Source organism: Natrinema salifodinae (assembly GCF_900110455.1).
GTDB classification, from domain to species: domain Archaea; phylum Halobacteriota; class Halobacteria; order Halobacteriales; family Natrialbaceae; genus Natrinema; species Natrinema salifodinae.
On sequence record NZ_FOIS01000005.1, the window covers coordinates 1 to 57,671 of the forward strand.

Below are 57,671 nucleotides of genomic sequence, written 5' to 3' on the forward strand. Positions count from 1 at the left end.
GTGTACGCACCAAGGCAACGAGGTGTTGAGCCCGCGAGCACTAACTGATCGAGCCACACACTCATACACTACATCGCATTGGATCTGGTACCCGGAAACGGGTCCAGGCGCGAACTGGACTACACGTACACTACGGTCTTTGACACACCACCGATTATGGTCTACTCACGGTTCGATTCCGTGAATCGGCATTGAGGCGGCCACAGCGGCGGGGTTCCTCCCGTACCCATCCCGAACACGGACGATAAGCCCGCCTGCGTATCGGCCAGTACTGGAGTGCGCGAGCCTCTGGAAACTCCGATTCGCCGCCATCCACTCATACTCTCCATCCATTCCCCCTCGCCAGCCACCGCTCCGGTGGCCGTGAGGGGTTTTTGCATATTTGCAATATTATTTTACTGTCTTGGGAAGATCCTGGTAGCAGTACACGTTGCGCTCGTGCAGCCGACGGCGAACTGCTGCCTGATCTCTCTGCTTTACATACCTTCCAATGTAATAATATATTACTAGATAACATCAAATTTGCCACCAAGGTAAAATAATAATAATTGACGGGATTACAGTCGGAACGTAATCTGGCTAAATCACAATCACCGGAATACGCCCTACTGAAAGTGGTAATTTATTGCTCTTGAATGGATCACGTCCTGCCAGCGATGCTGTACGAATACGAAGCCACAACAGACCGTTCTCACGAAGACACACAGTGTTTTAACACGTGGTACGAAATACCGTATCTATGGGGTGTAATAACGAGGACTTCCTCTGGAGAGAAAGCGCTTCGGAACAGGTCTTGGACCTTCGATACACGTTCCTTTCGTCGCTCGAATCCGAGTCGGTTTCCATCGATTCGATTTCCGGACGAGTCATAGCTGAACCGATCGTTGCTGCCCGTGACGTTCCCGAGCACGATTTTGCGACGATGGACGGATTCGCGTTCGATGTCACCGACGCGTATCCCTTGACCCTTGGTAGCCGTGAGGTCTATCCGGAAGACGAACCACCCTCCCTACAATCGGGGGAAGCGATCCGGGTCGCAACGGGAGCACCGATCCCCGAAGAAGCGAATGCAGTGTTAAAACGCGAAGACGCGTCCATCGACGACGGAGTAGTACGAGGACCGGACATCGAACCTGGGACGTACACGTACGAACGCGGAAGTAATATTAGCGAAGGTGACGTTCTTTTCGAATTCGGTGATCGGCTCTCGGCCAAGGACGCAATTCTCTTGAGCGATTTGGGACACGAGCGTATCGATGTCGTCGAACGATTTTCGACCGGCGTTCTCGCGACGGGAACGGAAATACATGAGGGAAAATCGCGGGATCTCGATTCACCCATGCTCGCCGGACTCGTCCGTTCGTGGGGCCACGAAGCGACTTACGAGGGGTCCGTTCCCAACGAGTACGATCGCGTCAAGTCGGCGATCGATCGCCTGGCGAGCGAATACGACGTGGTCGTGACGACCGGGGGGACAAGTGTCGGCCACAAAGATCACGTCGTTCGAGCAGTGGCCGATCTCGGTTCGGTTCTGTTTCACCGCGTTCGCATCCGCCCCGGGAAGCCGATCGCGGTTGCTCGCCTTCCAGACCACGAAGCGGTCGTCTTCGCCATTCCCGGAAAACCGATCGGCGCTCACACGGTCGCCAGTCTCGTGATGCGGCCGTTTTTCACCGGTGACTCGAAAGCCCCGACGGTGAAGGCGACGCTCGAACGCGCGGTCTCTCTCGGTCCTGACGGATTCGAGTACGCGGTTCCCGTAACGGTGACCGACGAAAACGGGGACCGACGCGCAATGCCGCTCGGGCACGTCGACTCGCCGCTTCGGATCTACGAGGAGCAGTTCGATCCGAGCGTCCTGTCCTCGAGTACGCGTGCGAGTCGGGCGGATGGGATCGTGATCACGCGGGCGTCACTCGCAGCGGATGAGCGTGTAGATGTCGTCCCCTATTCTGCGATCGAATGATGTTCGAGGAGCCCCCCATCGTCGATGTGCCGTCCGTCGAAGAGGGGACAAACGAATCGACCGCAATCCACGGTGTCGTTCTGGCAGCGGGGACGAGCAGCCGGTACGGAAGGTCGAACAAACTCCTGGAATTGATCGACGGCGACCCGTTGGTCTGTCATGCAGTGGCATCGTTCGTCGAGTCCCGACTCGCGAACGTGACCGTCGTACTCGGACACGACCGCGAACGCGTTCGAGCGGCGCTTCGGGAGTACGACGTCGCGTTTCGATACAACAGATCCTACAAGCAGGGACAGAGCGCGTCGGTACGAGAAGGAATCGAAGCCGCTCGCGAGGCGAGCGCCGACGCCGTCATCTTCGGTCTCGGAGACATGCCGAACGTCTCACCCACAACGGTCGATGCGCTCGTCGAGAGCTACGAACGGGGGGACGGGTCCGCGCTTGCGGCCGGGTATGATGGGTCCCGAGGAAACCCGGTGTTGTTCGACTCGCAGCACTTCGATGCGCTCGGTTCCGTAACGGGGGATATCGGCGGACGGGATATCCTTCGGAACGCCCCCGATGCCGCGATCGTCGACACGGCCGATCCCGGCGTTCTCCGCGATATTGATCGGCCGACGGACCTGAAAAACGGAGAGTACGATGCTGACTGATCGATAGTCGAAGACGGTCGGAGACCATCTCTCGACCCGGTATCGGCTTCGCTTCCGCTCTCTACGGTAGAGCGGGAATTCCCCTTGCCGAGCGCCGCGCTATGGCTCGGGTTCGTCCTCGTCGATGTACAGACTTCGCCGGAAGAGAAGCGGCATGAGCGATTCTTTCCCCAAAATCTCCGTTTCCGGGCTCTCCACGTCGCTCTTGTACCGCCGAATCCTGTACGAATCGAGTTCGTTTCGATTCTCGGTGACACGCTCGAGGACCTCGAGGACGTCTCCACTCACTTCGTCACGATACGTTTTCCCGACCTCGATCCCGATGACTGGGACGTCGGTCGGCCAGTCCCAGTCGAACGTGTGGACGTACTGACCGAATTGCCAAACGAGGTGGTCGAGATCGATATCGTCATCGGTGACCTCCGTCGCCAGCTGTTCGAGCTTCCGATCCCAGTAATTGATCACGCACGCTTTGAGATCATCCTGTAGCGTGTCGTCGACGAGTCGCTGTTCGATCGGGTACCCGATCTCGATCCCGACGATCGCGTACTGATCGAGACGCGTAAGGCAGCGCTGGCACTCCATCTCGTAGACCGGTATTCCGACCGGATTTTCGACCGAGAGATGTGCGATCTCTTTGCCGCAGTTCGGACACCAAAGAAACAGCACTCCGTTGTCAACGTTCGTCAGCTCATCGAATACGGTTAAATCGTCGAATTGCTTTTCTTCGGGTAACTGGTCGGCATCTTCCGGCTGTTGGCTCGATGTGGCAGCGTTCGCAAACTGTGCCAATTCGTGATCTTTCAGCAATGATTTAATAACCGAATCGTGAGAAGAATGCGATTCCTCTTCCTGAAGCTCCTCCAATCGTTGTTTCGTCCAGTCCCGTATTCGGATCGTAGCCATTGCGTATATGCTCTGTGTTATCACGCATAATTGTTACTCCGCCACCACGTCCCTGATCTGCCAAATCGCTGTGAACCTGGCTGATTCCGTTCCCTTTCCCATCCAAAGCCGGCGCCAGGCGTATCAATCGTTCGTGTATCGTCGCGTGACATATCCTGCGATACGGTTCCGTACCCGCTTTGATTCGACGTGAGTCAATTTCTCGACTTTCGTTTTGTTCTCTTCGAAGTCGGCTGAAAACGCATCGGGATACCGATCGAGGAGCGTATCGCCGATTGTAATGATGGTCTCTGAGTCGTCGGACATCTTGGTGTGATAACTCATGCCAAACACAATAATGTTTGCCGCGCGAGACGCAACTACGATTCCCGTTCTCGATCGTTGGAGTAAACGCTTCGTATACGAACTGAATACAGTTCTCGACGACGTGCTCGCGGTCTGTTCGCAGACGCTGTCGTACACCGAAGGATCCGCTAGGGGGTTACCGCTACCGATATTTTGATTAGAACAGGGAGGAACCAATGGAATGGTATAGTCTGTCATGCCCTTGCGAGTCACTGTTTCCCCGATCGAATCGATTTCGTCGAGGACCACCGTTTGCCACGTCGACGAACTGTCCGAGGAGGCGAAATCGTATTTCTTTCGAATCGTTCGCGAAGATGTCCCGGTCGCTGTAGAGTCTCACGTTGCGACCGAGTTCTCCCGGTGGGACGTCGTCAAGTTCACCGATTACTACCGCGTTTCGGTAACGAATTCCAGAACGAGCGATCACGTCACTGCGTGAAGGGGACTGCCGACTCGCGGGCCGCGGAAAACGCGAACGCCAAAGCCGCCTCTGTATTCGATGAGTTATGAAGACCCAGATTCAGTTAGCCGTCGGATCCGCGTCATGGATTCGTTGCACTACCGCCTCGAGGGTGATTTCGCCACGCTGATCGGTGATCCTTCCGGTGACGAGATCTATGACTCCGAGTTCGGCTAGCAACCGCCGAGTCTGATCGTGATCGAGACCGAGTGCGGTTTTGACTTCGGAGACCGTCCTCGACTGATCGAGCACCGCCGTTAGCTCGGCGACGGTCAGCCCCTGCGGAACGCCGAGGCCGTCAGCGACGAGGGAGTCGTTCTCGTCGAGATCGACGCTTGCCAGAAGGTCCGCTACGCGCTGATCCCCGAAATCCGATTTCTTCGCTTCTTCGTCCGGTTTCGCGTCCGGTTCCCTCGTCATCACCGAAGCCTCATCTGCGGAGTTCGCGGCATTCGATGCTGTTCCCTCCTCGGTGTCGTCCGATTGGCTGTCTCTTTCGCCCGCCGTTTCTTCCGGATCGTGTATGCCGTGTTTGATCATGTACCGCCGGACCGTTTCGGACGTGACGTCGACGTCGAGTGCCGCGGTCATCGCCGTGAACGTGTCGTATTCTTGGTATACCGCTTCGAGCGCTTTCGGATCCTTGTACGGAGGAGTTCCGGCCGCCGATGTGACGGTCCCTTTTCCACCGCTCGCGTTCCCCCCGAACGAGTAGGTATCCAGCGAACCGTTATCGCGAGTCGGTATCGAAAATTCGAGAGTAACGTCGACGTGTCCGTCGGTCAGGTCCGCGTTCGCGGCGTCGATGGTAATATCATCGTTGACGTGGCCCTCGTCTAGTATCGGCACGCCGACGTTCACTCGGGCAGTAACGGCCTCCGTTCCCACCTCCGTCTCTGCGAGAGCCACGCTTCGGATTTCTTTCTCCGTTCGCTCGAGACCTGCCAGAATCTCGGCTAATTCCCCGATCGCGGCGCTGATCGACATATGGGTTTGTTACACAACCACACACTATGGTGTGGTCGAATGGGTGATATTTGCCTCTTGTTTTCGCGCTCCGAGCCGTCGTTCGTCGTAGTCGTGAGATGGCGTCGAGCAACGGGAGCGGACCGGCAGACGTCAAGCGTTCTCGCGAGGAATCTCTCCGATCGCCGCGTTAGGACGAGCGCTTTCGACGAGTGATGTATCCGGCGATACGGTTTCGGAGGCGGGTCGAACCGACATACGTCATCTTTTGTACAATTTCCTTGTTCGTATCGAACTCGGTCGTGAACGCCTCGGGGTATTGCGTGAGAAGCCGATTGCCGATGTCCATCACGTCTTCCGGATCGGACGCCATTAGCGTGACTACATACCATCGAAAATTGCATAAATACTTTGTTTGCGGTCCGACAGCGGATCAAAAACGAAGCCGGAATCGGGGGACAGTATCACGATCGATTCCGCGCTGTGCCACGCGACGTGTCGTCCGGCCTCCGATTCGATCCGCCGAACATCGAGAACTGAAGTCGAATTCGATCGATTCCGGAGGATTACTCCGCGTCGGCCGTCTCTCGGCTCGCAACCGACCACTCCGTCGGATCGATCGTCTGTCCGTCGATCGTCGAGTGTTCGGGATACGTGGTGAACACGAGGTATTCGGTCCGCTCGTCCAGGTACTCGACGAGCGTGTGGAGGTTCTCGTCCGCGAGACTTCCAACGCCGTCTACGAGCATGAGGGGGACCGTCTCGTCGACGTCGAACGACTCGTATCCGGCGAGCGCTGCGATGAATCCGATCAACTCGAGTTCTCCCTCGCTCAGCGCGTCGAGGCTCGCCTCGCGACCGTCCCGAGCCACCACGAGATCGAAATCCCCAGTCAGGTGGGCCGACTCGAATCCGGTTTCGAAGCGCTCGCCGATCTCCTGGATCGACTCGGTGAACTCCTCTCGCGCTTGGTTTTTGATTTCCTGCTTTCGGGACCTGAGATCCTCGATTTCTCGCCGAATCTCGTTGCGCTCGTCCTTGAGGAGTTCGATCTGTTCAGCGCGCGATTCGAGCTCTTCGAGTTCCGACCGCGCGTCTTCTAGTTCCGCCTCCCGATATTTAATTTCGCTTTCGACGTCGGTAATCTGATCGACCGCTTCGTCGACCGACTCGCTAAGCGCTTCGACGCGTTCGTCCGCCCGATCGAAGCGTTCCCGGGCCTCTTCGAGGCTCTGTTTTCGATCGGCGAGTTTCTCTTCGAGATCCTCGATTTCGGTCTCCACGTCCCGCTTTCGGCGCCGTGCTTGCGCGCGCTCCTCTCGCCGCGCCTCGAGTTCTTCGACGCGGTCACGACGGGATTCGAGCTGCGCCCGCCGCTCGCTGATTTTCTCTCGAAGGGCGTCGAGGCGTTCCTCGAGTGCCTCGCGATCCGCATCCGAACCGCACGTCCAGCAGACGACGGTATCGCCGGTCAGCTCCCGATTGACGTCGGTGATGAGGTCGAGCTTGTCCTCCTGGAGAATCATCTCGTTAGCCGAGTAGACGTTTTGCAACACGTCGATAGCCTGCTTTACCTCCCGGAGTTCCTCGCGAGCGGTTTCCAGTTCAGCCTCGACGGAGTCGTCTTCGTCGATCACGATTTCGTCGAGTTCCGACCGCCGCTCCGCTAGCCGAGTTTCGATTCGCTCGATCGCTTGCGTGAGCCGTTCGATTTGGCTTTCCGCCTGGCTGCGCTCCGCCTGTGCCTGGCTGAGTTCGCCCTGCACCGAATCCGAGCGGTCCTCGTCGTCGGTCGTTGCTGCTGAGAGGTCCGTCCGTCGTTCGCGGAGCTCTTCTACTTCGGTTTCGAGCTGCGTGACCCGCTCTTGGATCGACGGGAGTCGCTTGCTCGCCTCGTTCGCCTGCGCCAGTTCGGAATCGATCTGGTCCCGCTCTCTCTTCAGCGCCGCGATCTGCGCATCGATATCCTGGAAATCGAGCGGGCGGAGAAGAACGTCTTCGAGGTTTGCTCCTTCTCGAACCGCCTGGCGAACCTCGTTTCGCTCGCCGAGACACGCGAACAGTGAGGCTCGAACGACGTCGTACTCGCTCTCGAGGTACGGCGTTCCCTCGGTGCTCACGCTGCCGTTCGCGCTGCGGAGCGCTACCTCGACGTCCTTCTCGGGGGTTCGAAGATGAACGTGTCCGGACGCTTCCCCTTCCGTCAGCGTCGCCGCCGTGCCGAGACCCGTTTTGATCGCTTCGATGAAACTCGATTTGCCCTGCCAATTCGATCCTTTGACCGCGTTGAGGCCCGTCTCGAGCCGTGCGCTCCCGTCGTAAATGCCCGCGATGTTCTCGATATCGATTTTCCACGTCATGACTGTTCGTTCGTGCTCTCGGTCGTCTCGCCCTCGCGATCGCTGTGACGCTCACAGACGTAACCCCGCTCCACGGCGACGGTAAGCGGGACCCGCGTCGGACACTCGTCGCAGTGTAAGTGAAGCTGTACTTCGACCGACGAGGAGGAGACGCCGTCGAGTTCCCCTTTGGTCGCGAGCGAACTGAGTGCTTCGTCGACCTTCTCGATGACGACCTCCTGTGCGACGGCGATGCTGTTGCGTTCCCAGTCCGTGCGCGCGGTCGCCCGCTCTTTAGTCCCGTTCAGACATTCCGTGAGGTGTTTTTTCATCGTTCCCCAGGAAACCATGTCGCCGTGTACCTGCTCGCCGTCGATTCCGACCGCAGATAGCCGTTCGATCGTTTCCTCGCGTACCAGTTCGTCGTCAGCGGTCAGCGCCTGGTAGTCGCCGTCGAGCTGCGATTCGATCGATTCGCGACCCTGCTCGTCGTAAACGCGCTTGAGGAGTCGTTTGTTGAACCACTCGGTTATCGTTCGATAACCGACTTCGGAGTGGCCGTCCGTTCCTCGCCAGCGCGCGAGAAGGCCGGCATTCAGCGACTCGTGGCGCGGATCGGCTGACTCGAGACCGTATCGATCGATCGTCGCGTCGACCTTGCAGCCCGGATCGGGAGACATGTATCAAAAATAATGCAAGGCGCTACATAAAACTGACTGTGCGTGTACGAACCGTAGCGAATACGGCTCCCTGGGGCGTCGAGACTGCGTAATTCCGGTCGAAATCGAACCGCAACCGGAATATACGCCCTAAGGGTGTAAATGATGCGTGCTCATTCGCTGGTCACCGAGCCAGAACTTCACTCAAATACACACCCTAAGGGTATACATCAAACGGGATGCCGGCCGAGACGTGGCGGAAAACGACCCGCACCCTCTCTCGAGACGAACCGCCGACTCCGAACGTCGTACTGGGTAGCTTCCCGAACGAGTCCGGAACGGTCGCGTCCGGGGATTCATGTCGCGTACCCGCTCCGCGATGTAACGCCGCTAGATCCGCTCCCAGAGGTCGGCGCTTGCCGCCCCGACCGCATTCAACTCCGCATCGTCTACGGCGTGTACACCCTCACTGCGTTCGTAGACGATGTCTCCGTCGATGATCGTCCGGGAAACGTCGGCGCGACTCGCCGCGCTGACGACGTAGTACGGTGCGCTCTCCGGCCGAACCGGGTTCGGTCCGAGATCGAGCGTTACGAAGTCACCTCGCTTCCCCGCTTCGATGCTGCCGATGCGATCGTCCATCCCCATCACGGTCGCGCTGCCGATCGTCGCCCACTCCAGCGCGGTCGCCATGTCGAATCCGCTCGGATCGTTCTTCTTCAACTTGTGAATACCGACGGCGGTCCGCATCGTTTCGAACATGTCCGGGTCCCACCCGTCGTCCCCGATTCCGATCGGTATTCCCTCCTCTCGCATCTTCTCGACGTTTGCGATCCCGACCGCGTTGTTCGTATTCGAGTACGGATTGTGCGCCACGGCGACGTCGTTCTCACCGAGCACCTCGATCTCCTCGTCGGTCGCGTGAACGCAGTGTGCGGCGATGACGTCCGCGTCGAAGAACCCCATCGATTCGAGCGCGTGAACGGGGCGCTCGCCGTACTCCCTGATCGATTCGTGGACGTCCACCAACCCCTCTTCGAGGTGTATCTGGATCGGCCGGTCGTCGTCGGTTGCGCGAGCGACGCACTCTCGCACGACCTCGTCGGGGTTCGTAAATAGCGTGTGAAGGCAGTAGTGGCCGGTCACGCGGTCGTATTCGTTTTCCCGGTCGCGAACGAACCGCTGGTTTTCCTCGATTCCGTCGAACGCCTCGTCCGGCGAGTTTCGCGCGGTCGTCTCGAACGCGATCAGACCGCGAATCGGCGTCTCGGCGACGCCCTCCGCCACGGCGTCTAGCGCTCCCGGGAGGGTGTTCGGTCCGGAGTAGTTGTCGCAGAACGCGGTAACTCCACCCTCGAGCATTTCCTTGCACGATCCGAGCGCCGAGAGGCGGGCGTCCTCCGTCGTGAACGCCTCGTCTACTTTCCACCAGATGTCGACCAGCGCTTCGTAGAAGCTTCGCGGCGACGCCGAGATCGGAGCGCCGCGGAGCGGGAGCGCGTACATGTGCGTGTGGCAGTTGACTAGCCCGGGGATCACGACGTCGTCTCTGGCGTCCACGGCGTCCGGATCCGAGGCGTACCCGTCCGCGATCTCGACGATTTCGCCGTTCTCCACCGTGACCTGTACCTCCTCTCTGACCTCGCGCTCGTCGTTCATCGTGACGAGCGTCCCGGCATTGAGTATCACACAGTGTGACTCACTGCCAATTCACAAAAACCTGTCTCCGATCGACGGCGGCCGGACCATCGTCTCTCGCTCTACCGGTCCGTTGCGGGGCGTACGCACCTGAACTGTTATGGGAGTGCCGCGTGAGAATGTGACCCATGACCGATTGTCTCGTCGAAAACGCACGCCTCGTTACGAACGCGGGTCTCAGGCCCGGTTCGATCGCGATCGAAAACGGAGCGATCGCGGAAATCGGCCCCGCGCTTTCGGTGTCGAGTGCCGATGCGGAGACGGTCGTGCAGGCCGACGGAATGGTCGCACTCCCCGGCGCGGTCGACGTTCACACCCACATGCACGATCCGGAACTGTTTCCGGACGACATCGATTTCGCCACGCAGACCGAGAGCGCCGCGGCGGGCGGCGTAACGACGGTCGTCGAATTACCGACGCAGTCACCGGTCACGACTCCGGCCGACCTCGGTGCCAAACGGGACGTCTGCGAGGACCTCGCGCACGTTGATTTCGGCCTGGTCGCGGGGAACTTCGAGGACTTCGAGGAGAGCGAAGTCGACGTCGATGGCTTCATCGATGCCGGCGTTCCCGACTTCAAGACATTTACCGCGGACCCGTACCGCGCCGACGACGGGACGATCCTCGACCTCATGAGTGCGGTCGGAGACGCCGGCGGAACGGTTCGGGTCCACTGCGAGACGCAAGCGATCCTCGATCGCGCCCGAGACGATCTCGAGGGGACGGATCCGGAGCTGTACCCCCGATCTAGGCCGCTCGAGGCGGAACTCGAGGCAATCGGTCGCGTCGGGTGGTTCGCGGAGCGCACCGGCTGTCCGCTCCACGTCGTTCACGTTACGAGCGGGAGCGGCGCTGCGATCGGCGACCGGTTCAAGTCCCGCGCACGCGTGCCGGTCACGCTCGAAACCTGCCCGCAGTATCTCGCGTTTTCGCGCGAGGACGTGTCGTCGCTCGGCCCCTTCCTGAAGGTCAACCCGAGCCTGAAGTCCCCGACGGAGGTCGATCGGCTCTGGCAGGCGGTACGCGACGGGACCATCGATCTCGTGGCGACGGACCACTTCCCGACCCACCGAGCCGACCGCGAGCGAGGATGGGACGACATCTGGGAGCCGTACGCCGGGTTGCCCGGCGTCGAGACGATGCTCGAATTCCTCGTCAGCGAGGGCATTCACGAGGGGCGAATCTCGTGGCCGCGGTTGCTCGAACTCGTCTGCGCGCGACCGGCTCGGGAGGCCGGACTCTATCCCCGAAAGGGTTCGCTCGCGGTGGGGACGGACGCCGATATCGTCCTCGTTCGGGACCGAACGTACGAGGTTTCGGCGGACGAGCTCGCGTACAACGGCGACTGGACGCCGTACGAGGGCCGGACCTGGAGCGCGCGCGTCGACACCGTCATCGCCGGCGGTGAGCTCGTCGCGCGCGATCACGACGTCGTGGCAGAATCAGGCGACGGGTCGTTCCTCCCGCGAGGGCCAGGCGCGGCGGCCGAGTGAGGGGAGGTAAGCGGCGGGCCAGGCGTCCGGTTCGGAACCCGATCAGTCGGTGGCGCCCGTCGTCGCGGTTCGAAGCGCGTCGGCGTCGCTCAGGTGAGAGAGCAGCGTTTCGTGTAGCGGTCCGTTCGATCCGATCAGTTCGTTTCTCGCGTCGAGCTCGGCGGTCGGGTCGTAGGGCTGTCCGTCGGCGTTCGTCACGGTCGCGCCGGCCGCGCGGGCGATGACGAGGCCGCCGGCCACGTCCCAGGGGTACGTGTCGTACTCCCAGACGGCGTCGACCGTTCCGGCCGCCAGGTAACAGAGATTGAGCGCGGCCGAGCCGAGTCGACGGACCCCTCGCGCTTCGTGATAGGTGTGCGAGAGGAACGTGCCGTCGGGATCGTACCCCGAGAGCAGCATGCACTCGTCGAGTGCGGTCCGATCGGTCGTCGAGAGCGGGTTGCCGTTGAGGGTCGCGCCGTCGCCCGCGATCGCGCTGAACAGCTCGTCGGTTTCGGGCGCGTAAACGACGCCCACGACGGGGTCGTCGTTTTCGAGTAACGCGATCGAGATCGAGTAGTTGGGGTTGCCGTGAGCGAAGTTCCCGGTGCCGTCCAGCGGATCGATCAACCAGGTGTGCTCGCACTCGCCGTCACTCGGCCGTTGGACGGACTCTTCGGAGCGGATTCCGTGGTCGGGAAACTCGCTTTCGATGACCGTCGTGATGATGTTCTCGGCTTTGTAGTCGGCTTCGGTAACGATATCGGACTTGTCAGTCTTGTACTCTATCGATTCCGTCTGCCCGTGTAGTTCGCGAAGCGGTTGCCCGGCCGCGCGGGCGGCCTCTTTCGCGACGTGTCGCGCGCTGGAACGCACGTCTTCGTGCGGAGGCTCGCGTGTTTGGGTTCGGGTTCGGACCCGCTTCGAGCCGACGTCCGCGTTGCCGTCGCGAACGCCCCAGCCCAACTTCTCGGAGACGGACGTGAAGAAGTCGTCGTCGTAACTCGTGGTAACGACGAACGCGGGCGTTTCGGCACCTTCGATCGTAACCGTCGCGTCTTCTTCGAGGGTCGCCTGTGCGCGCCCGCCGTCGACGAGCAGGTTCGCCGGTCCCGCGGAAACGACTCTGATCGTCGTTTCGGCGTCGACGACGAGCGGTCGGACGCCGAGCCGGTGCGTGTGCAGCGGTACGATCTGGAGCGATTCGTTGTTCCGCGGGTAGTGGATCGGCCCGCCGGCCGACAGGGAGATGCCGGTCGATCCGGTCGGCGTCGAAACGGCGAGTCCGCTCCCCTCGTATTGGCCGATGAACTCCTCGTCGGCGAACACCTCGAGCCTCGTTATCTTGCGGTCGACCGGGTTTTCCGGCGGGACGTGTTCGATCATCACGTCGTTGATCCCGGTGCAATCGACGTCGGCGGCGTCGACGTGTAACTGCTGTCGCTGATCGATCCGGGCCGTTCCGCGGACTGCCTCCTCGAGCGCATCGGTGAGGTCCCCCGGCGAGACACTCGCGAGAAACGCGAGCGTGCCGGCGTTCACGCCGAGAATGGGGATTTGCTTGGGGCTGAACTGGCGCACTCCTTCGAGGTACGTTCCATCGCCGCCGAGCGTGACGCCGAGGTACTCCGTTCCGGGATCGTAGACCGGATCGATGTCCTCGCCGACGCCGACGGCGTGGACGGGAACGTCGTGCGACCGCCCCCACTGTTCGACAGTTCGCAGTTCCTCGTCGCTGTCCGGACTGACGAGGACGAGTATCTCTTCCGTCGTGGCTAACCGTCTTCCGATCATAGCTGGATCCGATGCTAACCGTTGTTCCGGTCCGCCTGGCTATCGGCGTCGGCGGACGCGCTTGCGTATAGTTAGCACCTGACCAACCCGATGCCGTCTTCTCTTATAAAAATTGGGCGGTGTGGGACTCGTTGCGGCCGATGTGGCGTCTCCCGTGTCGTCTTCCACGAAATGTGCCCCGTTTCCAAACGCGACGACCGTTCGGTAGGACCAGATCCGCGATCGGGCTCGGAGTGCGTCTGCGCGGGAACGGAGCGGTACGCGTCGCTGCGTCCGCGTCCCGGCCGAGAACGATTCGGCAATGCATCGTCCGTTCGATGCACGCAGCGTATACGCGAGCACAAGTCAGGGTGTGAGGGATGTTTTCACGGGGCGAGTATTTATGTGAGATCCCGACTTTGTACGCTCTATGGCGATGGAGCACGTTACCACGCTCGAGTGTACCATTTGCGAGAGAGAGTACGATCCGGACCAAATCATCTACACGTGTCCGGAACACGAGGGGGTCAAAGGGATCCTCGAGGTGACGTACGATTACGACGTCATCCACGACAACTTCGACGCCGACCTCGACGGCCGCATTTCCAGCCAGTGGAAGTACGAAGCGTTCCTCCCGGTCGACGACGACGCCGACGTCGTGACGCTCAACGAGGGCGGGACTGATCTCTTCGACGCGCCGAACCTCAGCGAGGAACTGGGCGTCGAGACGCTCGTCAAAGACGACGGCCGGAATCCGACCGGGTGCTTCAAAGACCGCGCGAGTTCCATCGCGGTAACGAAGGCGAAACACGCCGGACGAGACATCATCACGTGCGCCTCGACCGGAAACGCGGCGGCCTCGTTATCGGGCTACGCCGCCCGAGGCGGCCTCGACTGTCGAATTTTCGTCCCCGGCGACGCCCCCTCGGGAAAGCTCGCACAGCCGTTGGTCTACGGCGCCGACGTGCTCGCCGTCAACGGCTCGTACGACGAAGCGTACGATCTGAGCGTCGAGGTCACCGACGAGTACGGCTGGTACAACCGCAACGCGGCGATCAATCCGTTCCAGGTCGAAGGGAAACGTACAGTCGGCCACGAACTCGCCGAACAGTCGTCGGTTCGCGGGGAGGTCCCCGACTGGGTCGTATTCTCGATGGGGGACGGTTGTACGATCGCCGGCGCCTGGAAAGGATTCCGCGAGTTTTACGACCTGGATTACGTCGAGGACACGCCGAAAATGCTCGGCGTCCAGGCGGAAGGCGCGTCCGCGATCCACGACGCGTTCCATAACCACGACGACGTCGACGAGATCGCCACCACGCTGGCCGACAGTATCGCAGTCGGCCGACCGCGGAACACGATCAAAGCCTGTCGGGCGCTCGAGGAGAGCGGCGGCACGTCGCTGCTCGTCACCGACGAGGAGATTCTCGAGGCCGAGAAACTGTTGGGAAGCACCGAGGGAATTTACACCGAACCGGCCGGCGCAACGCCGCTCGCCGGGGTCAAGCGCGCCCTCGAGGAGGGTGTCATCGACGCCGACGAGACGGTGGTCGTCAACTCGACCGGGTTCGGACTGAAAGACACCGAGAGCGCGAAACGCGCCACCGGTGACGTCGTGCGGATCGATCCCGAGATCGCGGAAGTGGAGCAGCGGTACGACGCGGCGGAGCCCGCTGCGGCCGACGACTGAGCGCCGCGAGGAAAGCGTCAGTGCGCTCCTTCGCCGTTTTCCGGCCGACGGAGTCGTCTCGGCAGCCATTCTTTCCGCGATCAGCGGCCGAATCGCGATTCGACCGCGGGACCGGTTCGAAGCGGAGGCCGAACCGAAAACAAGGAGCGAGTACCCGAACTGCGCGTCAGGCAGCGCTCAGCGGTATCCGTCGGCAAACTCGTCGATCATGAGCTTCGGATCGTCACCGAGCGGATACAGGATCGGACAGAGACAGCCGTTCTCGGCGTACTCTCGGACTTTCTCGCGACACTGCTCCGGTCGGCCGCTCGCGGTCAGTTTGTGGACGACTTCGTCCGGGATTAGCTCCATTCCCTCCTGAATATCATCCTTGTCCGCCGGCCAGCCGCCGATCGCCTCGCCGACCTCGTCGATGAGGTCCTGACTCACGCCGCTCGCCTTCATGATGTGCGGTTGCTGTCCGAGGTACTGGGTGATCAGCTCTCGCGCGTTGTCCAGCGCCTTCTCCTCGTCGTGGTCCATCGAACAGACGACGAGTTGCGGTCGATCGATGTCCTCGAGGGACCGGTCCGACCGATCCAGTCCGGTCTGGAGCGCATCGAGCGCCTTCTGGTTGTACTCGGGGCTGACGAGATAGTTCAGGAGAGCGCCGTCGGCGAAGTGCCCGGTCAGTTCTAGCATCTTGAAGCCGGTGGCCCCGACGAAGACGGGGACGGTCCGCGGTCCGGAGTCGCCGTGGACGACGTCGAGTTCGATGTCACGGACGTTGACGTGTTCGCCGTCGTAGGTCACGTTTTCCATGTCGAGAAGCTGCTTCGTGACCTCGACGCACTCGCGCATCGCCCGAAGGGAGTTCGATCGATCGACCCCGACCTTTTCGGCCAGCGGATCCCACCAGGCGCCGATTCCGCACATGATCCGATCCGGACCCGCCAGCTCCTCGAGCGTGCTCATCGTCTGCGCGATGAGGGCGGTATTTCTCGTCCAGTTGTTGATGACGCCGGACCCGATCTTGATGTCGTCGGTGACGGCGGCGTACGCGGCCATCGGGGTGATGGCGTCGCGCGCGAGCCGAGATTCGGCCTGCCAGACCTCGTCGAACCCTCGCTCTTCGGCGTACTGGACCAGCTCCATGTTCTCCCGAATCGAGTGTTTATCCTGAAGGTACAGGCCGACTCTGTCGCTCCCATCGCTTGCCACGTGACTGTAGCTCATGGAATCGACCACAAATAGCATTTCAAGTGATAAATAATTGTGGGGAATGGTGGCATACAACTCACTTCGGCGTTCGAACGCTCTCTCTGGAGTCTCTCGGGCAGCTATCGAACGCCGGTGCGTGGAGACTGATCGACGCCGATCTCCGAATGTAAATGTGCCACACGCCTGTCGGCCGTGATCCTGAACTTCAGAACGCGCGGCGGGAACGAGGGGGTCGCGCCGGGCCGTCCCACTCGTCGACCGAGCGGAGCACGGCGCCGTTTCGAACGCCCGTCGGTTCGCCGCTCTCGACGGCGATCCGGCCGCCGACCAGCACGTACTCGAAGTCCTCCGTCAACCGGTACGGTGATTCGTACGTCGGTCGCTCGACGATGTCGTCCAGGTCGAACGCCACTAAATCCGCGACGTAGCCCTCTTTGACGTAACCGCGATCGGGAAGACCCAGGAGATCTGCAGGGCGCCCCGCCGCTTTGTACGCCGCGAGTTCGGGCGACAGCACCTCTCGTTCCCGGACGTACCGTTCCAGAATCCGCGGGAACGTGCCGATCGCACGCGGATGCGGTTTTCCGCCGAAAATACCGTCGCTGCAGAACGTCCCCCGCGGATCGGCGAGGAACCGCTCGATGTCGTCCTCGGACATGATGAAGTCGGCCATCGTCACGTCGAGTTGCTCTTCGACGAGGAGGTCACACATCGCGTCCACGGGCTCGCGGTCGCGGTCGGCCGCGATCTCCGCGATCGTCTCGCCCTGGTGCGTCCCGCTCGCCGTTCGCGTAACCAAGATGTTCTCCCACGTGCCGGCCGCCCGGGCGAGATTTTCCCAGTCGCCTGGTTCGTCGATGTCCGCGGCGATGCGGGTCCGCGTCGCATCGTCGGCGAGCCGATCGAGTATCGCTTCCGTCTCGCCTCGGCGCGCCCACGGCGGTAACAGCGCCGTGAGCATCGTCGATCCCGCCGTGTAGGGATACTGATCGAAGGAGACACGCTGGCCGCGCGCCTCGGCGTCGTCGAACAGGGAGCGGACCGCTTCGGAGTCGCCCCAGTTTTGCTCTCCCCCGACTTTGAGGTGCGAGACGTGAGCGTCGCACCCGCCGCGGTAACAGATATCGAGGAACCGCTCGACGGATTCGACGACGTAATCGGTTTCGTTCCAGACGTGCGAAATCATAAACGAGTCATACTCGCCGAGCGTCTCCGCGAGCGCTTCGAATTCGGTATCGCGACCGTAGGAGCTCGGGGGGTAGATCATTCCCTTCGACAGTCCGAACGCGCCCGCTTCCACAGCCGCCGCGAGTTCGTCCCGGAGCGTCTCGAGTTCGTCGCCGTCGAGCGGGCGATCGTCGAACCCGGCCAGCAGCGACCGCAGGTTGCCGTGCGGGGCGTAGAAGGCGCAGTTGACGGCCGGGTCGGCGTCCGCTAACTCGTCGAGGTACCCCTCGACGGTCGTCCACGGCCAGGGCTCGTCGATCGTCCCGTCGAGCGACTGAATCCGGCTCGCCCACTCCCCCGTGAGGGCCGCCGGAACCGGCGCGACGCTGACCCCGTCTTGTCCGAGCACCTCCGTCGTTACGCCCTGCGTCACCTTTTCGGCCGCGTCGGGCTTGTCGAAGAGGCGGAGCTCGGAGTGAGCGTGCATGTCTATGAACCCGGGAGCCAGGTACGCCCCGTCGAGGTCGACTTCGCGGTCGGCGCCGGCGGGCTCCGGAGCGATGCGACGGATTCGTCCGTCGGCGACGAGGACGTGGGCGGTGAACGCATCGCCGCCGCTCCCGTCGAGGACCCGGGCGTTGCGGAACTCTAGCGATCCCGTGCTAACAGACGGCATACCGATCGTATCGTGTAATGGAGATTTGATTCTTTTGGTCGTCTCACTCCCGCATATCCCGCGATCGATCAGTCGTCCCGACTGACGCCGGAATGTTAAAGACTGTCGATCCGGTGTGTGGTGCCATGGCAGACGTGACGATCGACGAGCAGCGGTTTCGACAGCGGTTCGACGAATTCAACGAGATCGGAGCGACCGACGCCGGCGGCGTCGACCGACCGACCCTCTCCGACGAAAACAAAGCGGCACGGGATACGCTGGTCGAGTGGTTTCGCGAGGCGGAACTCGACGTGCGCATCGACGAGATGGGCAATATTTTCGGCCGGCGCGAGGGACGCGACCCGGACGCGTCGACCGTCCTCTTCGGCTCGCACGTCGACAGCCAGTACAACGGCGGCCGATACGACGGCGTCGTCGGCGTCCTCGGCGCGCTCGAAGCGATCGAAGCGTTGACCGACGCCGGGATCGAGACGGACCGGCCGCTCGAGATCGTCGCGTGGAGCAACGAGGAGGGCGTTCGCTTTCAGCCGGACATGCTCGGGAGCGGCGTCTACACCGGCGTCTTCGATCTCGAGTACGCCTACCGGCGCGAGGACAAGGACGGGAAGCGATTCGGCGACGAACTCGAACGCATCGGATACAAGGGTGAGGATCCCTGTGAGCCGGGCGACCTCCACTGCTACTTCGAACTGCACGTCGAGCAGGGGCCGTTCCTCGAGCAAGCCGACCTGAGCGTCGGCGTCGTCGAAGGCGTCTTTGGGTTTTCGTGGATGAACGTCGCGTTCGAAGGCCAGGCGAACCACGCCGGTCCGACGCCGATGACCATGCGCCGCGACGCGTTCGTCGCCACGGCGGACGTGACGAAGGCCGTCCGCGAGATCACGGCCACCGAAGGAACGGATCTCGTCGGGACGGTCGGCAGCGTCGACGTCTGGCCGAATTCGATCAACGTTATTCCCGAACGCGTCGAGTTCACCATCGACTGCCGCTCCTACGACAACGCGGTCGTCGACGCAGCCGTCGAACGCGTTCAGGACGAAATCGCGTGGGCCGCCGAACGGGAGGGACTCGAGTACGAGTTCGAAGAGATCATGCGCGTCGACGCGGATCCGTTCGACGACGAATGCATCGAGACCGTAGCGGAAGCGGCCGACGAAGCCGGCTGCGAGTACACGCGGCTCGTTAGCGGTGCGGGTCACGACGCTAATTACCTCAACAAGATCGCACCCACGAGCATGATTTTCGTCCCGAGCGTCGACGGCATTAGCCATCGAGAGAGCGAGTATACCGAATGGGAGGACGTCGTCACTGGTGCGGAGGTCCTCCTTCGTGCCGTGCGAAAGCAAGCCACCGCCTGAGTCGCATCCTCGATCGGCGCGGCGAGTCCGTCGTCAACAGTAGCAATCATTTTAATTCCGACCGTGATTAGAGGACGTATGATACTATCCGGAACGGTAATCGCGGACTCCGACAACGTCATCGACGACGGAAGCGTCGTCGTCGAGGGGTCCCGAATCGAAGCGGTCGGGCGACGCGACGAGCTCGTCTCCGCGTATCCGAATCACGAGGAACGGACGTACGATATCCTCCTTCCCGGACTCGTCGGCGGTCACATCCATTCGGTTCAGAGCCTCGGCCGCGGGATCGCAGACGATTCGGAACTGCTCGACTGGCTCTTCGACTACATCCTTCCGATGGAAGCGTCGCTCTCGGCCGAGGAGATGGAAGTCGCGGCGAAGCTAGGATACCTGGAACTCATCGAGAGCGGAACGACGACGTGTATCGACCACCTGTCGGTGAACCACGCGGACCGCGCGTTCGAGGCCGCCGGCGAAATCGGGATCCGCGGCCTCCTCGGGAAAGTCTTGATGGACAGGCGGTCACCGAACGGGCTCGCCGAGGAGACTGACGACGCGCTCGCCGAAACGGAACGGCTCATTCGGAAGTACCACGGATCGTTCGACGACCGCATCCGGTACGCGGTGACGCCCCGCTTTGCCGTCTCGTGCTCCGAGGAGTGTCTCCGCGGCGCCCGAGAGCTCGCGGACGCGTACGACGGCGTTCGAATTCACACACACGCGAGCGAGAATCGCAGCGAGATCGAGACGGTCGAAGACGACACCGGGATGCGGAACATCCACTGGTTGGACGAAGTCGGACTGACCGGGGACGACGTCGTGCTCGCTCACTGCGTCTGGACCGACGAGAGCGAACGCGAGGTGCTGGCCGAGACGGGAACGCACGTGACCCACTGCCCCTCGTCGAACATGAAACTGGCGAGCGGTATCGCCCCCGTCGTGGACTACCTCGACCGGGGGATAAACGTCGCACTCGGGAGCGACGGCCCGCCGTGTAACAACACGCTCGATCCGTTCACGGAGATGCGCCAGGGGAGTCTCCTCCAAAAGGTCGATCGGCTCGACCCGGTCGCCGCACCGGCGAAGGTGCTGTTCGATATGGCGACGATCAACGGCGCGAACGCCGCCGGTTTCGACGACCTCGGCGCCCTCCGGGAGGGGTGGCGCGCGGATATCATCGGCATCGACACCGGGGTGACGCGCGCGACTCCGCTTCACGATCCGCTATCTCACCTCGTTTTCGGGGCTCACGGCGACGACGTCGTCTTCACGATGGTCGACGGTACCGTCCTGATGGACGACGGCGAAGTGACGACCGTCGATGCCGATGCTGTCCGCGAACGGGCCGCCGACGTCGGCCTCTCTCTCGAGGAGTACCGGCAGGAAGCGCGCAAGGTGAAGCCTAACCCGTAACGGCCGCCGACCGCCGACCAAGAATTAAGACGCTCTCCGTGCTATCCTCTCTCGTGCACGTCGACGTCAGCGGCACGGTCTGTCCGCTCCCGGTACGCATCGTTCGCCGCTGTCTCGAGGAACTCGAGACGGGCGAGGAGCTCGTCGTCACCGGCGATTATCCGCCGGCCGAGCGGAGCATCCGCCGCACGTGTCACAGACACGGCTACGCGGTCGCCGCTGCCGACGACGGAACGAGTGACGACGCGGAGACGTTTTCGCTCCGCATTCGAGTGACCGAGCAAGCAACGCTGTCCCCGGACGGATCGGTATCGAACCGGTAGCCGCTCGGCCGGTGACCGCCGCGACGTCGTTTCAGCCGACGCCGATCCTCCCGTCGTCCGATCCGTCGTCGCGTCATTCTTCTCGGCGCTCTCGACGTTCGATCGCGTCCCGGACGTCGGCCGGAGTGATCGGTAACTCGGTCAGCCGCACGCCGACCGCGTCGCGGATGGCGTTGCTCAGCGCCGGCGGAACGCCGTTCGTCGGTAACTCGCCGATGGACTTCGCGCCGAACGGGCCGGTCGGCTCGTGGGTCTCGACCAGGATCGTTTCCATCGGCGGGTGATCCGTCGTCCGAGGCATGCCGTACTGACGGAATCCCTTGGTCTGCGGCGTGCCGTCCTCGTCGAACGCCAGGCCGCCGCTCGTCGCGTATTCGAGACTCATGTGTTGCCCGCCCTCGACCTGTCCCTCCGCAAGGGCCGGATTGATCGCGACGCCGCAATCGGCGGCGTAGGCCAGCTTATTGATGTCGAACTCGCCGGTTTCCCCGTTCACGGTGACGTCCACGAACTGCGCGCCGAACGGCGGGGGACTCTCGTCCGTCGAATGGTGGCCGTCGCCCATGATCTGTTCGCGCTCGTCGTGGCCGTACGTCGCCTCGTACCCGAGCTCCTCGAGCCCGACGCTCGCTCCCGTCTCCTCGCTGTACACTTCGCCGTCGCCGGTTTCGAGGTTCGCTTCCGGTTCCTCGAGGAGTTTCGAGCCCCAGTAGAGGATGCGCTCTTTGGCGTCCTCGGCTGCCTTCTTGACGGCCGTCCCGCTGATGTACGTCGTCGAGGAGGCGTACGAGCCGTAGTCGAACGGCGTAATATCGGTGTCCGACGACGTGACGACGATTTCGTCCGGGCGACAGCCGAGTACTTCGGCCGCGATTTGGGTGAACATGGTGTCGTTGCCGGTCCCGGTGTCGACGCCGCCGACGTGGAGGTGAAACGAGCCGTCCTCGTTCATCTTGAGCTTAGCCGCGCCCAGTTCTCTGCCGGCGACGCCGCTGCCCTGCGCACACATCGCCATGCCGACGCCGCGATAGAGGTGAGCCGCGTCGGGTTGCTCGAGATCGTCCCAGCCGATCGCCTCCTTCCCGCGTTCGATGCACTCCTCGAGGCCGCACGAGCGAATCCGTCGAGCGAAGCGGTCGTCGTCCTTGAGAATGACTGACGCGGTGTCGAGATTGCCCTCCCGAATCGCGTGTCGACGCTTGAAGTCGACGGGATCGAATCCGAGGTCGCGGGCGACCTCGTCTACGTGCGCCTCGACGGCGAAGTGGCCTTGCGGGGCGCCGTACCCCCGCATCGCGGCACCCATCGGGAGGTTCGTGTGGACGACGTCGCCCTCGAACCGGAGGTTCGCCACGCGCGGGTACAGGGGGAGGGCCTTGGTTCCGACGTTCGAGGCGACGGTCATCCCGTGAGTGCCGTAGGCTCCGGAGTTCGAGCGCGCGTAGAGGTCCATCGCGACGAGATCGCCCTCGTCGGTTACCGCCGTCCTGATGCGCATTCGCATCGGATGGCGCGACCGGAGCGCGGAGAACTCCTCCTGCCTCGTCATCTCGAGCTTGACCGGCCGCTCGGCTTCGAGGTGGAGCGCGAACGTGATCGGCTCGATCGCCATCTCCTGTTTCGACCCGAACCCGGCGCCGACGCGCGGCTTCTCCACGCGAACGTCGCGGATCGGCACGTCGAAGACGTGCGACAGCTGGCGCCGCGTGTGATTCGGGACCTGCGTCGCCGTGATAAACGTGTAGCGCCCGTCCTCGTCGGTGTACGCGATCGTCGTGTGCGGTTCGGGGACGCAGTGCGATTGATACGGCGTCTCCAGTTCGGTTTCGTGAACGTGGACGTCGTCGCGCTCGAACGCGGCCTCGACGTCGCCGATCTCTCCATCGAAGCGTGACTCGACGTTTCGCTCGTACTCCGCCCCGCTCTGTGCGTTTTCGACTTCGTCGTCGTCGAAGAGCCGCGGCGCGTCCGGGTCCGTCGCCGCTTCGACGTCGAAGACGGGCTCGCGTTCGTCGTACTCGACGTCGATCGCTCGAGCGGCCCGGTCCGCGAGTTCGCCGGTCTCGGCCGCGACGGCCGCGATCGGATCCCCGACGAACCGGACGTGCCGTCTGAGGACCCGCATGTCCCACGGGCTCGGTTCCGGATAGGACTGCCCGGAACTCGAGTACAACGTGTCGGGGACGATGTCGTCCCAGGGCGTGACGACCGCGTAGACGCCGTCCATCGCTTCGGCCTCGCTCGTATCGATCCCCGTCACATAGCCGTGGGCGATCTCGCTGCGGACGACTTTACCGTGCGCGAGGTCGGGGAACCGGCGGGCATAATCGGCTGTGTATCGTGCGGCTCCCGTGACGATCTTCCGAGCGTCGTCCTTTTCGACGTCCTTCGAGAGGTTCACCCGCTCGTCTCCGCTCGTCCGGTCGTTCTCCGGTTCGTCACGGTCTCCCGGGTACTGCTCGGGGTCGGCGCTCCGTGCGGCGGCCGCTTCGACGTCGCGTTCCTCGGACTGCCGCGGCTCGTCCGGCGTACTCATCGGCGCCGATCACCCTTCGATGCGGCTTCCGTCGGGTTCGCTCCGCAGTCGCCTGCGTAGCCGCCGTCTGCGGTACCGCTTTGCGACCGCATGCGATCCGACGCCTCCAACACCGCTTCGACGATTTTCTTGTAGCCGGTGCACCGACAGAGATTGTCCGAGAGCGCCTCCCTCACTTCGGCCTCGTTCGGCGAGGGGTTCTCCTCGAGGAGCGCTTTCGATCGCATGATCATTCCGGGAATGCAAAACCCACATTGCAGCGCCGAGTTATCGACGAACGCCCGTTGGATCGGGTGCAGGTCGTCCTGCGTGCCGAGCCCCTCGATCGTCTCGACGGCCGCTCCGTCGGCCCTCGCGACCGGCGTCACGCACGCCATCGCCGGTTCGCCGTCGACCTGAACCGTACACATTCCGCACGCACCGGTGTCACAGCCTCGCTTCGCACCGGTGTACCCGTTTCGACGCAGCACGTCCAGGAGGAGGTCGGACTTCGATGCTTCGAACCGCCGCTCGGAACCGTTGATCGTACAGTCTATGTGCATGGCATTCACTCTCGAGAGGGTCGCTAACGCTAGTCTATCACATGGTGTCGCCTAAATAACTGTCGAGGTTTTTGCTCTGCACCGGTCCGTAAAAAATAGCTTGCTGACGGTTGGCAACCGGTTGTGGACGGTCCGAGAAAACGAAGCGGCGATGCCACACCGCATCCGCGAGGCCGGTTCAGCCGTCGTCTTCGAGGGCGGTTCTGATTTTCTCCGCGGTAATCGGCATGTCGGTGATTCGGACGCCGACCGCCTGGCGGATGGCGTTGCTCAGCGCCGGCGGGACCGTGTTGGTCGGCACCTCTGCGACGGACTTCGCGCCGAACGGACCGGTCGGCTCGTGCGTTTCGACCAGGATCGACTCGATCGTCGGCGTCTCCGCGGCCGTCGGCCAGTCGTACTCGTCGAAGCTCGTTACGTTCGCCTGGCCGTCGTCGTCGAACGTGATGCCCTCGCAGACGGCCATCTCGTAGCTCATGTGGTTCGCCCCTTCGGCCTGGCCTTCCGCCATTCCCGGGTTGATCGCGACCCCGCAGTCGACCGCGACGACGAGTTTGTTCACGTCGAATTCGCCGGTCGCCTCGTTTACGGTGACGTCCGCGAACTGTGCGGCGAACGGCGGTGGGCTCTCTTCCGTACAGTGGGTCCCCTTGCCGAGGATGTGCTCGCGCTCGTCGTGACCGTAGGCGGCTTCGTAGCCGATTTCCTCGAGTTCGACGCTCGCATCCGTCTCCTCGCTGTAAACCTCGCCGTCGCCGGTTTCGAGGTTCGCTGCCGGCTCCTCGAGGAGCTTCGAGCCCCAGTGGAGGATCCGCTCTTTGGCGTCCTCGGCGGCCTTCTTGACCGCCATGCCGCTGATGTACGTCGTCGAGGAGGCGTACGCCCCGTAGTCGAAGGGCGTAATGTCGGTGTCGGCGGATTTGACGACGATGTCCGTCTCGTCGCAGCCGAGCACCTCGGCCGCGATCTGCACGAACGCGGTGTCCGCCCCCGTCCCGATGTCGACGCCGCCGACGTGAAGGTGGAACGAGCCGTCCTCGTTCATCATGAGCTGTGCGGCGCCGAGTTCGTCTCCCGCGACGCCCGTTCCCTGTGCCGAGAGCGCCATGCCGATTCCGCGGTGGCGGTGCTCCGCGTCGGGCTGCTCGCGGTCGTCCCAGCCGATCGCTTCCTTCCCGCGTTCGATGCACTCGTCGAGCCCGCACGAACGGATGCGACGCTCCGCGCCTTCGCCGCCCATCATGCCGGCGATCTCGTCGAGATCGCCGACTTCCATGTAGTTCTGCTGTCGGAACTCGATGGGATCGAGCCCGAGGTCGCGGGCGACCTCGTCGAGGTGACCCTCGAGCGCGAGCGTCCCCTGGGGGGCGCCGTAGCCGCGCATCGCACCGGTTTGCGGCGTATTCGTGTGCACGATGTCGGCCTCGAACCTCGCGTTCGGCACCTTCGAGTACAGCGGCATCGGCTTGCTCCCCACGTTTCCCGCGACCGTCATTCCGTGGCTTCCGTACGCGCCCGTGTTCGAGAGGGCGTACAGATCGATCGCCTCGATGGACCCGTCGTCGGTGATCGCGGTTCGAGCCCGCACTTTCATCGGGTGGCGCGAACGCATCGCGTAGAACTCCTCCTCGCGCGTCGCCTCGTAGATCACGGGTCGATCGGCCGCAATCGACAGCGCGAGCGGAATCGGCTCGACGACCATCGCCTGTTTTCCGCCGAAGCCGCCGCCGACGCGGGGCTTCGAAACGCGTACGTCGCGGATGGGGATGTCGAACAGGTGCGCCAACTGGCGGCGCGTGTGGTTCGGCACTTGGGTGCTCGTGACGAGCACGTACCGATCGTCTTCGTCGGTGTACGCGAGCGAGGTGTGTTTCTCGATCTGGGCGTGGGACTGCCGGATCGTCTCCCACTCGGTCTCGTGGACGTGAACGTCGTCGCTGTCGAGGGCTGCATCGACGTCGCCGATTTCGCCTTCGATGTGGGACATCCGGTTGCGGTCGTAGTCGTGCCCGACGATTTCGTTCTCGACCTCGTCGTCCGCGAACAACTGTGGAGCGTCCTCGGAGTAGGCCTCCTCCGGATCGAGCACGTAGTCCGCTTCGTCGTACTCGACGTCGACGCGCTCCGCCGCGGCGCGGGCGGTGTCGGCGTCTTCCGCCGCGATTGCCGCGATCGGGTCGCCGACGTACCGGACGTGCTCGTTGAGCACGTTCATGTCCCACGGGCTCGGTTCGGGGTACGACTGGCCCGCGCTCGTGTACTTCGAGTCGGGGACGTCGTCGGACCACGGCGTCAGGACAGCGTAGACGCCGTCCATCGCTTCGGCCTCGCTCGCGTCGATCTCCGTCACGTAGCCGTGGGGGATCTCGCTCCGCACGACCGAAGCGTGTGCGAGGTCGGGAAACCGCTTCTCGTAATCCGCGGTGTACTTCGCTCGACCGGTGACGAGCTTTGGATCGTCGTCTTTCTCGGCCGGACGCGAGACGCTGGCTCGCTCGTCGGGCGCCAGGTTGTTGTTCTCCGGTTCGTCCCACTCGAGGGGGTGGTCCTCGAGTTCGCGGGATTCCTGCTCCGGTTGCGATGCGGTACCGCCGTCTGGTTGTGGATCGTCTGCGTCGGTCATGGTCTCACTGTTGCGGTCGGTCGCCGCCGTCGGTCGCGACGGCCCCATCGCCGTTCAGTCGATCGGCGGCGTCGAGGATCGCCTCGACCGGTTTCTGATAGCCCGTACACCGACACAGATTGTCGTCGATCGCCTCCCGAACCTCGGCTTCGCTCGGGTTCGGAGTCTCATCGAGCAGTTCCTTCGCCTGGATGATCATCCCCGGAATGCAGAACCCGCACTGGACCGCGAAGGTATCGACGAATGCCTGCTGGATCGGATGCAGGTCGTCCTGCGTGCCGAGGCCCTCGACCGTCTCGATCGTCGCGCCGTCCGCGTCCCGAGCGGTCTCTCCGCAGGCCATCACGGCGTCGCCGTCGAGGAGCACCTTCGAGGCGCCACAGACGCCCCCATCACAGCCACACTTCACGCCCGTGTATCCTTCGCGCCGCAGAACCGACGCGAGATCGTCGTCCGGGGCCGCTTCGATCGCTTTCGGTTCGCCGTTTACGGTTAGATCGAGCTGCATGCTGCTCCCTCTTGTAAGTGTGTGACTAGCATACTGGTCGTAGTGTACGTTGCGAGACAGCGGTACAAATATTTTTGCCGCATCACCCGCGGTGCGGATCGACCCACCCGTTTCGACGGTGGTTTCGAACATTACACGCCCGTCCCGCTATGCGCTATGACGAATCTTTTCGACCTCGGCCGTGTGGAGATCGCACTCCTCGGAGGAAGCGACCCGACATCGGCGAAGATCTTGCGCTCCGTGGCCTCGAACGAGCGGTCATCTTCCTCACAGTGACGGGGGACAGTCTCTACCGACATGTGTCGCCGACCAGGCGGCGTTTGCCACGGTGTGGCGGAATGTGCGAATCCGTGTGGAACGAGCGGGTACCCTGGGAAACTATATAACGATATGTCATAACACACCTCGCATGTCGGATTCGACTGGCACGAAATCGCGACTGGCGGGGTACTTCGGGTTCGAGGGGACGAGAGCGTGGCTGGCGGAGTACTTCGAGTTCGAAGAACACGGAACCGACTTACAAACCGAGTTGATCGCCGGGACGACGACGTTCCTCACGATGTCGTACATTATCGTCGTCAACCCCGCGATTCTGTCGCAGGCGATCCAGATAGAGGGATACACCACGCAGGCGGTGTTCCAGATGATCGCCATCGCGACCATCCTGTCGTCGGTAGCCGGTATTCTCGTGATGGCACTGTACGCGAACCGGCCGTTCGGCTTAGCGCCGGGGATGGGATTGAACGCCTACTTCGCGTTTACCGTCGTGATACTTCTCGGCGTCCCCTGGCAAACGGCGCTGGCCGCAGTGTTCGTCGAGGGAATTATTTTCGTGGTGATGACGGCCGTCGGCGCGAGACGGTACATCATCGAACTGTTCCCAGAACCGGTCAAGTTCGCCGTGGGCGCGGGTATCGGGTTGTTCCTCCTGTTGCTTGGGCTGATCGAGATGAACGTCATCGTTTCGAGCGATGCGACGCTGGTCCAGTTGAACGACGTTGCGACCGACCCGATCGCACTCGTCGCGCTCGCGGGGCTCGCGTTTACGTTCGTGCTTTACGCGTACGACGTCACCGGGGCGATCATCGTCGGAATTCTCACGACGTCGGTCGTCGGCTGGGTACTCACGCTCGGCGGGGTCGTCGAACGGGGGGTACTCGCACCGGAGCAACTCTCCTCGGCACAGTACGACATCACGCCGCTAGTCGGTGCGTTCATCGAGGGTTTCGCCCGGATCGAACCGGCGACGTTCGTTCTGGTCGTGGTCACGTTCTTCTTCGTCGACTTCTTCGACACCGCGGGCACGCTGATCGGCGTCTCGCAGTTCGGCGGCTTCCTCGACGAGGATGGCGATCTGCCCGAGATGGACAAACCGCTGCTGGCCGACGCAGTCGGCACGACGTTCGGGGCGATGGTCGGGACGTCGACGGTGACGACCTTCGTCGAGAGTTCGACGGGAATCGAGGAGGGGGGCCGAACGGGGATGACCGCGCTCACCGTCGGCGTCCTGTTTCTGCTCTCGCTGCTTGCCGTTCCGTTGATTACCGCGATTCCGCAGTACGCGTCGTATCTCGCGCTGGTCGTCGTCGGAATCATCATGCTGGAGGGCGTGACGGACATCGACTGGGACGACCCGGCCTGGCTGATTCCGGCCGGACTCACGATAACCATCATGCCGCTTACTGCTTCTATCGCAGACGGCCTGGCGGCGGGGATCATCAGCTATCCGATCATCAAAGCGTCGGCCGGCGAAATAGGCGACGTTCGACCCGGTCAATGGGTGCTGGCCGGAGCGTTCGTCCTTTACTACTACGTTTCCGCTGGCGGCGTGCTCTCCGGAGCGTGAGTCACCGAGTTTCGGCCGGTAATCGGTTCCATCCCACTCTCCAATGTGGAACATATGTGTTTATATTATCGCCGGATGCGGACAAATGATGGAAATTACTCAGGATATTTGACTAAACGATCTCTCCACAAAGCTTTATGACGACACGCAAGGATTTGCAATGTGTTATCCCATGTCACCCAACGATGGGTCCATCGACCTGGCGTACGAACTAGAAGACAAGCCGCCGATGCCGAAGGCGGTTTTACTGGGACTGCAACACGTGGCAGCGATGTTCGTGCCGACGATCGCCGTGGCGATCATCGTCGCAGGTGCGATCGGAATCGGGTCGGGCGATACGACGTATCTCATACAGATGGTCCTTATCTTCTCCGGATTAGCGACGCTCGTGCAGGTGTTTCCGATCGGACCGGTCGGCGCCCGCCTTCCTATCGTTATGGGGTCGAGTTTCGCGTTCGTCGGTGCGGCGATATCGATCGGCGGCCAGTACGGGCTCGACGCGGTGTTCGGCGCTATCGTCATCGCGGCTCTGGTCGAAGTCCTCATCGGCTGGCAGTACAAACGAGTCAAACAGCTGTTCCCGCCGTTAGTCACCGGGCTCATCGTCATGATCATCGGCCTCTATCTCATCCCCACCGGGATGGACTACGCGGCCGGCGGCGCCGAAGCGGCCGATTACGGCGCGGTGCATCACCTCGCCCTCGCGGCGCTCGTCTTGGGGATCACCGTCGGCATGAACCTCTTTATGGATGGGGTGTGGCGCATCCTCAGTATCCTCATCGGCATCGTCGTGGGCTACGCCGCCGCTATCGCGATCGGTATCGTCGATTTCGGCGCGGTGGCGAACGCGAGTTGGTTCGCGCTCCCGCGGCCTGGTCGCTTCGGATTCTCGTTGGAGCCGATCGCGATACTGACGTTCGTCGCTATTCACATCACGGCGGCGATCGAATCGATCGGCGATATGTCCGGCATCACGGCGGCGGAGGGCCGTAATCCGGACGACAGCGAGATTCGCGGCGGCCTGATCGTCGACGGTCTCGGGAGTTCGCTCGGCGCCGTCTTCGGCGCGTTCCCGCTGACGACGTTCTCTCAAAACGTCGGGATCATCAACTTCACCGGCGTGATGAGCCGGTACGTGGTGGGTATCGGTGGCGTCGTTTTGCTCGGGCTCGGATTCATTCCCAAGGTCAGCGCCGTCGTCGCGACGATTCCCGACTCCGTTCTCGGCGGCGCGGTGCTGGTCATGTTCGGGATGGTGATGGCGAGCGGTCTTCGACTCATCTTCCTGAACGAACGGATGAACCGGCGCAACATGGTCATCATCGCCGTCTCGATCGGTCTCGGTCTCGGCGTCGAACTGCGACCCGAGATATTCGAGTCGATGCCCCAGGGCGTCGACATCTTCTTCGGTAACGCGGTTATCATGACCGCGATCGCGGCGGTCCTCCTCAACACGCTCGTCCCGCGTCCGGACGGCGACTACGACGTGGGGCTCGAGGAACCGATCGACGGTGACGATCCGTCTCCGCACGACCCGTCCGTCGTTCAGGAAGACTAACCATGCACGCGACGCGCCAAACCAGGCGGAGTCCACACTGGACGGATCCGATCGATCGCCCGTCGATCCGGCCCGCTCCCGCCACAACGAACGACCGCGCGAACGAACGCGGGGGTCGGACGGACGCATGAACCGCGTCGACACACTCGTTCGGGGGTCGCTCGTCAACGTCAATACCGGTGCGATCGAGGATCGAGCGATCGCCATCGACGACGGTACCGTGGTCGCGCTCGAGGAGCGGCCGGCGGAGCGAGAACTCGAAGCCGAATACGTCGCTCCGGGGTTGATCGACGCACACAAACACGTCGAATCGAGCATGGTCACGGTGCCCCAGTACGGCGAGGCGATGCTCCCCCGCGGCGTGACGAGTGTCGTTCACGATCCCCACGAGATCGCGAACGTCCTCGGTGCCGACGGCGTTCGGGCCGTCTTCGAAGATGCGACGAAGACGCCGTTGAAAGTACGGTTCAGCGTCCCCTCGAGCGTTCCGGCGTCGGGGCTGCAGGATAACGGAGCGACGCTCGACGCGGCGGACGTTACGGCGCTGCTCGACCACGACCACGTCGTCGCGCTCGGCGAGGTGATGGATCTGCCCGCGCTCGTCGAGGGCGAGACCGATCTTCACGCGAAGATACGCGCCGCTCGAGAGCGAGGGTTGACCGTCGACGGCCACCTTCCGCAGGTGAGCGGATCGGATCTCCACGAGGCCGCACGATACCTCGATACCGATCACGAGTGCATCACCGAAGCCGAAGCCCGCGAGAAGGTCGAGCTCGGGTTCCGAGTCTTCCTCCGAGAGGGGTCGTCGTCGAAGAACCTGGCCGATCTCGTCGGGCTCGTCGACGACGTCCCGACGCGTCGGCTCTCGCTGTGTTCGGACGATCGTGACGTCGTCGATCTGGTCGAAAACGGCGGCGTCGACTTCGCGGTGCGGAAAGCGATCGACGAGGGCGTCGATCCGATCGAAGCCGTCCAGATGGCGACGCTGAACACGGCCGAGTGCTACGATCTGCCGTTCGGTCGGATCGAGCCGGGCGCGCCGGCCGATCTCGTCCTACTCGAGGACCTCGAATCGTGGTCCGTCAAGCACGTACTCGTCGACGGCCGGATCGACCCGACGAGTACCGATCGCGAGCCGTCGCCGACCGCACTCTCGACCCGGACCGTCGATTTCGACCCCGTTACGGGCAACGACGTGGCGATCGAGGCGGCGAACTCGGCGTCCGAGCGCGCCGAGGTTCGCGTTCTCGAACTCACCGGCGGCATTCAAACCGGACGCGCGGAAGCGACCCTCCCCGTCGTCGACGGCGTAATCCGACCGGCGCTCGACGAGGACGTGCTTCCGCTCGCGGTCATCGAACGACACGGTCGCGACGGCGGTATCGGCTGCGGATTCGTCCGCGGACTCGGCCTCGAGCGCGGCGCGATCGGTTCGACGGTCGCCCACGACGCGCACAACTGTCTCGTCGCCGGCACCGAGTACGACGCGATGGCACGCACTGCGAATCACCTCCGAGAAATCGACGGCGGTATCGCCGTGTACGATCCGGACCGGGACGGCGAGGGGATCACGGCATTACCGCTGCCGGTCGCGGGGCTGATGTCCGACGATCCGCTGTCGGTCGTCTGCGAACGGTTCGAAGCAGTCGTCTCCCGCGCCGCGGACCTCGGACTCGGACGCCACGGGCTGATGACGCTCTCGTTCCTCGCTCTGGAGGTCATCCCCGAATATCGGTTGACGAACCGAGGGCTCGTCGACGTCGAACGCTGGGAACACGTCGACGTCGTCCTCGAATGAGCCGACGCCCGCTCCCGACCGCTCTCGTTCCGCGCCAGGCCTTGTGGGACGCTAACTCTTATTATCGTTCTCTCCGAATCGAGTACGTATGATCCACCTCGGGGTCTTACTCACCGGCAGCCCCTTCGACAGCGAACGGTGGCGGACGGCCTACGAACTCGGGCGGGCCGCCCTGAACGCCGGACATGCGGTGACGTACTTCCACTATCTCGACGGCGCGTACGTACCGGTGACCGGCCAGCACCTCCCCGACTGTTCGGACGCGGGCCTGTACGACGAGATGCCGACGGAGAAGTTCCAGGAACTGATCGACGACGGCGCCGAGGTCATCTGCTGTGGACTCTGCGTGAACGCGCGGGGGATCGACGCCGACGCCGAGTATCCCGACGGCGTCGAGGTCGGTCTGCTGCCGGACCTCGCGGACATACTCGGCGACGCGGACAGGGTGATCTCGCTATGAAACGAGAGGTCGTCGTCCTCCTCACGCGAGCGCCGTACGGTCGGGTCCACGTGCCGGAAGGGCTTCGGGCTGCGCGCGGCGTCGCGGCCGGGTTCGATCGCCACGACGTCTCGGTCGTCTTCACGCAGGACGGCGTCTACGCCGCCCGAGCGGACGTCGATCGAGATGCGCTCAACATGACGGACCACCTCGACGACTTCGCCGAGGAAGGCGGCGACCTGTTCGTCGACGAAGCGTCGATGACCGAGCGCGACGTTGCGCCCTCGGTCATCGCCCCGGACGTCGCCGTTCGACCAGGCGAAGAGATCGTATCGATGATCGACCAGGCGGATCACACCCTCGACTTCTGACGATGCTCTATCTGATCGACAAACCGATGGCGGAGATCGGCCTCAGAACGGCAGCGAACGACGCCGACGGGACGATCGTGCTGATACAGGACGGGGTCCTCCTCGATCCCGATCTCGACCGACCGACCTACGCGGTCGCCCAGGACGTCGAGAAGCGCGGCGTCGCCCTTCCCGATCGAATCGACACGATCGCGTACGCCGAACTCGTCGACCGCCTGGCCGAGGAGGAGGTGAAAAGTTTCGTATGACGATCTTCGACCGCGTGGACGAACTCGTCACCCGGGGACGCCCGGCCGCGATGCTAACGATCGTCGGAAAAGACGGAAGCGCGCCGCGAGACGTGGGCGCGAAGATGCTCGTCACCGACGACGGCGAGCACGGCACGATCGGCGGCGGGACGGTCGAGGGGCTCGCCGTCGACGAAGCCCGCGAGGTCCTTCGCGGCGACGCCGAGCCCGGCGTCCGGACGTACGAACTGCGCCCCGGTGGCAACACCGGGATGGTCTGTGGCGGGTCCATGGACGTCTTCGTCGATCGCATCCGCGGGCGTGCGAGACTCTACGTCGCGGGCGGCGGCCATATCGCGGTCGAACTCGCGGCGATGGGGCGGCAACTCGGGTACGACGTCACGGTCGTCGACGATCGCGAGGAGTACGCGGCGCCGGAGCGGTTCCCCGACGGGGTCGACGTCGTCCACGGCGACTACGGCGAGACCCTGTCCGAACTGCCGATGACGTCGGAGACCGCAGTCGCCGTCGCAACGCGGAGCGGGACGTTCGACCGCCGGGCCGTCGCCGCCGCGCTCGACGGCGAGGCGGGGTACGTCGGCGTCGTCGCGAGCGAAACGAAGGCGGAACACATCTTCGACTCGCTGCTCGAGAACGGCTACTCGCGCCGAGCGCTCGTCCGGGTTCGGGCCCCCGTCGGACTCGACCTCGGCGGCGGCGGTCCGGAAGACGTCGCGCTCTCGATCCTCGCGGAACTGCACCGCGACCGCTACGACGCGAGCGGCGACCGCGCGACTCGACACGACCTCGAGGACCTCGTCGTCGTCCGCGGCGGCGGCGATCTCGGGAGCGGCGTGGTCTACCGTCTCCACCAGGCGGGCTTTCCCGTCGTCGTCACCGAGACGGCCGAGCCGACCGTCGTCCGCCGGGCGGTCGCCTTCGGGGCGGCGATGTACGAAGACGAAATCGCCGTTCAAGGCGTGACGGGCCGTCGCGCGGACGACGTCGACGACGCGCTTGCCGTCCTCGAAGACGGTGCGGTGCCGGTGCTCGAGGATCCCACCGCTAGCGTTATCGACGTCCTCGATCCCGCGGTCGTCGTCGACGCGATCATGGCCAAAGGGAAGACGGACACCGGTACCAGGCGAGACCTCGCGGACGTCGTCGTCGGTCTCGGACCCGGCTTCGAGGCCGGCGAGAACGTGGACGCGGTCGTCGAAACGGATCGCGGCCACGAGCTTGGACGCGTCATCTACGACGGAACGCCCACTCCGTACGACGGCGAACCGGGCGAGCGACGGGGGTATACCCACGAACGCGTCCTTCGGGCGCCGAGCGACGGACGCTGGTCGCCGTCGGTCGAAATCGGCGAAATCGTCGAGGCCGGTTCCGTCGTCGGTCGCGTCGACGACGATCCGGTCACCACCGAGATCGACGGACTCGTTCGCGGGCTCGTTCACGACGGCGTCTCCGTTTCAGACGGGGCGAAGCTCGGCGACGTCGATCCGCGAGAGGACGTCGACTACGCGAAGATTTCGGATAAAGCCCTCTGTCTCGGCGGCGGTGTCCTCGAAGCGGTGCTCAAGCTCTCGTAGCCGAGCTCGAGCCGCCGCCGACCGTAATTCGCGTTCGAGGACGAGGGTTCGTTACCTTCCTCGGGAGATCCGCTCTATCGTCGGGTCGACGAACGTCACGCCGTCGCCGGCCGTTACGCGGCCGACTTCACGGTGGAAAACGCCGGCAGTGGTCAGCGACGCCTCGAACTCGTCGGTGCGCCGTTCGGGGACCGACAGCAGCAGTCCGCCGCTCGTCTCCGCGCTCTCGCCGTCCTCGAGCCCGTAGCCGAAGAGCCGCGAGAGTTCGAGCGTCCCGTCGATGAGCGGGAGACGCGTGAGTTCGACGCCGACGCCGGCGTTCGCTGCGAGGTGACGCGTCTGTCCGAGGAGGCCAAAGCCCGTGATATCGGTCGCGGCCGTCGCGAACTCGCGAGAGGCCGTCATCGCCGCTCTGTTCGGCGTCGTCATCCACGCGAGCGCCTCGTCGGCGATGGCCCGAACGGGACGGGTCGCCGTTTCGGTGATCGTCTCGGCGAACTCGCCGTCCCGCACTCGATACGCGCCCATCGCCGCCTGCGTTCCGAGTGGTTTCGTCAGGTAGAGGCGATCGGACGGTGCGGCCCCGCCCGTCCGCAGGAGGTCCTCCGGCGGCGCGGTCGCGACGACGGTTCCGCCGGCGATCGGCCACGGATTCGTGATCGTGTGGCCTCCCGCAACGACCCCATCCATCTCGTCCACTGCGTCGACGATGCCGCGCAGAATTTCCGTCCCGGCGTCCGCTACCTTCCGCGGAAGTCCCAGAACGACCAGGAACGTGAGATCGTCACCGGCGCCCGTCGCGAACGCGTCGCTTGCGGTGTTACACGCCGCGACGCGGCCGAACTCGTACGGATCGTCGACGATGGGCGTAAAGAAGTCGGTCGTCGTCACGAGACAGCGATCGTCGGCGATTGCCCGGGCGGCCGCGTCTTCGCCGACGCCGAAGCGGAGTTCCTCTTGTGTCTCCGTCAGCCCGACGTCCGCGAGCAGCGATTCGAGGTCGCCCTGTCCGACCTTACAGGAACAGCCGTGGAGTTCGGCGTACTCGGTCAGGGCCGGCGAGGGATCGCTGCTATCGTCGGTCATCGTCCTCCGCTCGTCGACGGCTTCCGGCGGCTTCCGTCGGCCGAATGAGCAACTCGAAGCCGCCGTCGCGGTCCTCGGACGGCGGCCGGTCCTCGACATCGTATCCGTGTTTCGTACACGTTCGACGGAGATTGCGCTTCGCCGGCGGGTAATCGCCGCGGACGAGCAATTCGTCGTCCGGTTCGAGGTCGGACAGCCGTCGACGGACGATGAGAGCGGGACGCGGGCAGACCTCCCCTGTGACGTCAACACACTCCATACCTCCTCGTACTCCGTCTCCGCGAATAATTGTGTCGCTGCATCCGTTATCCTTCAGTCGCTGGTACGGGAACCGCCGTCGTCGGCGCTTCGAGCACTGCCCGCCGCCGAACGGACGCGTCAGTTCGTCGAAACGCTCATTCCGGTCGCTCGCGAAGAACGGGTATGAAGCTCGCCGCTGCGCTCGGTCTCGGCGACGATGAACTGGTCTCGTTTGTCGGCGCCGGCGGCAAAAAAACCGCCATGGGCCAACTGATCGCCGAGGCGAGCGACCGCGGGCTGGACGCGGGATACACCACTTCGACCCACATGCCCCCGCCGCCAGACCTCCCGCTCGTCCTCGCTCCGCCGGATCACGTTCGGGACCGACTCGACGAGGCGGAATCCCCGGTCGCGTTCGCGCGCGACCGCGTAACGGATCCGAAGCGCGTCGACGAAAAAGTACGAGGGTACTCCCCTCCGGTAGTGGACTCGTTATTCGAGGAGCGCTGCTTCGACTGGCTGCTCGTCAAGGCCGACGGCGCCCGGATGCGTGAATTCAAAGCTCCGGGCCCGGACGAGCCGCCGATTCCGCGGGCGAGCACCTGCGTCGTTCCGGTAGCGTCCGTTCGAGCGGCCGGCCGACCGCTTACGGACGACGTCGTTCACCGCGTCGACCGAGTCAAGCGGTGCGTCGATATCTCGGCGGGCGACGTCCTCACCCCGGAGCACATCGGGACGGTTCTCGCGCATCCCGATGGAGGGCTGAAACACGTCCCCGACGGTGCGACGGTCGTGCCGCTCGTGAACAAAGCGGACGACGCGACCCTCGAGAACCGTGCAAACCGAATCATCTCGACGGCGCTCGAGCACACTTCGCGATTCGATCGCGGTCTCCTCTGTTCGTTTCAGGAAAACACGTTGAAAATCATACGGGAACGGTGAAAGAGATGCCACTTCGTCACACCGTCCGCACCGTGAAATACGCCTTAATCCGTCTGGCCGGTATCGAACGCTTTCGCCACGGTATCTCGCCACGCGGTCCAGAGCGAGGCGCGTCGACCGACTGCTGGCGCTCTCGACCCGCCGCCGAGTACGGGAGTGGTGCTTTCCTGAATACTGCCAGAAAATGGTTATTCCGAGGTCGGAACCCCAAAGTAAAATAACTCTGTCATCATATATACTGGGATTGCCGGGATATAGAATTGCAAGTATAGAGCAAATCCAAAGGTCCAACGTCCCTGCGTAATGTCGCGGATCCTTAGCGGCGGAACACCGCTTCAATCGTCGTATTTCCCGCTTCATATCACCGATCATCGAATTCTCCTCGGAATCGCGCTTCCGTCGGTGATCGCGTGCGTTCGATATTCCCGCTTGGCCGTCGAGAGTCGGCTCGTCTACTCGAGTGAACCCGACCGAAAAGTCGTTTCACAGCTTCACGATGCGTGTCGTCTAACACTCTACTTCGCAGATCGAGGAGTCGATCGAGCACCAGAGAATTGTGACATTCATACAATATAGGTAACGATAATACTTCCTCTAGAAGCGTACTGGTTTCCCTACTGATATTAGCCTGGAACTAGTTACAGGACGTTCATTACTGCTTTCTGGTCGGTGACTAATCCGGTCGCTCCGGTTACCTAGATCGAGGTGACTAGTAGGTGCCGTTAGATGGAGAACTCCCATCTCACGCGCAGTTATTTCACCGATAGTCGATAGTAGCTATCCAGTTAGCCTATCTGATTAGTATAACCGGTGGGGGAATCGAATACGTGATCGAGAGCCCTTCAGCCGCCCCAGAACGACACTGCTATCGAATGGCGGGTCCGCTGGAACGGGGGTACTCTGGTTCGTCTCGAAATCGAGCCGCCGAAGGTGCTTCCAACCGTGTCCGGCTGCCGGTGTCGATTCAGTAACGCGCCTGGTACTCGCTCTCGTCAGTGAATTCGTCGCCGACCGGTGATGGCTCGCTCGCGGGAAGGGACGCCGCGATAGCATCGCGCTCGCGCTCGTCGGCGTCGCATCGGTCCCGGTAGCACGCAGCGTCGCTCGTATCCGGCCCGACGTGTCGATTGCCGATGCCGTCGACTGCCGCCGCTTCGACCTCGATCGGTTCGCCTGTAATCGCCCACAGCTGTTGTTCCTATGGTACTTTTCGCGCGATCGATACGTCGAAATTCAAGTGGGAGCGAGCGGAAGTGAATACGAGACCATGCGTGTCTCCTATCAACATGCAAACGTTCACAGCGGCAACGAGTCCACACTCCTTCGATTTACGACTGCCGAGGGGACACGCGCGTGCGTTCTCGTCGATGCGGGCACCGGCGTCGACGTCGATTCACTGCTCGCGGACGACGAGTATCTGAACGCGATCCTCCTCACGCACGCTCATATCGATCACTACCGGATGCTCGCGAAAAACGTTCGACACAACGCGCCGATTTACGCGTCGCCGGCGACGGCGACCGTCCTCGAACAGGCACTCCCGGAGGCACGGAAGGATAACGACGTGGGGACCGTCTCGGACGCCCTCGACGCGCTCGAACCGATCGACGACTGGACGTCGATTCTCGCATCCCTCGAAGTCCGTCCCGTCTCCGCGGGCCATACACCCGGCGCCGCGGGCTTCGTACTCCGCTTTCGCGACGCGAACGCGGCTGACGGACTCGTGAACGGCGAGCAGCATTTACTCGCGACCGGCGACTTCACGACCCGCCCCTGTGCGGGCTTCCCGGGCCTGGCGACGGCCTATCCGTTCGAGATCGATGCCGTGCTCCTGAACGTTTCGACCGACGACTCCTATGCGACCGCTCTCAACGATTCGTTGCGGACGGTGCTCGAGCACGCGTACGCCGGCTCGCGGGTCGTCGTCGCGACGAGTTCGCTGACCGGCGTTCACTACGCGACGCTCGTCGGACGCGTTACGGCGGCCCTCGATCGCGACCTGCCGCTCACGCTCGTCGGCCAGGCTGCGAAATTGTACGAGGCGCTCGGTCTGGACGTTCCCGGCGTCGAGACGGAGCGGGTGTTCGAGCGACCGACGGCGGTACTCGAGCAGGGGGGTGTCACGATCGCCGGTCCGGAGACGCCGACGCGGGGGAGCGCGTCGCACCTCCTGAATGCGATCGAAGACGACCCCGCCGCCGTCTTCGTCCAACTCGCGACGGGCGATACTGAGGCGGTCTCGGACGTGCGATGTACGACGGCGGCCGTCGAACTCCGTAATCACCCGTCTCTGGAGACGATCGACGATCTTGTTCGCGACCTCGTACCGAAGCAAGTCGTCGTTAAACACGCGCGTGGGGACACTCTCAATCGGTTCCAGCGCCGTTTCGATCACTGTTTCACGTGGGGAACGAACGACGAGGACATCCACCGGCTCTACGAGGCGGGGGAGTGGCTGGCCCCGGGCTGGATCGCAGAGTCGACCGCCACCCGGATTCGAACGCGTCAGTGGGAGGCAGTTCAAACGCGATCGATCGACGCCGACGTCGCCGTGCCCGCCGTACAGCGGCGTTCCGTCGACCTCGGAGCGGAAGGCGTCGATCTCGAGCCGCTCGAAAGCGCGTTCGCTCGCGGATCGGCGGATCCCTATGCGGCGTCGGCGACCGAGGCGGCGTCTCCGACGCAGCCTGCGCCGGAGACGGACACCTCGAACGACGCGGACGAGTCGATCGAGGCGGAACTCCTCGACCGTCTCGAGACGATCGAGTCGAAACTCGATCGAGCCGCGAACGAGGAGGGGGAGACCGTCCGGGCTCGCGTCCTCACCGCCGGCGACGGAGAGCAATTCCTGCGACTCGTAGACCAGGCCGACCTCGACGCCGGAGCGGTCGTCGAGATCACGATCTCCGCTTCCGACTCCCGCCAGTGACACCGCCGTCGCGACCGTACAGCGGAGACGAGAACCGCAAGCACGGTCGGGTCGCGACCCCGCGAGAAATACGTTCGTCGATGTTACCTGTCCGAAGGAGTGGGCGTCCGCTCGCTACGTGTCACTCGCCGCTGACAGTGTAAACGCAAACGTCGAACCGTCGCCTGGTTCGGCGGTAACCCAGATCTCACCGCCGTGTCGTTCGACGATCCGCTCGCAGAGCGCGAGCCCGATGCCCGTCCCGTTGTGTTCGTCTTGGCCGTGGAGGCTCTGGAATACCTCGAAGATCTGGTCGCTGTATTCGGGATCGATTCCGATGCCGTTGTCGCTGACCGAGAGTACCCACTTGGCGCGGTCTTTAGAATGCCGCTCGGCCGAGACGTGAATGCGAGGCGGCTCGTCCCCGCTGTATTCGATGGCGTTGTCCAACAAGTTCTGGAATACCTGGCGTAACTGCCCGCGATCTCCCGCTACGGTGGGCAAGGTGTCGGAAGTCACCTCACCGCCGCTTTCTTCGAATCGAAGCTGGAGATCGTCCAGAACGTCCTCGAGGACGGCGTTCAGATCGACCGGTTCGAAGGGATCCCCGTCCGTCTCGATACGAGAGTAGGCAAGCAAGCCATCGATCATCTCCCGCATCCGATTGGCCCCGTCGACGGCGAATTGGAGGAATTCTTTCCCCTCCTCGTCGAGGTCGCCGTCGTACCGACGCTCGATGAGTTGTAGATAACTCGATACCATTCTGAGGGGCTCTTGAAGGTCGTGAGAGGCGGCGTAGGCGAACTCCTCTAAGCGCTCGTTGGAGGCCTCTAACCGTTCGATCAGGTTCTCTAACCGCCGTTCGCGTTTCACCCGCTCGGTGACATCCGCGAACAGTACCCCGACCTGCTCGTCCGTCTCGTCACCGACCGGAAACGCGTAACACTCCAGCACTCGTTCCTGCGTCACGAGTTCGCGCTCGAACTTGACCGGTTCGTCGGTCCGGACGACACGTTCGTAGATCTCGGACCACTCTTGGAACTCTTCCGACACGACCTCTCTGAGCGTCCGGCCGGTGACGTCTCCGATGCCGGTGTGTTCTTCGAAGGCCGGGTTCGCCTCGATATAGCGGAAGTCCGTCGGTTTTTCTGGGGGCGTATCGACTTTTTCGATGACGCAGTACCCTTCCGACATCGACGTGAACAAATCCCGATAGCGCTCTTCCCGTTCTCTGATCTCCTGCTCGCGTTGCTTGCGCTCGGTGATATCGGTGACCGCACCGTGCATCCGGACCGGCTGGCCGTTTCCGTCGTATTCGACCTCTCCGCGGGAGACCATCCACATGAGGTCTCCGTCCGCGTTTCGAACGCGGTATTCGGCGCTGAACACGCCGGTCTCTAACGCCCGTTCGAGTTGATCCCAAATTTCGTCTCTATCCTCGCCGGGAACCGGTTCGAAGAACGCCTCTATCGGTGCGCCCGTCGTCACAACCTCCGGATCCATCCCGTACGATTCCGCGAGAAATTCGTCCGCAGTGAAGACGTTCTCTTGAACGTCCCATATCCAAAGCCCGATCGATGCGGCGTTCGTCGCAACGTTCAGTTGCGCCTCGCGCTCGCGAAGCTGCTGTTCCTTTTTCGCGCGCTCGATCGCCGCTGCGAGGATATTCGCGGCGCTTTGAACGAAGTTGGCCTCGTGCGTCGTGAACTCGCGTCGGTCGGACGTGTGCGTTCCGAGAACGCCCCACGGATCCTCGACGGACCCGATGATGACGCTGATGCCGCTGACCACGTCGTGGCTCGTGAGCAGTTCGGGACCGGAGAATCGCTCCTCATCGCTCAGATCGTCGACGATGACCGGCTCTTCGGAGATGAGCGTATAGCCGGCCTGGGAGTCGCGATCGGTCGGTACGGTCGCACTTCCGACCAGGCCCTCGCGCCACCCGACACCCTGTCGCAGAAAGACCTCGTCGCCGTCCGGCAGCAGTTCGAGTACCTTGCAGTACTCGTTGTCGAGCGTATCGGCGACAGCCACCGTTACATCGTGCATCAATTGATCGAGATCATCCGTCTCTAACGCCTGCTGACCAAGCTCCAAAATGACCTGCTGCTGACGTATCTGGGCCTGTATTTCGGGGGCCGTTGCCGAGGGCGATCCCATTCTATCACCTGTGTTTCGACCCAGTTCATAAAGTCTCCCGATTACGTTGGGGCCGTCGAATCCCCAGAGGTCTTCGTCGGAGACGTACTCGGATGAGGGACAACGTTATCTCCGCTCCCGGCCCCGAATCGACTGCGGGCTTGGCAACCATTGCCGCTCCGTATCATGAAACAAGAGACCTCCACCGACGCGGCGAACACGTTCGAGTGCGAACTCGCGGATCTCATCGCAACCGCATTCGGTCACGGGACCGACGTCGAAGGCGTCTGGGACGTCAGGTTCCCGATCGCCGACGCCCCTCACTGGTCGGTTACGATCGAGAGACACGAGACCGATGACGAATCTCCCTATACGCCAGAGCTCCTCGAGGAGTGACCGGTAGCGGAACTTGAGCATTTGCTTTCTAGCTACGTTTGCATACAACAAAGGTTATGTGTGTGTCCACCAGATACCAGGACGTACTCTGCTGAAGTCGCGACGTGAGACAAGGTCGGTCGGCAGCGCGTAGGTAAAGTACGTCGATATCATGAAGCCGCAAACACGCAACTCCCGGAAAGCAGAGACCGATACCACGGACATCTCCCCGACGCAGCTGTTTACGGCCTTTGCAGCAAAGCGACGGCAGCACGCGCTCGCCTACCTCGCTCAGAAACCGGCGGCGATCCAACTCGGCGATCTCGCCGAGTATATCGCGCTCAAAGAGGACGATCCGTCGTACGACCGGTATCAGCGTATCCTCGTCGATCTGCACCACAACCACCTGCCACACCTCCGCGATGCAAGACTAGTTTCCTACGATGTAGAGACCGAGTTGCTGGAATTGGCGGTCGATCGGGACGTGGTCGCACCGTACCTGCGACTCGCCGAACGCGAGGAGTGATCGGTCTCGGGGCGTGTACGCCCCGCACAGCAGTATTCGGGCGGCAGCTCGAGCGGTAACACGAAGTTCGATTCCTTCTCGATTCGATATTCTCGAGCAGTCGCTCGGTGTCCGTCGCGAAGGAAGGGGAGGGGCGAAACACGGTGACGAGGGTGGCACTATTCCCAGGTGATTCGTCACCGCAGACATTGTGGCTGCCTGAAATCGGGTAAACGAGAGTGAACCGTGTCGGTCAGCCGCCGATGCCACTGGCAATATCTATTTCCAATAGTAAAAATCTGCGGGTGGTGGTTACGATAGTACTGAAACAGCCCGTCCGGAGGAAACGGTGCTAGAAATTTCCGGACGCTGCAATCGATTCTATGTGGGAAATAACGTAATAGGCGACGGGAGTAGATGGGGCCGGCGAGGAGGTGCGTCGATCGTCGCTGACCGACTCGAAATATCACCTCGCTCGATGCCACGACCGGCTCGGTCCACCGTCGCGATCACGGGTTCGCCCATCCGCAGTGACACACCATTCGGCAGATGGGCTCCGATGTCGGCCTTTCGACGGCGTTTTTGACGGCTCACTTCGCTTAGCGGCAGCGATCGGTCAATCGGGGGTCTCCTGCGAGAACGGTACCGGTACTCCGCGTCGTTATTGGACTGGCCTCGTCGTCCCTGAGCGAGACCGCCGAACGCGGAGCGACTCAACTCGGAAGCCGTCCGCTCCGCTCGAGGAGGACGAGGACGGCGATCGTCCCTCCGAGGAGGAGAGCGGCGCTGCCGAACACCCCGTCGTAGGCGTGTCCGCGTTCGAGGACCAGGCCGATGGCGAACGAACCGAGTGCTTGCGTGAGCATCCAAACGGAACTGAACACGGCGTAGGCGCTGCCGCGTGTCGAATCCGGAAGCGTATCGAGGAGGTACGTGTCCGTGGCCGGAAACAGCGCGTGGATGACGAAGCCGACGATCCCGGAGAGCAGCGTCAGTGCGACCAGGCCATCGACCAGCGTCAAGGCGAGGAGGGTCGCGGAGAATGTCCCGACGATGCCGAGCAGATACGGAACGTACGGGAGTCTGTCGGCGAGATCGCCACCGAAGTAAAACGCGGGAATGCCGGCGGCGAAGACGATCGTGAGCATCATGCCCGCCGCTCGATCGGAGAGTCCTTTCGACTGCATGTACAGTTCGTAGAAGTTGAAGACGCCCTGCCAGACGAACGATGCCGCGCCGACGATCAGAAGCGCCGTTACGATGAGCCGCCACTCCGAAAGCGCACCGGCGATGAAGTCGCGATCGCCCAGCCCCGCCTGCGGCATACTCGTCTTCCGGGCCGTGAGCCACGTGTAGGCCGTTACCAGTGCCGCACCGGCGGCGATCGCCCACAGTGAGAGTCGCCAGTCGACGAAGAGTGCGAGGACGACGAAGGGTGCTGCAATCACCGCGGCGATCTGGTTTGAAGCCCCGTGGATACCCATGACGCGTCCGACGCGCATCGGATACAGTTCGCTCAACAGGGGGTTCGCCGAGACGAAGTACACGCCGGAGGCGATACCCATGAGGAAGGCGCCGCCCATGAGGTGTCGGACCGTCGTCGCCGTCGCGGCGATTCCGGATGAGGCGGTGAGAATCAGTCCGGATCCGATCACGACGCGGTGTCTCGGGACTTTCGTGAGCAGCCAGCCGGTCGGCAGCCGAGGGGATGCGCTTCCGATCCACGCGAGCGTTACGATAAGTCCGGCAGTCGCCTCGCCGATCGCGAACTCGGCGATAAACACGTCCAAAAGCGGTGCGAAGATAATTCTCGCCAGGTTAACGAGAAAGACGAGTCCACAGAGGGAAACGAATAGTCGTGCGCGTGCCACGGTCGCTATTTCCGACAAGCGGTCTCAAGCGTTCCGAATCGGAGCGACGGCTTCGTCTCACAGCTCTCCTCCATGAGGGTAGTGAACTCCATACAGGATTCAACGAGCGCCTGGCGAGGGAGCCGTCCCGAACGCGGAGCAGATATCGACACCTTCGAGCGTGCGTCTCATCGTGAAGCCCGAACTCCCCCATGTCCAGTCCGGATGGGAGGGCAGTGCCAGCGAGCATGTACAGCAGGTCTCGTTGCCCCTCCGAGGTCGTCCACGGTCGTGACCGCACGGTTGCTATAGCGTTCGCCATCTCGCTTGGACACGGTCGGAAGCCGGCTCACCTGACCGGAAGCCGACTCAATTAGCGGTCGCTTTCCGGTCTTTCTGCTACCCACTGCTCAAAATCGAACTGCGAAGCCGCGAACGAACGGCAGTACGTGGAGAGTCACTCGTCGATTCCGAGCAATGCAGGCGACGGTAGAGTGTGTCAATAATTCGGCGCTGGCAATCGAACTGCTACGGCTCCGATTCTGCGAGCTATTCGCCGACGTACTGATTTTCCCACTCTCGACGGGCCTCGAGTTCACGACGGCCGCGGGCTGTGACCGTGTAGTAGTTCGTCCGGCGATCGAGTTGCCCTTTCTCGACGAGGCCCTTTTCGACGATTTCATCGAGATTCGGATAGAGGCGTCCGTGATGGATCTCCTTCTCGTAGTAGTCCTCGAGTTCCTCTTTGATCGCGAGTCCGTGTGGTTCATCTTGCCCGGCGATCACGTACAGCAGATCTCGCTGAAAACCTGTGAGATCGTACATATCTGAATTGCAGTCTGTTGACGTATAAATATTCCGGGATAGGATGAAGAAAGGATATAGCGAATGGCATCTACGACTGGTCGATGTCTCACCGCCCGGCAGAATCCGTCGTGACCTCCCAATTGATGATTTTGAAATTACCGGTTCCCGGTCATTTAATACAGCGGTACCACGGCGGGGCTTGACACACATTTTCCCAAGCGCTACTGTCAACGCATATGATGGTGCCGGCTGGCTCGATATCCGTGCCGACAGCCTGCCACTGAGAACTCCGTCCGAGTCTCTTTCTCGGTAACTGCCAATCGACCTCTCTCCTTCAACTCATCGTCCGCTGACGGACCGAGCGTACGACTCCATTCGATTTGCCGTCCCCCGTGAAGGATGTGCCATGATAACAATTATATGTTTTACACACCTTCGAACGAGTATGTCGACGAACCAGGCGGACGGGAAATCTCGCGCGGAGAACCCGGAGGAAGACGTCTCGTACCCGCTTCTCGTTCTCCAGGTGAGCCTCACGGCACTGCTTCTCTTCATGATCGTGGGATGGGGAAATCTCACTCTCAACGCCTTCCTTGATCCGGATCGGGTGGTCACCGAGTTCTTCTGGGCGCTTCCGTCCCTGTTCGGGGTCGCCGTGGTCCTTTTACTCAGCACCTACCTATCCAGGTAGTCACCCGCCCCTTCGTCCTCGTCGCGAACCAACCCGATTTCCCTCGCCTGGTCGAAGTAGTCGACGGACGACAACCACGATACCGCTAGCAACTGCGTTTACCAGGGAGGTGTCTTGTGAGGTCGCACATCGGGAGCGTTGCTGTCCGACGCCGAGAAACCAGCGTGTCACGAACGGTCGACTAACACGTCCTTGTGCGCGCCGGTCGTACTAGCTTCGTATCGTACGAAAGCAAGCGCTCGGATCGCGGTGTGCGTAGCGATTCCCCGTTCACGAGAGTACGCTCTCCGACCGAAAATAACGCGTACTCTCCCTCTATCCGGCAATCTCAGCTGAACGTGCCATCTAGCGCCATCGCATGCTCATCGTAGTACGCATAGAGGTTTTGCGGGGCGGTATACCCCCCACCGTAGTGACCAACGGGCCCGTTCGAGTCGATAATATTCTCGTCGAGGTCGACCGTGAACCGCAAGTCCTGACGATCGTAGATGAGGTCGTCGTCGAGCCAGTATTTCACGACACCGTCGTTGTTCGCCTCGCCGTTACTCACCGTATTTACGCGAACGTAATATTCGAACTCGTACCAGCGACCGGGGTGGATATCGACCTCCTTCACGACGTAGTCGTTTCCGTCGATGATATAGTCGTGATCCTGCGATTTGTCCATGTGGTACGTGTACGAAAGCAGGTTGTACGGCCCGTCTGAGGTGGTACCCTTACTCGAGACGTACATCCGATTGCTCCAGCCGTTCGTCCCGTCCGGTTCTCCGCCACCGGAGTTCCCGTCCGGATCCAGGGCCATCGCACAGTTCCAGAGCCGGCAATTGGCGACGCTTCGACCGCTCATGTCCCAGTTGCTGTTGAGCGCGAAGGTGACGCGCGTGTTGAGCTCGAGTAGTCCGTCGTCGAACTCGTAGTGGGTGCTGATTCCCCAGTGTTCGTCCTCTTGAACGGCGAGTTGGAGCGAACTATCTCCGGAATACGTCGGACTGGATACGAGTGAGAGATTATCTCCTGAGCCGTTCGACATCCGGTAGATCTCGTCCCAACTATCGTACCCGTCGTAGTTGAGGTAGATCTCTTCTTTCGGCTCGGAACCGTCCGCCGATGCTGCGACATCGTTCGTTGCGCCTGGTATGCCGAGCAAACTACCGACACCGACGAACCCGCCGACTTGGAGTGCTTTACGGCGGCTAATTCCGGCTGAAGATCCACGTTCGGCTGCGTTACCTTCACTTTCCGCATCTGACTTCGGGCAATTTCTGTTGGCCATCTCCAACACCATCGGGAACGTATTAGGACTGACCTATAGAGGTACCGCAATTTAGTATCACTATACGATAGTTTTCCACACGAAACAGTTGCTACTAAGTCAAATGATGGCCGTGAAGGCGGTAATGTCGGACTCGTTGAAACCCCCCGGCTGGTGATAGATTTCAACGGGTGTGCTGCGGACGGGGCACGTTGCGGGCACAGGCCCATCTTCATTTCAGAGGTATTCAGGACGAGGACGAACGGATACAACAGTACTGTTTTACCATCCGTTTCGCAAATTAGAACAATGACAGAACAGCGTTCGTCGGAAACCGAGGACCGAAAAGACGACCACCTCCGAATCGTCCAGGAGCGAGACGTTGAAACCTCAGGAACGGGCTTCGAAGACGTCCAGCTCGTCCATGAAGCGCTTCCAGAACTCCATTACGACGCTATCGATCTGTCCGTCGAGTTTCTGGGACACGAGCTATCCGCTCCGATCTTCATCGAGAGCATGACTGGTGGACATCACAACACCACAGAAATCAATCGGGCGCTAGCTCGCGCTGCCAGTGAGACGGGCATCGCTATGGGGCTCGGAAGCCAGCGAGCCGGTCTCGAACTCGACGACGACAGCGTCCTCGAATCGTATACCGTTGTGCGTGATGTCGCGCCCGACGCGTTCATCTACGGCAATCTCGGCGCTGCACAACTTCGAGAGTACGACCTCGAAACGGTCGAGCGCGCAGTTGAGATGATCGAGGCAGACGCGCTCGCAGTCCATTTGAATTTCCTTCAAGAGGCTACCCAGCCGGAAGGCGACGTCAACGGCCGAAACTGTCTGACGGCCATCGAACGAGTCGCGGAGGACCTCTCGGTGCCGATCATTGTCAAGGAAACGGGCAACGGGATTTCCGGAGAGACTGCTCGAAAGCTGGCCGCAGCAGGGGTTGACGCTATCGATGTCGCCGGAAAAGGCGGCACGACGTGGTCCGGGATCGAGGCCTACCGCGCAGCTGCCGCGAACGCGCCGCGACAGAAACGAATTGGCACGCTGTTCCGGACGTGGGGAATACCAACCGCTGCAAGCACGATCGAGTGCGTAGCCGAACACGACTGCGTGATTGCGAGTGGTGGTGTCCGGACTGGATTAGACGTAGCAAAAGCGATCGCGTTAGGTGCAGTCGCCGGCGGCCTGGCGAAGCCGTTCCTGAAACCGGCCACAAATGGGTCGGACGCTGTCATCGAACGAATTGAGGACCTGATTGCCGAACTGCGGACGGCAATGTTCGTCACCGGGTCAGGGTCGATCGCGGACCTTCAGCAAACGGAGTACGTTTTGCAGGGAGACACGCGCGAATACGTCGACCAACGGACCAGCAGCGAGTAGCAGCGATCTTTTTCGGCGGTCGATCCCGCTGCAAGACGGTTATCGTCAGCGTCGCCTCCACCACGCGCGAAATACACTCTCTGGCCTTGGTTAGACGCGGAACGAGCACAGATTTCTTTCGCTACTACTGTTACGAACCACTATTCAAGTAAACTGCTTATCAACTATCTCAAATTCTATCAGTAATCCCGAACGAGAGCGGTACGAACTCGGAGTCGCGGAAAATATACTCGCTCCGCAGAGAAGGCGACGGACCACGGTCGATTCCGTTCGTCGCCGCAAAGCACGTTGGCGAGGGATTGATTATGCGCTCGGAACGCCGCGGCGGCCAGTTCCGCTGGCGTTTGCTCGTCGACGATACAGTAGCAGAGATGCACGACGAAATCCGTAGCAATCTTCGAGACGGGTTGTCCGTCACCGTTGAACGACTCGGAGAACCCCCGTGCCTACTCGAAGACAGTCGCGTACAGAGTAACCTCACACCCGAATAGAAGTCAGCGCTCGAAGCCGCCATTGAACACGGGTACTACGAGGAACCGCGGCAGTATTCGGTCGCCGAGATTGCGGACGAGATCGGCGTGCCGAGTTCGACGTTTCAGTATCGACTTAATCGGGCCGAAGCGCGGTTGGCACAACAGTTCGCAGCGGATACGGTGAACGTCGACGGTGACGCCGCTCTTGACCCTGCGGACATCGAGTTCATTCGGTGAATGCACTGTACCCCTCACTGGCTATGGCTCCTTGGAATATTTCGAAATAAATCGTAACTCGCTGATCACCGAATGCACTCTTGTATGCCAACGAATTCTGAAATCGATGTTCGTCTCGTCCGGAACGCCACTGTCCTCGTGACCATCAATGATACGACGTTCCTCGTCGACCCGATGTTCGCGTCACCGGGTGACATCCCGACTGTAACGGATAGCCCGGAGGCCCCGGAGTTCCTCGAGACGGCGAACGAACAGCGGAATCCGCTCGTCCCGATGCCCGACGTTGACCTGTCCCATGACGCCGTGGTCGTCACCCACCGCCATCCGGACCACTTCGATGAAGCGGCGAAAGAAGAACTCGAGGCGGACGTCCCGCTGTTCTGTCAGTCAGCGGAAGCGGACGCCTTCGCCGACGAGGGCTTTACCGACGTCCGACCTGTCGATGCGAGGTATCGTTTGACGGCGTCACCATCCACCGGACGCCTGGTCGCCACGGGCACGGAGAGTTAGCCGAGGGAATGGGACCTGTCTCCGGGTTCGTCTTCGAAGCCGACGAGACGCTGTACATCGCTGGTGACACGATCTGGTACGAGCCGGTCGAGCAGACGCTCGACCGATTCGAGCCCGATATGGTCGTCCTCAACGGCGGCGAAGCACACAGTTCGAGCAGGGCGAACCCATCACGATGGGCGTCGAGGACATCTCTGCTGTCCGCGACGCCACTGACGCCACGGTCGCCGTCGTTCACATGGAAGCCATCAACCACTGCCACCTCACGCGTGACGAATTGCGGTCGGAGACTGAGGACGTCCACGTTCCCGAAGACGGGGAGCAAATCACTCTGTAGTCATCGGTCGAACGAAATCCGTAGTACCTGACAAGTTCCCGCGGAGTACCGCGATCTGTTCAGCGAGTGCGACGCGGCGGAATTTAATGCATCTTCGGAGCGTGAGCGGACGGTGACGCCCGTCAGGGTGTTCGCTGTCCAGTTCCACGCGACCGGGTGTTCGATTCGGAAGACACAAGCAACTCTTCGCTTGATCGGCTGTCTCGAGTCGAGCTATCGACTCGTCCGGCACACGCTGTTGCGCTCCGAGAGTAGCTCATAAACAGCCGCCTGCCGGCGCGTTCGTGGCGCATCCCCATGATTTCGGCCATCGGTGCGAACGAGGCCATCGCCGTACTGTCGTCGTCGACGTGGCACTCGCAGCCCGCGGTAATCACTGCCTCGAACTCTTCGAGCACCGACTGGATCTCGGTGTGTCCGAACCGTCCGAGCCGCTGTGCCGCACCGAGCAACCCCGTGACGAACGAGTACGCGTGCGAAAGACAGCTCTCGAGTCGCGAGAGACCACGCTCGGCGGCGACAACTCCGAAGACGACGGGGTAGTGGCCAGGCGTCGCGTCATCCTCTATCGCGTCGGCGAAGGCGGCGGTGAACTCCCCGTCTTTGAGTCGGCGGTCCGGCGAGGGCCGCACCGTCTCGTTCGGCGCGCCTGGCTCACCGCCGTCGGCCGCGGGTGCCGTCGCGTCGGCCTGGTCTCCGCTGGCGGTTTCGCGTTCTTCGCCGCCAAGTGCAGTTTCCGAAACTGAGGCGGTCGCGTCCGGACCCAGGAATGCACAGAGCTTCGCGCCCGCTTTCGTCGAACTTTCGCGGAACGGCGGTATCCCCGACTCCAGTTAGTCTCGCCGTGTGGCTGTCGAACCGGTTTACCTGACCGCTGAGAGGTGAACTCGGTGGCAGCGATCGCGTTCCGAGGCCCGCCAGGCGAGAGTTTCGACGACAGGGTCTTTCGGACTATCGACTAACCGGCTGTTTTCACGTTGTCTGCGGGATGTCGTCTCAAAAAGACCGCGGCGGGAAGGTGGAATGTCGAACGCCAACGACGAGGTTTGGCAACGGCCAGTCTGACGATGGTGGGGGTGGGTGCTGGCGATTGAATCGCGGTCTGTCGCGCGTGGGCGAGCGCGACAGTCGAATCTGTTCGTGCGAGCGTTATCAATTTCTTCCCGATTCCCAGTTCATTCGAACCGTGGTGTGTCTTTGTTACCGCGATCGCTATACAGCAGCGAGCGAACGGCTCGCCTGGTCGACCGGGACCGGACGGGACGATCGTCCGTATCTTCGGAACGCCTCCCTCGATACTACTGAACCGGTGTTTGAACCTGCGGCTGCGAGCCGTGCGTTCGCTCGGTTACTCGAAAGGGGCCAGGTCGACGAAATCGACGTGACTCCGCGCGACGATGCCGGAAACCGACGCGTGCCGACGCCTGTCGACGCGTGTTCCATTCGAGGGCTGCTCCACCCTCTGTCCCCCCCCTACTCTGCCGCAGGAGCGGCCGAAAAATGCGAATCCGGTGGTCTCGATCGACGATTTCGGTTCGACTCTCAGAGACCAGGCGAGCCGATCCGACAGCCGCAGGGCGAGACGACGTGTTCCATCGGGCCGCGCGTGGTCACCAAGACCGCGCGCGAGCCACACCGCGGACAGACCGGCAACGACGAGTCCTCTCGATCGTCCGACGCCGACGGCTGCTCGCTCATGGGCACCTCGAACGGTGGTCTTCCAGAGCGACAGTTGTTCGAGTGCGAGACGACTCTCGTGCGAGACGTTTATATCTCGGTAGGATGAACGTAAACATGGCTTGCAAACCCTCGCGGGTTGGAAGCCGCGTCTCGGGTGGTGCAACACCCGGGGCATTTCGGCGCATGCCCCCTGCGACCGTTTGGAGCGCGACGTCTATTTTGATTGTAGGTTGGTATACACTTATAATATCGGGGTTTGCTACGGTAGAAAGGAAATCTGATCGTGGAAGTCTGCATCTTCATCGTCGCTTGCGCACCCGTTTGAATATTTGAGCCGAGAAAAATTATTTGAGCCGGCGGAGACAAGGGTTACTACGATGACCGAGTCGAATCACGAATCGTGGACGGCGACCACGAGCGGGCGCGAGCGCGTCCGACACGTCGTCGAGTTGTTGGACGAACCGACACCGGTACAGGAGATCGCCGACCGCGCAGACGTCTCGCGGGCCACAGCCGACGATGAACTACAACGGCTGAAAAGCGACGACTGGGTCACTGAAACAACGATCGACGGGACAAAAGCGTACGACCTGAACCCCGTTCGAATGCTCTTCGACGAGGTGACCGACCTGATCGAGGAGCACACGCGCGACGAACTGGAGAGTCGGCTCACGGAGCTAACGGCGGACCGGGAGGAACTGGCGGCGGAGTACGACGTCGGCTCGCTTTCCGAGTTTCGGGAGCGACTCGTCGAAGACGAGTTGTCGGCCGCCGAACTTCGCGAGCGCCGCAATGTGATCGCCACGTGGGAGTCGATCAACACGGAACTCGGGCTCGTGAAGCACGCCCTCCAGCTGTACAGTGATGTCGTCGAACTCTCGTCGCCCGGGACGGACTCGAACTCGACACTCGCCTAATGGTCGTTTTTCTCGCTAACCGAACCAACTTGCAGAGCAAGCGGCTCCACGACCGCATCCGGACTCGGCTCAGCGACGAGTTCGATACCGTTCAACGACGGCGCGCCGAACCGCGCGAAGCCGGCCAGTACCGCGTCGTCGGGGAGGTGAACCCGCGGCGGTACCTCGACGACGCCGAGTATCCCGCGACGACTGCCCGGGTTGAGGTGGGATTCCAACTGCAGCCGAACGACTCGTACGAGTACTACTGGTTCAATTGGATCGAACCGGACCGAAGCACATTGGTCGGCTGGCACCAGGACGATACGCACGCCGATCTCGGGCCAGTTCATCGCCAAGTGAACGACGGCTCGGAGGCTATCGACCAGCAACGGGCCCGATTCATCGACTCGCACCCGCTCGATGTCGTAGAACGCAGACTCGGCGCCCTCCCGGCTGTACTCTCGGCCGTCGAGTGGGACGGCGAGCGACCCGTTGGATTCGACCCGACCGTCGCCGCGGTCGAGTAGTCTACTACCGACGTTCGTTCCGATCCCGTCCAGAAGACACGCTCACTCCGGAATAATCGACCGCGCTCAGGGCGACCAATCAGACACGGCAACTGAGGGAGGACGGAACCCGCTTCTTTGCTCGACGAAGTGATGAAAGACGGTCGCGGAGCCGATTCGCCAGGCAGCAGCGCCCGACGGAAACGGAAACCGCGATGATATGTCGCTTTGCTCTCCCACCTCTATCGGGCTCGAACGGCCGATCGACGGTCTCGCCGGTCAGGCATCTCGTAGCGTAAACGAGAACGTCGAGCCCTCGCCTGGTTCGGAGTCGACCCAGATCTCGCCGCCGTGGCGCTCGACGATCCGCTGACAGAGCGCCAGGCCGATCCCGGTGCCGGGATGTTCGTCGCGACTGTGGAGCCGTTGGAAGACGTCGAATACGCGGTCCTGATCGTCGGGATCGATCCCGATCCCGTCGTCTTCGACCGAGATGACCCACTTTCGACCGCGCCGGTCGGCGTCGATGCGAATTCGGGGCGGGTCGTCCCCGTTGTACTCGATCGCGTTGGAGAGCAGATTCTGGAAGACCTGACGTAACTGACTGCCGTCCCCTCGGACGCGGGGGAGGTCTTCGACCGTGATCTCGGCGTCCGTTTCTTCGATCTGTAGCTGTAGGTCCTCGAAGACGTTTTCGAGGAGGGAATCGAGATCGAGCGGTTCGAGCGGGTCGCCTTGCGTTTCGACCCGCGAGTACGCGAGCAGCCCGTCGATCATTTCGCGCATTCGCTCGGCGCCGTCGACGGCGAACTCGAGGAACTCCTCGCCGTCCCCGTCGAGGGCGTCGGCGTAGCGGCGCTCGATGAGTTGGAGATAACTCGAAACCATCCGCAGCGGTTCCTGTAGATCGTGGGAGGCCGCGTAGGCGAACTGTTCGAGCCGCTTGTTGGACTCCTCGAGTTGCGAAATCGTCTCCTCGAGTTTGCGCTGGTACTCCTTGCGTTCCGTGATGTCGTGGGCCATCGTTACGCCAGCGAAGACGTCGCCGCGGGTGTCGGTGATCGGCACCGCGTGGAGCACCCATTCCCGCCCCGCATAGGAGAGTTCGACCGATCGATCCTCGCCCTCGAGCGCGGCCCGAAGCGCCGGTTCGAGCGCGTCGTTCGTCCCGTCGGGCCAGACGTCGTCGAAGTTGTTTCCTATGAGGTCGACCGGTTCGAGGGGAATCTCCTCGAAGCCCTTGCCGGCGGCCAGCGTATACTCGAGTTCGTGATCGAACAGGGTGACGATCCCGTTCGGGAAGTACTCGGCGAGGGTCCGGTAGCGCTGTTCGGACTCCTCGAGTTGCCGTTCGCGCTTCTTTCGCTCCGTGATGTCCCGATCCGACACGACGATCGAGACGACGTCGCCGTCGTCGTTCGTGACCGGTCTGAAGACGCCGCTGAGCGTGTACCATTCGCCGTCCGGCCTGGTGAGGTCCGCCTCGAAGTTGACGTACTCACCGGCCGCCGCGCGCTCGGTCCACTCCCTGACATCGGATTGGATGCCGTCGTCCCCGTTCCACCACGGCGTCTCCCAGACGGGCTTTCCGGTCACGTCGTCGCGGTCGGCGTCGACGTACTCCATCGCCGTCCCGTTGATATCGAGCACCGTTCCGTCGGGTTCCAACAGGTTGACGAGGATGTTCGGATCTTCGAAGATCGCTTCGAAGCGCCGCTCCGTCTGTTCGAGTTCCCGTTCGCGCTCCCTCCGTTCGGTGACGTCCCGGAAGTACACCGAGATACCGGTCTCGGAGGGGTATAGGTTCGCTTCGACGCGGAAGTCGAGCGTGTCGTAGTAGAGTTCGTAGCTGGTCGCCTCCTGGGTCTCCAGTGCCGTGTGGAAGGCGTTCCAGACTTCGTCGATTTCGGCGGCGCTGGGGAACACGTCCCAAAGGCGCTCGCCGAGCAGGTCGTCCGCCGAGTGCTGGAGGAGTTCCGCGGCGCGATCGTTGACGTGGGTGAACCGAAACTCGTCGTCGACCGCGTAGAACGCGTCGGAGATCCGCCCGAGGATGCGCTGGAGTTCGCTTTCGAGCTCCTGCTCGTGCTCCCAGCGATCGGTCATGTCGCGAGTTACCTTCAGGTAGCCCTGGTGGGTGCCGTCGGCGTCTTGGAGCGACGTGATCGTGACGTTCGCCCAGAACCGGGTCCCGTCCTCGCGGACGCGCCAGCCCTCGTCTTCGACGGAGCCGTTCTCGGTCGCGCTCGCCAGGTTCCGTTCGGGAACGCCGGCCGCGCGATCCGCGTCGGTGTAGAACGTCGAGAAGTGCTCGCCGAGGATTTCCTCCCGATCGTAGCCCTTGATCTTCCGGGCCCCTTTGTTCCAGCTAATGACGTGGCCCTCAGTGTCCAGCCGGAAGATGGCGTACTCCTCGACGGCGTCGACGAGCGACTGAAACTCCGCTTTGCTCTCCTGAAGGGCGCCTTCCGACTCCTTCTGGTCGGTGATGTCGTAGTAGAGTTCGACGCGGCCGCCGGCGAACTCCCCCGATTCGATCGGTTTGCTCTGATACTCGAGCTTCCGGTCCGCCAGCTCCGCTCCGTCGCCGGTGATCCGACACTCGAAGGAGTCGATGTAGCGACCCTCGTCGTACGCTGCTGCGACCGTCTCGGCGAACGAATCGGGGTCCGCGAACCGAGTCTTGATCGCCTCGTCGATGACCGTTCGGTTGTCTCGCCCGACGAGGGCCTCGCGATCGAGACCGAAGTACCGCTCGATGGTCTCGTCGGCCCACGCGATTTCGAAGTCCGAATCGAGAACGACGGCGCCGATGTCGGCTTCGTCGATGACGCTCGTGATCGACTCGTACGATGCCACCGCGGATTCGACCGTGTCCCGCCGACGCCGTCTCTCGGATCGGTCGCGAACGACGCCGATCGTGCCCCGAAATTCACCGTCTTCTAGCAACGGGTTCACGCGAAGGTCACAGGGGATTTCCGTCCCGTCGGCGGCTCTAACGACGAGTTCGAAGCTCGCGACCTCGTCGGCGGTCGCGTCGGTTCGCTGTGCAATTTCGCGTTCGATGCGTTCGAGATCGGCATCAGCGAGGAGAACCGAGACGTGTTCGCCGACGAGCTCGTCGCGCGTGTACCCGGTCGTCTCGACGATGACGTCGTTGACCGCCACGAAGTGCCCCTCCCTATCGAGATGGTAGATCCCGTCGTCGATCGTCTCGACGAGCGTCTGATATCGATGGAGCGCGGTATCGTCGTCAGTATCACCCCGAAATAGACCCGTCGCGCCCGCTCGAGTACTCATAGTTCTTAGTCGGTGCTGACGGGGAAAAACCTCCCGCTGCTCTCCCAGTGTTCGTGCGTTGTACGACACGTTTATAAAAAGACACAACAGCGCGTTCGTAGCGCGTTCGTACGCACAGGAGACGGTCCTCGAAATCTGTCTGGCGCACCCGGAAAGGGGATACGGATGTTGGTTGCGCCGTCCCCTGACGTCCCCTAATTGACCGGCCGAGGCCGTGTCTCACTCCCCGACCAGCCAGGCGGAGAGATCACGGCCGAGAACTTGAGGATTCGGGCCGAGTACAGGTCTCGAGAGTTCGGTATCGCATCTAGAGGTGTCCGTCGTACCGTGCCACGAAGCAGCGGACAGCCATCAAACGCCGATTGTAGTCGCGCAGACCGGACAGTACCACGTTCCGGTCTTGCGTTCTAGATCTCGACGGCTTGTTGTCTCGAA

Annotated in this window: 44 protein-coding genes, 1 rRNA gene and 4 pseudogenes; 26 read left to right on the forward strand and 23 right to left on the reverse strand. The window is 62.3% G+C overall.

The genetic code is table 11. From position 1 onward, the window contains the following. The first annotated feature begins 192 nt into the window (after nucleotides 1–192). The 3 genes from rrf to BMY29_RS18260 all read left to right on the forward strand — a co-directional run bounded on the left by rrf (nucleotide 193) and on the right by BMY29_RS18260 (nucleotide 2,619). Nucleotides 193–314 (forward strand): 5S ribosomal RNA (rrf, locus tag BMY29_RS18250). A gap of 425 nt (nucleotides 315–739) precedes the next feature. Beyond that, on the forward strand, nucleotides 740–1,966 hold the full coding sequence (locus BMY29_RS21620; RefSeq protein WP_049989088.1) for a molybdopterin molybdotransferase MoeA: 1,227 nt from the start codon (nucleotides 740–742) through the stop codon (nucleotides 1,964–1,966). Further along, nucleotides 1,963–2,619, forward strand: coding sequence for a nucleotidyltransferase family protein (locus BMY29_RS18260; RefSeq protein WP_241471247.1), 657 nt, complete (start codon nucleotides 1,963–1,965; stop codon nucleotides 2,617–2,619). The genes BMY29_RS21620 and BMY29_RS18260 overlap by 4 nt, the downstream gene beginning before the upstream one ends. Before the next feature lie 99 nt (nucleotides 2,620–2,718). Here the strand turns inward: BMY29_RS18260 and BMY29_RS21500 are convergent, their stop codons facing one another. The 7 genes from BMY29_RS21500 to BMY29_RS18300 all read right to left on the reverse strand — a co-directional run bounded on the left by BMY29_RS21500 (nucleotide 2,719) and on the right by BMY29_RS18300 (nucleotide 9,983). Further along, entirely contained in the window at nucleotides 2,719–3,204 is a 486-nt protein-coding gene (locus tag BMY29_RS21500; RefSeq protein WP_241471248.1) for a hypothetical protein, read from the reverse strand. 444 nt (nucleotides 3,205–3,648) lie between these two features. Then, the gene (locus BMY29_RS18270; RefSeq protein WP_049989204.1) at nucleotides 3,649–3,831 is read right to left on the reverse strand and encodes a 30S ribosomal protein S17e; all 183 of its coding nucleotides are present in this window, start codon (nucleotides 3,829–3,831) and stop codon (nucleotides 3,649–3,651) included. Between the two features lie 559 nt (nucleotides 3,832–4,390). Then, on the reverse strand, nucleotides 4,391–5,317 hold the full coding sequence (locus tag BMY29_RS18280; protein WP_049989092.1) for a DUF8073 domain-containing protein: 927 nt from the start codon (nucleotides 5,315–5,317) through the stop codon (nucleotides 4,391–4,393). Between the two features lie 169 nt (nucleotides 5,318–5,486). After that, the gene (locus BMY29_RS18285; protein WP_049989093.1) at nucleotides 5,487–5,669 is read right to left on the reverse strand and encodes a hypothetical protein; all 183 of its coding nucleotides are present in this window, start codon (nucleotides 5,667–5,669) and stop codon (nucleotides 5,487–5,489) included. Nucleotides 5,670–5,862: 193 nt separating this feature from the next. Beyond that, nucleotides 5,863–7,656, reverse strand: coding sequence for an archaea-specific SMC-related protein (locus BMY29_RS18290; RefSeq protein WP_049989094.1), 1,794 nt, complete (start codon nucleotides 7,654–7,656; stop codon nucleotides 5,863–5,865). Next, on the reverse strand, nucleotides 7,653–8,315 hold the full coding sequence (rdfA, locus tag BMY29_RS18295; RefSeq protein WP_049989095.1) for a rod-determining factor RdfA: 663 nt from the start codon (nucleotides 8,313–8,315) through the stop codon (nucleotides 7,653–7,655). Before rdfA ends, BMY29_RS18290 begins: the two co-directional genes overlap by 4 nt. A 369-nt stretch (nucleotides 8,316–8,684) precedes the next feature. After that, nucleotides 8,685–9,983, reverse strand: a complete 1,299-nt coding sequence (locus tag BMY29_RS18300) for an amidohydrolase family protein (RefSeq protein WP_049989096.1) — start codon at nucleotides 9,981–9,983, stop codon at nucleotides 8,685–8,687. Nucleotides 9,984–10,120: 137 nt separating this feature from the next. On the opposite strand from BMY29_RS18300, the gene BMY29_RS18305 reads away from it, so the two are divergent. Continuing rightward, nucleotides 10,121–11,485 (forward strand): dihydroorotase, encoded by a 1,365-nt coding sequence (locus tag BMY29_RS18305; RefSeq protein WP_049989097.1) that lies wholly within the window; start codon nucleotides 10,121–10,123, stop codon nucleotides 11,483–11,485. A 42-nt stretch (nucleotides 11,486–11,527) separates the two neighbouring features. On the opposite strand, the gene BMY29_RS18310 is transcribed toward BMY29_RS18305, so the two are convergent. After that, nucleotides 11,528–13,258 carry an NAD(+)/NADH kinase gene (locus tag BMY29_RS18310; RefSeq protein ID WP_049989098.1) on the reverse strand — a complete coding sequence of 577 codons (1,731 nt, stop codon included), beginning with the start codon at nucleotides 13,256–13,258 and terminating at the stop codon, nucleotides 11,528–11,530. Nucleotides 13,259–13,667: 409 nt separating this feature from the next. Here BMY29_RS18310 and thrC point away from each other — a divergent pair, with 409 nt between their 5' ends. After that, nucleotides 13,668–14,927: a threonine synthase gene (thrC, locus tag BMY29_RS18315; protein WP_049989099.1), complete on the forward strand. Its 1,260-nt coding sequence runs from the start codon at nucleotides 13,668–13,670 to the stop codon at nucleotides 14,925–14,927. A 177-nt stretch (nucleotides 14,928–15,104) separates the two neighbouring features. Here thrC and BMY29_RS18320 read toward each other — a convergent pair whose 3' ends face one another. Further along, nucleotides 15,105–16,142, reverse strand: coding sequence for an LLM class flavin-dependent oxidoreductase (locus tag BMY29_RS18320; RefSeq protein WP_049989100.1), 1,038 nt, complete (start codon nucleotides 16,140–16,142; stop codon nucleotides 15,105–15,107). 190 nt (nucleotides 16,143–16,332) lie between these two features. Continuing rightward, the gene (locus tag BMY29_RS18325) at nucleotides 16,333–17,970 is read right to left on the reverse strand and encodes an N-acyl-D-amino-acid deacylase family protein (RefSeq protein WP_049989101.1); all 1,638 of its coding nucleotides are present in this window, start codon (nucleotides 17,968–17,970) and stop codon (nucleotides 16,333–16,335) included. Nucleotides 17,971–18,095: 125 nt separating this feature from the next. Between BMY29_RS18325 and BMY29_RS18330 the strand changes: the two genes are divergently transcribed. The 3 genes from BMY29_RS18330 (at nucleotide 18,096) to BMY29_RS18340 (ending at nucleotide 21,064) form a co-directional block, all read left to right on the forward strand. Continuing rightward, nucleotides 18,096–19,328, forward strand: a complete 1,233-nt coding sequence (locus BMY29_RS18330; RefSeq protein ID WP_049989102.1) for a Zn-dependent hydrolase — start codon at nucleotides 18,096–18,098, stop codon at nucleotides 19,326–19,328. 78 nt (nucleotides 19,329–19,406) lie between these two features. Beyond that, entirely contained in the window at nucleotides 19,407–20,741 is a 1,335-nt protein-coding gene (locus BMY29_RS18335; RefSeq protein WP_049989103.1) for a 5'-deoxyadenosine deaminase, read from the forward strand. A gap of 53 nt (nucleotides 20,742–20,794) precedes the next feature. Further along, on the forward strand, nucleotides 20,795–21,064 hold the full coding sequence (locus tag BMY29_RS18340) for a sulfurtransferase TusA family protein (RefSeq protein ID WP_049989104.1): 270 nt from the start codon (nucleotides 20,795–20,797) through the stop codon (nucleotides 21,062–21,064). 73 nt (nucleotides 21,065–21,137) lie between these two features. Here the strand turns inward: BMY29_RS18340 and BMY29_RS18345 are convergent, their stop codons facing one another. From BMY29_RS18345 to BMY29_RS18360, 4 genes are all read right to left on the reverse strand, one after another. After that, a complete protein-coding gene (locus BMY29_RS18345; RefSeq protein ID WP_049989105.1) occupies nucleotides 21,138–23,600 on the reverse strand; it encodes a xanthine dehydrogenase family protein molybdopterin-binding subunit in 2,463 nt (820 codons plus the stop codon). Next, nucleotides 23,597–24,142: a (2Fe-2S)-binding protein gene (locus BMY29_RS18350; RefSeq protein ID WP_049989106.1), complete on the reverse strand. Its 546-nt coding sequence runs from the start codon at nucleotides 24,140–24,142 to the stop codon at nucleotides 23,597–23,599. Before BMY29_RS18350 ends, BMY29_RS18345 begins: the two co-directional genes overlap by 4 nt. A gap of 178 nt (nucleotides 24,143–24,320) precedes the next feature. Beyond that, nucleotides 24,321–26,765 (reverse strand): xanthine dehydrogenase family protein molybdopterin-binding subunit, encoded by a 2,445-nt coding sequence (locus BMY29_RS18355; RefSeq protein ID WP_049989205.1) that lies wholly within the window; start codon nucleotides 26,763–26,765, stop codon nucleotides 24,321–24,323. 4 nt (nucleotides 26,766–26,769) lie between these two features. Next, entirely contained in the window at nucleotides 26,770–27,273 is a 504-nt protein-coding gene (locus tag BMY29_RS18360; protein ID WP_049989107.1) for a (2Fe-2S)-binding protein, read from the reverse strand. Between the two features lie 409 nt (nucleotides 27,274–27,682). Between BMY29_RS18360 and BMY29_RS18365 the strand changes: the two genes are divergently transcribed. From BMY29_RS18365 to yqeB, 7 genes are all read left to right on the forward strand, one after another. Beyond that, on the forward strand, nucleotides 27,683–29,119 hold the full coding sequence (locus BMY29_RS18365) for an NCS2 family permease (RefSeq protein ID WP_081985418.1): 1,437 nt from the start codon (nucleotides 27,683–27,685) through the stop codon (nucleotides 29,117–29,119). A 172-nt stretch (nucleotides 29,120–29,291) separates the two neighbouring features. Continuing rightward, nucleotides 29,292–30,677 carry a uracil-xanthine permease family protein gene (locus BMY29_RS18370; protein WP_049989108.1) on the forward strand — a complete coding sequence of 462 codons (1,386 nt, stop codon included), beginning with the start codon at nucleotides 29,292–29,294 and terminating at the stop codon, nucleotides 30,675–30,677. Between the two features lie 127 nt (nucleotides 30,678–30,804). Next, nucleotides 30,805–32,475, forward strand: coding sequence for an adenine deaminase (gene ade / locus BMY29_RS18375; protein WP_049989109.1), 1,671 nt, complete (start codon nucleotides 30,805–30,807; stop codon nucleotides 32,473–32,475). A gap of 88 nt (nucleotides 32,476–32,563) precedes the next feature. Continuing rightward, a complete protein-coding gene (locus BMY29_RS18380) occupies nucleotides 32,564–32,935 on the forward strand; it encodes a DsrE/DsrF/TusD sulfur relay family protein (RefSeq protein ID WP_049989110.1) in 372 nt (123 codons plus the stop codon). After that, nucleotides 32,932–33,285, forward strand: a complete 354-nt coding sequence (locus BMY29_RS18385) for a DsrE family protein (protein ID WP_049989111.1) — start codon at nucleotides 32,932–32,934, stop codon at nucleotides 33,283–33,285. Before BMY29_RS18380 ends, BMY29_RS18385 begins: the two co-directional genes overlap by 4 nt. Nucleotides 33,286–33,287: 2 nt before the next feature. Then, a complete protein-coding gene (locus BMY29_RS18390) occupies nucleotides 33,288–33,533 on the forward strand; it encodes a hypothetical protein (protein ID WP_049989112.1) in 246 nt (81 codons plus the stop codon). Continuing rightward, on the forward strand, nucleotides 33,530–35,107 hold the full coding sequence (gene yqeB, locus BMY29_RS18395) for a selenium-dependent molybdenum cofactor biosynthesis protein YqeB (RefSeq protein ID WP_049989113.1): 1,578 nt from the start codon (nucleotides 33,530–33,532) through the stop codon (nucleotides 35,105–35,107). The genes BMY29_RS18390 and yqeB overlap by 4 nt, the downstream gene beginning before the upstream one ends. Before the next feature lie 51 nt (nucleotides 35,108–35,158). Here the strand turns inward: yqeB and selD are convergent, their stop codons facing one another. Then, a complete protein-coding gene (selD, locus tag BMY29_RS18400; protein WP_049989114.1) occupies nucleotides 35,159–36,193 on the reverse strand; it encodes a selenide, water dikinase SelD in 1,035 nt (344 codons plus the stop codon). Continuing rightward, nucleotides 36,180–36,452: a sulfurtransferase TusA family protein gene (locus BMY29_RS18405; protein WP_049989115.1), complete on the reverse strand. Its 273-nt coding sequence runs from the start codon at nucleotides 36,450–36,452 to the stop codon at nucleotides 36,180–36,182. The genes selD and BMY29_RS18405 overlap by 14 nt, the downstream gene beginning before the upstream one ends. Before the next feature lie 164 nt (nucleotides 36,453–36,616). Here BMY29_RS18405 and yqeC point away from each other — a divergent pair, with 164 nt between their 5' ends. Further along, entirely contained in the window at nucleotides 36,617–37,375 is a 759-nt protein-coding gene (gene yqeC / locus BMY29_RS18410) for a selenium cofactor biosynthesis protein YqeC (protein WP_049989116.1), read from the forward strand. A 1,267-nt stretch (nucleotides 37,376–38,642) separates the two neighbouring features. Further along, complete coding sequence (locus BMY29_RS18415) at nucleotides 38,643–40,304, forward strand: MBL fold metallo-hydrolase (protein ID WP_049989207.1); 1,662 nt, start codon at nucleotides 38,643–38,645, stop codon at nucleotides 40,302–40,304. 114 nt (nucleotides 40,305–40,418) lie between these two features. Here the strand turns inward: BMY29_RS18415 and BMY29_RS18420 are convergent, their stop codons facing one another. Further along, entirely contained in the window at nucleotides 40,419–42,443 is a 2,025-nt protein-coding gene (locus BMY29_RS18420) for an ATP-binding protein (protein WP_049989117.1), read from the reverse strand. Between the two features lie 165 nt (nucleotides 42,444–42,608). Here BMY29_RS18420 and BMY29_RS18425 point away from each other — a divergent pair, with 165 nt between their 5' ends. Next, nucleotides 42,609–42,818, forward strand: a complete 210-nt coding sequence (locus tag BMY29_RS18425) for a hypothetical protein (protein WP_049989118.1) — start codon at nucleotides 42,609–42,611, stop codon at nucleotides 42,816–42,818. Between the two features lie 151 nt (nucleotides 42,819–42,969). Next, a complete protein-coding gene (locus tag BMY29_RS18430) occupies nucleotides 42,970–43,323 on the forward strand; it encodes a DUF7344 domain-containing protein (RefSeq protein ID WP_049989119.1) in 354 nt (117 codons plus the stop codon). Between the two features lie 692 nt (nucleotides 43,324–44,015). Here BMY29_RS18430 and BMY29_RS18435 read toward each other — a convergent pair. Together BMY29_RS18435 and BMY29_RS18440 are read right to left on the reverse strand one after the other, a co-directional pair. Beyond that, nucleotides 44,016–45,173: an MFS transporter gene (locus BMY29_RS18435; protein WP_049989120.1), complete on the reverse strand. Its 1,158-nt coding sequence runs from the start codon at nucleotides 45,171–45,173 to the stop codon at nucleotides 44,016–44,018. Nucleotides 45,174–45,701: 528 nt separating this feature from the next. Then, on the reverse strand, nucleotides 45,702–45,977 hold the full coding sequence (locus tag BMY29_RS18440; protein ID WP_049989121.1) for a PadR family transcriptional regulator: 276 nt from the start codon (nucleotides 45,975–45,977) through the stop codon (nucleotides 45,702–45,704). Nucleotides 45,978–46,404: 427 nt separating this feature from the next. Between BMY29_RS18440 and BMY29_RS18445 the strand changes: the two genes are divergently transcribed. Further along, nucleotides 46,405–46,650, forward strand: coding sequence for a hypothetical protein (locus BMY29_RS18445; protein ID WP_049989122.1), 246 nt, complete (start codon nucleotides 46,405–46,407; stop codon nucleotides 46,648–46,650). A 328-nt stretch (nucleotides 46,651–46,978) separates the two neighbouring features. Here the strand turns inward: BMY29_RS18445 and BMY29_RS18450 are convergent, their stop codons facing one another. Then, nucleotides 46,979–47,935 carry a hypothetical protein gene (locus BMY29_RS18450; RefSeq protein ID WP_074854850.1) on the reverse strand — a complete coding sequence of 319 codons (957 nt, stop codon included), beginning with the start codon at nucleotides 47,933–47,935 and terminating at the stop codon, nucleotides 46,979–46,981. Nucleotides 47,936–48,211: 276 nt separating this feature from the next. On the opposite strand from BMY29_RS18450, the gene fni reads away from it, so the two are divergent. The 4 genes and pseudogenes from fni to BMY29_RS20730 all read left to right on the forward strand — a co-directional run. Further along, the gene (gene fni / locus BMY29_RS18455; RefSeq protein ID WP_049989123.1) at nucleotides 48,212–49,294 is read left to right on the forward strand and encodes a type 2 isopentenyl-diphosphate Delta-isomerase; all 1,083 of its coding nucleotides are present in this window, start codon (nucleotides 48,212–48,214) and stop codon (nucleotides 49,292–49,294) included. A 203-nt stretch (nucleotides 49,295–49,497) separates the two neighbouring features. Then, nucleotides 49,498–50,004, forward strand: a pseudogene (locus BMY29_RS21750) (helix-turn-helix domain-containing protein); the annotation flags it as partial. A gap of 84 nt (nucleotides 50,005–50,088) precedes the next feature. Then, nucleotides 50,089–50,851: pseudogene (locus BMY29_RS18465) on the forward strand (MBL fold metallo-hydrolase). Between the two features lie 55 nt (nucleotides 50,852–50,906). Continuing rightward, a pseudogene (locus BMY29_RS20730) lies at nucleotides 50,907–51,062 on the forward strand (IS6 family transposase); the annotation flags it as partial. Nucleotides 51,063–51,105: 43 nt separating this feature from the next. On the opposite strand, the pseudogene BMY29_RS21625 reads toward BMY29_RS20730, so the two are convergent. Together BMY29_RS21625 and BMY29_RS21260 are read right to left on the reverse strand one after the other, a co-directional pair. Then, nucleotides 51,106–51,663: pseudogene (locus BMY29_RS21625) on the reverse strand (urease accessory protein UreF); the annotation flags it as partial. 730 nt (nucleotides 51,664–52,393) lie between these two features. Continuing rightward, on the reverse strand, nucleotides 52,394–52,549 hold the full coding sequence (locus BMY29_RS21260) for a hypothetical protein (RefSeq protein ID WP_173424868.1): 156 nt from the start codon (nucleotides 52,547–52,549) through the stop codon (nucleotides 52,394–52,396). A 359-nt stretch (nucleotides 52,550–52,908) separates the two neighbouring features. Here BMY29_RS21260 and BMY29_RS21510 point away from each other — a divergent pair, with 359 nt between their 5' ends. Both BMY29_RS21510 and BMY29_RS18480 read left to right on the forward strand, forming a co-directional pair. After that, entirely contained in the window at nucleotides 52,909–53,448 is a 540-nt protein-coding gene (locus tag BMY29_RS21510; RefSeq protein ID WP_173424869.1) for a winged helix-turn-helix domain-containing protein, read from the forward strand. Next, the gene (locus BMY29_RS18480; RefSeq protein WP_049989124.1) at nucleotides 53,448–53,957 is read left to right on the forward strand and encodes a hypothetical protein; all 510 of its coding nucleotides are present in this window, start codon (nucleotides 53,448–53,450) and stop codon (nucleotides 53,955–53,957) included. Before BMY29_RS21510 ends, BMY29_RS18480 begins: the two co-directional genes overlap by 1 nt. A 258-nt stretch (nucleotides 53,958–54,215) precedes the next feature. On the opposite strand, the gene BMY29_RS18485 is transcribed toward BMY29_RS18480, so the two are convergent. After that, nucleotides 54,216–57,236 (reverse strand): PAS domain-containing sensor histidine kinase, encoded by a 3,021-nt coding sequence (locus BMY29_RS18485; protein ID WP_049989125.1) that lies wholly within the window; start codon nucleotides 57,234–57,236, stop codon nucleotides 54,216–54,218. Between the last annotated feature and the right edge of the window lie 435 nt (nucleotides 57,237–57,671).

Coding starts and splice junctions, on each gene's coding strand:
- BMY29_RS18355 (WP_049989205.1), bottom strand. CDS start 26,765: ATGACCGACGCAGACGATCCACAACCAGACGGCGGTACCGCATCGCAA.
- BMY29_RS18390 (WP_049989112.1), top strand. CDS start 33,288: ATGCTCTATCTGATCGACAAACCGATGGCGGAGATCGGCCTCAGAACG.
- BMY29_RS18285 (WP_049989093.1), bottom strand. CDS start 5,669: ATGGCGTCCGATCCGGAAGACGTGATGGACATCGGCAATCGGCTTCTC.
- BMY29_RS18485 (WP_049989125.1), bottom strand. CDS start 57,236: ATGAGTACTCGAGCGGGCGCGACGGGTCTATTTCGGGGTGATACTGAC.
- rdfA (WP_049989095.1), bottom strand. CDS start 8,315: ATGTCTCCCGATCCGGGCTGCAAGGTCGACGCGACGATCGATCGATAC.
- BMY29_RS18450 (WP_074854850.1), bottom strand. CDS start 47,935: ATGGTGTTGGAGATGGCCAACAGAAATTGCCCGAAGTCAGATGCGGAA.
- BMY29_RS21620 (WP_049989088.1), top strand. CDS start 740: ATGGGGTGTAATAACGAGGACTTCCTCTGGAGAGAAAGCGCTTCGGAA.
- BMY29_RS21260 (WP_173424868.1), bottom strand. CDS start 52,549: ATGAGCGAGCAGCCGTCGGCGTCGGACGATCGAGAGGACTCGTCGTTG.
- yqeB (WP_049989113.1), top strand. CDS start 33,530: ATGACGATCTTCGACCGCGTGGACGAACTCGTCACCCGGGGACGCCCG.
- BMY29_RS18480 (WP_049989124.1), top strand. CDS start 53,448: ATGGTCGTTTTTCTCGCTAACCGAACCAACTTGCAGAGCAAGCGGCTC.
- BMY29_RS18440 (WP_049989121.1), bottom strand. CDS start 45,977: ATGTACGATCTCACAGGTTTTCAGCGAGATCTGCTGTACGTGATCGCC.
- BMY29_RS18270 (WP_049989204.1), bottom strand. CDS start 3,831: ATGTCCGACGACTCAGAGACCATCATTACAATCGGCGATACGCTCCTC.
- yqeC (WP_049989116.1), top strand. CDS start 36,617: ATGAAGCTCGCCGCTGCGCTCGGTCTCGGCGACGATGAACTGGTCTCG.
- BMY29_RS18385 (WP_049989111.1), top strand. CDS start 32,932: ATGAAACGAGAGGTCGTCGTCCTCCTCACGCGAGCGCCGTACGGTCGG.
- BMY29_RS18330 (WP_049989102.1), top strand. CDS start 18,096: ATGGCAGACGTGACGATCGACGAGCAGCGGTTTCGACAGCGGTTCGAC.
- BMY29_RS18360 (WP_049989107.1), bottom strand. CDS start 27,273: ATGCAGCTCGATCTAACCGTAAACGGCGAACCGAAAGCGATCGAAGCG.
- BMY29_RS18425 (WP_049989118.1), top strand. CDS start 42,609: ATGAAACAAGAGACCTCCACCGACGCGGCGAACACGTTCGAGTGCGAA.
- BMY29_RS18380 (WP_049989110.1), top strand. CDS start 32,564: ATGATCCACCTCGGGGTCTTACTCACCGGCAGCCCCTTCGACAGCGAA.
- BMY29_RS18445 (WP_049989122.1), top strand. CDS start 46,405: ATGTCGACGAACCAGGCGGACGGGAAATCTCGCGCGGAGAACCCGGAG.
- BMY29_RS18310 (WP_049989098.1), bottom strand. CDS start 13,258: ATGATCGGAAGACGGTTAGCCACGACGGAAGAGATACTCGTCCTCGTC.
- BMY29_RS18370 (WP_049989108.1), top strand. CDS start 29,292: ATGTCACCCAACGATGGGTCCATCGACCTGGCGTACGAACTAGAAGAC.
- BMY29_RS21500 (WP_241471248.1), bottom strand. CDS start 3,204: ATGGAGTGCCAGCGCTGCCTTACGCGTCTCGATCAGTACGCGATCGTC.
- BMY29_RS18260 (WP_241471247.1), top strand. CDS start 1,963: ATGATGTTCGAGGAGCCCCCCATCGTCGATGTGCCGTCCGTCGAAGAG.
- ade (WP_049989109.1), top strand. CDS start 30,805: ATGAACCGCGTCGACACACTCGTTCGGGGGTCGCTCGTCAACGTCAAT.
- selD (WP_049989114.1), bottom strand. CDS start 36,193: ATGACCGACGATAGCAGCGATCCCTCGCCGGCCCTGACCGAGTACGCC.
- fni (WP_049989123.1), top strand. CDS start 48,212: ATGACAGAACAGCGTTCGTCGGAAACCGAGGACCGAAAAGACGACCAC.
- BMY29_RS18325 (WP_049989101.1), bottom strand. CDS start 17,970: ATGCCGTCTGTTAGCACGGGATCGCTAGAGTTCCGCAACGCCCGGGTC.
- BMY29_RS21510 (WP_173424869.1), top strand. CDS start 52,909: ATGACCGAGTCGAATCACGAATCGTGGACGGCGACCACGAGCGGGCGC.
- BMY29_RS18345 (WP_049989105.1), bottom strand. CDS start 23,600: ATGAGTACGCCGGACGAGCCGCGGCAGTCCGAGGAACGCGACGTCGAA.
- thrC (WP_049989099.1), top strand. CDS start 13,668: ATGGCGATGGAGCACGTTACCACGCTCGAGTGTACCATTTGCGAGAGA.
- BMY29_RS18365 (WP_081985418.1), top strand. CDS start 27,683: ATGTCGGATTCGACTGGCACGAAATCGCGACTGGCGGGGTACTTCGGG.
- BMY29_RS18305 (WP_049989097.1), top strand. CDS start 10,121: ATGACCGATTGTCTCGTCGAAAACGCACGCCTCGTTACGAACGCGGGT.
- BMY29_RS18280 (WP_049989092.1), bottom strand. CDS start 5,317: ATGTCGATCAGCGCCGCGATCGGGGAATTAGCCGAGATTCTGGCAGGT.
- BMY29_RS18290 (WP_049989094.1), bottom strand. CDS start 7,656: ATGACGTGGAAAATCGATATCGAGAACATCGCGGGCATTTACGACGGG.
- BMY29_RS18430 (WP_049989119.1), top strand. CDS start 42,970: ATGAAGCCGCAAACACGCAACTCCCGGAAAGCAGAGACCGATACCACG.
- BMY29_RS18320 (WP_049989100.1), bottom strand. CDS start 16,142: ATGAGCTACAGTCACGTGGCAAGCGATGGGAGCGACAGAGTCGGCCTG.
- BMY29_RS18420 (WP_049989117.1), bottom strand. CDS start 42,443: ATGGGATCGCCCTCGGCAACGGCCCCCGAAATACAGGCCCAGATACGT.
- BMY29_RS18350 (WP_049989106.1), bottom strand. CDS start 24,142: ATGCACATAGACTGTACGATCAACGGTTCCGAGCGGCGGTTCGAAGCA.
- BMY29_RS18335 (WP_049989103.1), top strand. CDS start 19,407: ATGATACTATCCGGAACGGTAATCGCGGACTCCGACAACGTCATCGAC.
- BMY29_RS18405 (WP_049989115.1), bottom strand. CDS start 36,452: ATGGAGTGTGTTGACGTCACAGGGGAGGTCTGCCCGCGTCCCGCTCTC.
- BMY29_RS18415 (WP_049989207.1), top strand. CDS start 38,643: ATGCGTGTCTCCTATCAACATGCAAACGTTCACAGCGGCAACGAGTCC.